The sequence below is a fragment of the Bradyrhizobium sp. SZCCHNRI3043 genome (genome assembly GCF_032377735.1).
Classification (GTDB): domain Bacteria; phylum Pseudomonadota; class Alphaproteobacteria; order Rhizobiales; family Xanthobacteraceae; genus Bradyrhizobium.
This window is the reverse complement of the sequence record NZ_JAUHID010000019.1, coordinates 1-57671: the sequence shown is the minus strand read 5'-3', so window position 1 is coordinate 57671 and position 57671 is coordinate 1. Positions and strand designations below refer to the sequence as shown.

45 protein-coding genes and 1 tRNA gene (1 of these 46 running past the window's edge) are annotated in these 57671 nt (G+C 65.9%); 21 read left to right on the top strand and 25 right to left on the bottom strand.

Annotation, left to right across the window (positions count from 1 at the left end; translation table 11 throughout):
• Positions 1 to 572, top strand: the 3' portion of a protein-coding gene (locus tag QX124_RS27050; protein ID WP_315798757.1) for an HAD-IA family hydrolase. The gene continues 64 nt to the left of window position 1, outside the view; 572 of the gene's 636 nt are visible here — the last part of the coding sequence; the start codon falls outside the window, past its left edge; its stop codon occupies positions 570 to 572.
• 122 nt (positions 573 to 694) lie between these two features.
• On the opposite strand, the gene mtnA is transcribed toward QX124_RS27050, so the two are convergent.
• The 3 genes from mtnA to QX124_RS27035 all read right to left on the bottom strand — a co-directional run bounded on the left by mtnA (position 695) and on the right by QX124_RS27035 (position 3053).
• Positions 695 to 1801: an S-methyl-5-thioribose-1-phosphate isomerase gene (gene mtnA, locus QX124_RS27045; RefSeq protein ID WP_315798756.1), complete on the bottom strand. Its 1107-nt coding sequence runs from the start codon at positions 1799 to 1801 to the stop codon at positions 695 to 697.
• Positions 1802 to 1814: 13 nt separating this feature from the next.
• Positions 1815 to 2690: an S-methyl-5'-thioadenosine phosphorylase gene (locus QX124_RS27040; protein WP_315798755.1), complete on the bottom strand. Its 876-nt coding sequence runs from the start codon at positions 2688 to 2690 to the stop codon at positions 1815 to 1817.
• 90 nt (positions 2691 to 2780) lie between these two features.
• Positions 2781 to 3053 carry a phosphopantetheine-binding protein gene (locus tag QX124_RS27035; RefSeq protein WP_315798754.1) on the bottom strand — a complete coding sequence of 91 codons (273 nt, stop codon included), beginning with the start codon at positions 3051 to 3053 and terminating at the stop codon, positions 2781 to 2783.
• Positions 3054 to 3394: 341 nt separating this feature from the next.
• Here QX124_RS27035 and QX124_RS27030 point away from each other — a divergent pair, with 341 nt between their 5' ends.
• The 3 genes from QX124_RS27030 to QX124_RS27020 are packed head-to-tail and all read left to right on the top strand — an operon-like array spanning position 3395 to position 6547.
• The gene (locus tag QX124_RS27030) at positions 3395 to 4621 is read left to right on the top strand and encodes an acyl-CoA dehydrogenase family protein (protein ID WP_315798753.1); all 1227 of its coding nucleotides are present in this window, start codon (positions 3395 to 3397) and stop codon (positions 4619 to 4621) included.
• 42 nt (positions 4622 to 4663) lie between these two features.
• Positions 4664 to 5626, top strand: a complete 963-nt coding sequence (locus tag QX124_RS27025) for an amino acid--[acyl-carrier-protein] ligase (RefSeq protein WP_315798752.1) — start codon at positions 4664 to 4666, stop codon at positions 5624 to 5626.
• Between the two features lie 39 nt (positions 5627 to 5665).
• A complete protein-coding gene (locus QX124_RS27020; protein ID WP_315798751.1) occupies positions 5666 to 6547 on the top strand; it encodes an acyl-CoA acyltransferase in 882 nt (293 codons plus the stop codon).
• 1 nt (position 6548) lies between these two features.
• On the opposite strand, the gene QX124_RS27015 is transcribed toward QX124_RS27020, so the two are convergent.
• Positions 6549 to 7436: a branched-chain amino acid aminotransferase gene (locus tag QX124_RS27015; RefSeq protein ID WP_315798750.1), complete on the bottom strand. Its 888-nt coding sequence runs from the start codon at positions 7434 to 7436 to the stop codon at positions 6549 to 6551.
• Positions 7437 to 7577: 141 nt separating this feature from the next.
• Between QX124_RS27015 and QX124_RS27010 the strand changes: the two genes are divergently transcribed.
• From QX124_RS27010 to QX124_RS26990, 5 genes are all read left to right on the top strand, one after another.
• Entirely contained in the window at positions 7578 to 8537 is a 960-nt protein-coding gene (locus QX124_RS27010; protein WP_315798749.1) for an alpha/beta hydrolase, read from the top strand.
• Between the two features lie 149 nt (positions 8538 to 8686).
• Entirely contained in the window at positions 8687 to 9991 is a 1305-nt protein-coding gene (locus QX124_RS27005; protein WP_315798748.1) for an O-acetylhomoserine aminocarboxypropyltransferase/cysteine synthase family protein, read from the top strand.
• Between the two features lie 12 nt (positions 9992 to 10003).
• Positions 10004 to 10984: a homoserine O-succinyltransferase gene (locus tag QX124_RS27000; protein WP_315798747.1), complete on the top strand. Its 981-nt coding sequence runs from the start codon at positions 10004 to 10006 to the stop codon at positions 10982 to 10984.
• An 87-nt stretch (positions 10985 to 11071) separates the two neighbouring features.
• Positions 11072 to 12313: a DUF763 domain-containing protein gene (locus QX124_RS26995; RefSeq protein WP_315798746.1), complete on the top strand. Its 1242-nt coding sequence runs from the start codon at positions 11072 to 11074 to the stop codon at positions 12311 to 12313.
• A 4-nt stretch (positions 12314 to 12317) separates the two neighbouring features.
• Positions 12318 to 12779 carry an NUDIX domain-containing protein gene (locus tag QX124_RS26990; protein WP_315759563.1) on the top strand — a complete coding sequence of 154 codons (462 nt, stop codon included), beginning with the start codon at positions 12318 to 12320 and terminating at the stop codon, positions 12777 to 12779.
• A gap of 23 nt (positions 12780 to 12802) precedes the next feature.
• Here QX124_RS26990 and QX124_RS26985 read toward each other — a convergent pair whose 3' ends face one another.
• The 3 genes from QX124_RS26985 to QX124_RS26975 form a co-directional block, all read right to left on the bottom strand.
• Entirely contained in the window at positions 12803 to 14500 is a 1698-nt protein-coding gene (locus QX124_RS26985; RefSeq protein WP_315740622.1) for a methyl-accepting chemotaxis protein, read from the bottom strand.
• 821 nt (positions 14501 to 15321) lie between these two features.
• Complete coding sequence (locus tag QX124_RS26980; RefSeq protein WP_315798745.1) at positions 15322 to 16530, bottom strand: MFS transporter; 1209 nt, start codon at positions 16528 to 16530, stop codon at positions 15322 to 15324.
• A 426-nt stretch (positions 16531 to 16956) separates the two neighbouring features.
• Positions 16957 to 17874 carry an alpha/beta hydrolase gene (locus QX124_RS26975; protein ID WP_315781418.1) on the bottom strand — a complete coding sequence of 306 codons (918 nt, stop codon included), beginning with the start codon at positions 17872 to 17874 and terminating at the stop codon, positions 16957 to 16959.
• A 300-nt stretch (positions 17875 to 18174) separates the two neighbouring features.
• Between QX124_RS26975 and QX124_RS26970 the strand changes: the two genes are divergently transcribed.
• Positions 18175 to 18948 (top strand): helix-turn-helix domain-containing protein, encoded by a 774-nt coding sequence (locus QX124_RS26970; RefSeq protein WP_315781421.1) that lies wholly within the window; start codon positions 18175 to 18177, stop codon positions 18946 to 18948.
• A gap of 56 nt (positions 18949 to 19004) precedes the next feature.
• Here the strand turns inward: QX124_RS26970 and QX124_RS26965 are convergent.
• Positions 19005 to 19094, bottom strand: a tRNA-Ser gene (locus tag QX124_RS26965).
• A gap of 221 nt (positions 19095 to 19315) precedes the next feature.
• Here QX124_RS26965 and QX124_RS26960 point away from each other — a divergent pair.
• Positions 19316 to 19657, top strand: a complete 342-nt coding sequence (locus QX124_RS26960; protein WP_315798744.1) for a hypothetical protein — start codon at positions 19316 to 19318, stop codon at positions 19655 to 19657.
• A 36-nt stretch (positions 19658 to 19693) separates the two neighbouring features.
• Here the strand turns inward: QX124_RS26960 and QX124_RS26955 are convergent, their stop codons facing one another.
• The 4 genes from QX124_RS26955 to QX124_RS26940 form a co-directional block, all read right to left on the bottom strand.
• A complete protein-coding gene (locus QX124_RS26955; RefSeq protein ID WP_315757256.1) occupies positions 19694 to 21154 on the bottom strand; it encodes a trehalose-6-phosphate synthase in 1461 nt (486 codons plus the stop codon).
• A 217-nt stretch (positions 21155 to 21371) separates the two neighbouring features.
• Complete coding sequence (otsB, locus tag QX124_RS26950; RefSeq protein WP_315798743.1) at positions 21372 to 22190, bottom strand: trehalose-phosphatase; 819 nt, start codon at positions 22188 to 22190, stop codon at positions 21372 to 21374.
• Between the two features lie 3 nt (positions 22191 to 22193).
• Positions 22194 to 23708: an MFS transporter gene (locus tag QX124_RS26945; protein WP_315798742.1), complete on the bottom strand. Its 1515-nt coding sequence runs from the start codon at positions 23706 to 23708 to the stop codon at positions 22194 to 22196.
• 404 nt (positions 23709 to 24112) lie between these two features.
• Positions 24113 to 26149 (bottom strand): HAMP domain-containing methyl-accepting chemotaxis protein, encoded by a 2037-nt coding sequence (locus QX124_RS26940; protein ID WP_315798741.1) that lies wholly within the window; start codon positions 26147 to 26149, stop codon positions 24113 to 24115.
• 299 nt (positions 26150 to 26448) lie between these two features.
• Here QX124_RS26940 and QX124_RS26935 point away from each other — a divergent pair, with 299 nt between their 5' ends.
• From QX124_RS26935 to QX124_RS26920, 4 genes are all read left to right on the top strand, one after another.
• On the top strand, positions 26449 to 26934 hold the full coding sequence (locus tag QX124_RS26935) for a (2Fe-2S)-binding protein (RefSeq protein ID WP_315717018.1): 486 nt from the start codon (positions 26449 to 26451) through the stop codon (positions 26932 to 26934).
• A 99-nt stretch (positions 26935 to 27033) separates the two neighbouring features.
• Positions 27034 to 29373, top strand: coding sequence for a xanthine dehydrogenase family protein molybdopterin-binding subunit (locus QX124_RS26930; RefSeq protein WP_315798740.1), 2340 nt, complete (start codon positions 27034 to 27036; stop codon positions 29371 to 29373).
• 68 nt (positions 29374 to 29441) lie between these two features.
• Positions 29442 to 30242 (top strand): xanthine dehydrogenase family protein subunit M, encoded by an 801-nt coding sequence (locus QX124_RS26925; protein WP_315798739.1) that lies wholly within the window; start codon positions 29442 to 29444, stop codon positions 30240 to 30242.
• A gap of 281 nt (positions 30243 to 30523) precedes the next feature.
• On the top strand, positions 30524 to 31636 hold the full coding sequence (locus QX124_RS26920; RefSeq protein ID WP_315798787.1) for a CaiB/BaiF CoA-transferase family protein: 1113 nt from the start codon (positions 30524 to 30526) through the stop codon (positions 31634 to 31636).
• Between the two features lie 358 nt (positions 31637 to 31994).
• Here the strand turns inward: QX124_RS26920 and hppD are convergent, their stop codons facing one another.
• Positions 31995 to 33113, bottom strand: coding sequence for a 4-hydroxyphenylpyruvate dioxygenase (gene hppD, locus QX124_RS26915; protein ID WP_315798738.1), 1119 nt, complete (start codon positions 33111 to 33113; stop codon positions 31995 to 31997).
• A 121-nt stretch (positions 33114 to 33234) separates the two neighbouring features.
• Here hppD and QX124_RS26910 point away from each other — a divergent pair, with 121 nt between their 5' ends.
• Positions 33235 to 33714, top strand: coding sequence for an Lrp/AsnC family transcriptional regulator (locus tag QX124_RS26910; protein WP_315777206.1), 480 nt, complete (start codon positions 33235 to 33237; stop codon positions 33712 to 33714).
• Between the two features lie 89 nt (positions 33715 to 33803).
• Positions 33804 to 34115 (top strand): DUF1272 domain-containing protein, encoded by a 312-nt coding sequence (locus QX124_RS26905; RefSeq protein ID WP_315781432.1) that lies wholly within the window; start codon positions 33804 to 33806, stop codon positions 34113 to 34115.
• A gap of 100 nt (positions 34116 to 34215) precedes the next feature.
• Here QX124_RS26905 and fahA read toward each other — a convergent pair whose 3' ends face one another.
• The 5 genes from fahA to QX124_RS26880 form a co-directional block, all read right to left on the bottom strand.
• Positions 34216 to 35490, bottom strand: a complete 1275-nt coding sequence (fahA, locus tag QX124_RS26900) for a fumarylacetoacetase (RefSeq protein WP_315781434.1) — start codon at positions 35488 to 35490, stop codon at positions 34216 to 34218.
• Between the two features lie 117 nt (positions 35491 to 35607).
• Complete coding sequence (hmgA, locus tag QX124_RS26895; RefSeq protein WP_315798737.1) at positions 35608 to 36954, bottom strand: homogentisate 1,2-dioxygenase; 1347 nt, start codon at positions 36952 to 36954, stop codon at positions 35608 to 35610.
• Positions 36954 to 37910, bottom strand: a complete 957-nt coding sequence (locus tag QX124_RS26890; RefSeq protein ID WP_315781438.1) for an MBL fold metallo-hydrolase — start codon at positions 37908 to 37910, stop codon at positions 36954 to 36956. Before QX124_RS26890 ends, hmgA begins: the two co-directional genes overlap by 1 nt.
• 27 nt (positions 37911 to 37937) lie before the next feature.
• On the bottom strand, positions 37938 to 38168 hold the full coding sequence (locus tag QX124_RS26885; protein ID WP_315781440.1) for a DUF2783 domain-containing protein: 231 nt from the start codon (positions 38166 to 38168) through the stop codon (positions 37938 to 37940).
• 12 nt (positions 38169 to 38180) lie between these two features.
• A complete protein-coding gene (locus QX124_RS26880) occupies positions 38181 to 39815 on the bottom strand; it encodes an FAD-dependent oxidoreductase (protein ID WP_315781443.1) in 1635 nt (544 codons plus the stop codon).
• 166 nt (positions 39816 to 39981) lie between these two features.
• Between QX124_RS26880 and QX124_RS26875 the strand changes: the two genes are divergently transcribed.
• Positions 39982 to 40539, top strand: a complete 558-nt coding sequence (locus tag QX124_RS26875; protein ID WP_315781446.1) for a MarR family winged helix-turn-helix transcriptional regulator — start codon at positions 39982 to 39984, stop codon at positions 40537 to 40539.
• A 157-nt stretch (positions 40540 to 40696) separates the two neighbouring features.
• On the opposite strand, the gene QX124_RS26870 is transcribed toward QX124_RS26875, so the two are convergent.
• Complete coding sequence (locus QX124_RS26870) at positions 40697 to 43144, bottom strand: adenylate/guanylate cyclase domain-containing protein (RefSeq protein ID WP_315798736.1); 2448 nt, start codon at positions 43142 to 43144, stop codon at positions 40697 to 40699.
• Positions 43145 to 43403: 259 nt separating this feature from the next.
• A complete protein-coding gene (locus QX124_RS26865) occupies positions 43404 to 45482 on the bottom strand; it encodes an AsmA family protein (protein ID WP_315798735.1) in 2079 nt (692 codons plus the stop codon).
• A gap of 212 nt (positions 45483 to 45694) precedes the next feature.
• On the opposite strand from QX124_RS26865, the gene QX124_RS26860 reads away from it, so the two are divergent.
• Together QX124_RS26860 and QX124_RS26855 are read left to right on the top strand one after the other, a co-directional pair.
• On the top strand, positions 45695 to 46369 hold the full coding sequence (locus QX124_RS26860; protein ID WP_315757238.1) for a Crp/Fnr family transcriptional regulator: 675 nt from the start codon (positions 45695 to 45697) through the stop codon (positions 46367 to 46369).
• A 275-nt stretch (positions 46370 to 46644) separates the two neighbouring features.
• Positions 46645 to 48279, top strand: coding sequence for a glycosyltransferase family 39 protein (locus QX124_RS26855; protein ID WP_315798734.1), 1635 nt, complete (start codon positions 46645 to 46647; stop codon positions 48277 to 48279).
• 25 nt (positions 48280 to 48304) lie between these two features.
• On the opposite strand, the gene QX124_RS26850 is transcribed toward QX124_RS26855, so the two are convergent.
• The 4 genes from QX124_RS26850 to QX124_RS26835 form a co-directional block, all read right to left on the bottom strand.
• The gene (locus QX124_RS26850; protein WP_315740766.1) at positions 48305 to 51457 is read right to left on the bottom strand and encodes an efflux RND transporter permease subunit; all 3153 of its coding nucleotides are present in this window, start codon (positions 51455 to 51457) and stop codon (positions 48305 to 48307) included.
• Entirely contained in the window at positions 51457 to 52383 is a 927-nt protein-coding gene (locus tag QX124_RS26845; protein ID WP_315740767.1) for an efflux RND transporter periplasmic adaptor subunit, read from the bottom strand. The genes QX124_RS26850 and QX124_RS26845 overlap by 1 nt, the downstream gene beginning before the upstream one ends.
• Before the next feature lie 160 nt (positions 52384 to 52543).
• On the bottom strand, positions 52544 to 53221 hold the full coding sequence (locus QX124_RS26840) for an OmpA family protein (protein WP_315777218.1): 678 nt from the start codon (positions 53219 to 53221) through the stop codon (positions 52544 to 52546).
• 134 nt (positions 53222 to 53355) lie between these two features.
• Entirely contained in the window at positions 53356 to 54921 is a 1566-nt protein-coding gene (locus QX124_RS26835) for a caspase family protein (RefSeq protein WP_315798786.1), read from the bottom strand.
• 336 nt (positions 54922 to 55257) lie between these two features.
• Between QX124_RS26835 and QX124_RS26830 the strand changes: the two genes are divergently transcribed.
• Positions 55258 to 56064 (top strand): N-acyl homoserine lactonase family protein, encoded by an 807-nt coding sequence (locus QX124_RS26830; RefSeq protein ID WP_315798733.1) that lies wholly within the window; start codon positions 55258 to 55260, stop codon positions 56062 to 56064.
• A 783-nt stretch (positions 56065 to 56847) separates the two neighbouring features.
• On the opposite strand, the gene QX124_RS26825 is transcribed toward QX124_RS26830, so the two are convergent.
• Positions 56848 to 57564: a hypothetical protein gene (locus tag QX124_RS26825; protein WP_315798732.1), complete on the bottom strand. Its 717-nt coding sequence runs from the start codon at positions 57562 to 57564 to the stop codon at positions 56848 to 56850.
• Between the last annotated feature and the right edge of the window lie 107 nt (positions 57565 to 57671).

Sequence of the window (57671 nt, the reverse complement as noted above, 5' to 3'; positions counted from 1 at the left end):
CGCGGTTCGAGAAGGAGCGCGGCTATCCCGTCGACATCATCCGCAACACCAATGCTGCCAATCATCTCGAGAACGCCTGGGCGAAATTCGAGCGCGCCGAGATCGACCTCGACACTTTCGACCGGCTGTTTGCGGAGGAGTCGCTGGCGCTCGGCGGCGCAGCGGTCAGCGGGCGCGAGGTGCTGCCGCTGCTCGCCGGCGATCTCCGGCCCGGCATGGTCGAGGCGCTCCGCCGCATCAAGGCGGAGTGCAAGACCGGCTGCATCACCAACAATCTGCCAGCGAACGCAATCGGCAGCCAGGGCGGCCGCTCGTTGTACGTCGCGGAGGTGATGGTGCTGTTCGATCACGTGATCGAATCCGCCAAGATCGGCCTGCGCAAGCCCGATCCGCGGATCTACCGGATGATGACCGAGACGCTCGGCGTCAGCCCCGCGGACTGCGTCTACCTCGACGATCTCGGCGTCAACCTGAAGCCGGCGCGCGAGATGGGCATGACGACGATCAAGGTTGTGAGCGCATCGCAGGCGATTACGGAGCTGGAAGCCGCGACGGGACTGCGCCTGCGCTGATCGTCATTGCGCGGCGCTTTTGCGCCGAAGCGAGCCGGAGGCTTCGCGGGATTCTGGATTGCTTCCGCCTTCGCCCTTTGGGCTTCGGCGGACACGTCGCTGCGCTCGCAATGACGAGGATCTCAATAGTTCGTTTGTTTCGCCCGCTCGGGAAATGCGGCCGCCAGCGCCGCTCCGTCAGCCTGCAGCACGCCGCGCTCCGTGATCAACCCCGTCACCAGCCGTGCCGGGGTGACGTCGAAGCCGTAGTTCACGACTGGCGAGCCCGGCGGAACGATGCGCACGGTCTCGATGCGACCGTCGGCGGTGCGGCCGGTCATCTCTGTCACTTCCTGGGCGCTGCGCTGCTCGATCGGGATCTGCCGTCCTTCGGCGACGGCGAAGTCGATCGTCGGCGACGGCAGCGCGACATAGAACGGCACGCCATTGTCGTGCGCGGCCAGTGCCTTGAGATAGGTGCCGATCTTGTTGCAGACGTCGCCATTGGCGGCGACGCGGTCGGTGCCGACGATGGCGAGATCGACCATCCCATGCTGCATGAGATGGCCGCCGGTGTTATCCGGGATGACGGTATGCGCCACGCCGTGATGCCCGAGTTCCCAAGCGGTCAGCGAGGCGCCTTGATTGCGCGGCCGTGTCTCGTCGACCCAGACATGGATCGGAATGCCGCGATCGTGCGCAAGATAGATCGGCGCGGTCGCCGTGCCCCAATCGACGGTCGCAAGCCAGCCGGCATTGCAGTGGGTCAGCACGTTCACGACTTCGCCCGGCTTCTTGCGCGCCGCGGCCGCCTCGATCAGCGCGAAACCGTGCGCGGCGATGCCCTGGTTGATCGTGACGTCCTCGCCGGCAATGTCGACGGCGCGCGAATAGGCCGCATCGCGCCGCTCCGACGGTGCCAGCCGGCGCAGCATCGTGCTCATCGTGTCGAGCGCCCATTTCAGGTTGATCGCCGTCGGCCGCGTCGCGATCAGCATCTCGTAGGCGCGGTCGATGCCAGGATCGGAGCGGTCGTCGCGCATCGCCAGCGCCATGCCGAACGCGGCGGTGGCGCCGATCAGCGGCGCACCGCGGACCAGCATGCCGCGGATCGCGTCCGCCGCCTCCTCGCATGTCGTGATCTTCGCCACCACGAACTCGTGCGGCAATCGGCGTTGATCGATCGCGCAGACCGACCAGCCGTCGGAGTCGAGCCAGATGCTGCGATAGTGCCTGCCGTCCACCTTCATGTTCGATCTCCCCTCAACCACGCAAGATACGGCCTGCGACCGCATCGAGCTTCTTCAGAAGCTCGGGATCGCGCGCCTCCGGCGCAGTGATCAAGGCGGTGTCGAGCGCTCGGTCGGAGCCGATCGGGCACGGTTCATGCTCGCGCGGAAACTCCTGGGCGAGCCGCGCCACCAGCGATTTCGCCTTGTCGGCGTTGGTGGTGAGCACGCGAATGATATCCTGCACGGTGACGGCGTCGTGATCCGGATGCCAGCAGTCGAAGTCGGTCACCATCGCGACCGTCGCGTAGCAGATCTCGGCCTCGCGGGCGAGCTTCGCCTCCGGCATGTTGGTCATGCCGATGACCGAATAGCCTGACGCCTTGTAGGTCATGCTTTCGGCATAGGTCGAGAATTGCGGCCCCTCCATGCAGACATAGGTGCCGCCGCGCGCGATCGCGATGCCCTCGGCCTCGGCCGCAGCCGCGAGATGAATCCGCAACCGCGGTGAAACCGGATGCGCCATCGAGACGTGGGCGACACACCCCCTGCCGAAGAACGAGCTCTCGCGCTTGTAGGTGCGATCGACGAACTGATCGACCAGCACGAAGGTGCCCGGCGGGAGCTCTTCCTTGAACGAGCCGCAGGCCGACAGCGACACCAGGTCGGTGACACCAGCACGCTTCAGCACGTCGATATTGGCGCGGTAATTGATGTCGGACGGGGACAGCCGGTGTCCCTTGTCATGGCGCGGCAGGAACACGATCGGCAACCCCGCAATGGTCCCCCGGCGCACCGGCGCCGACGGCTCACCCCACGGGCTCACGATCACCTCTTCGCGGGCATCTTCCAATCCCGGCAGATCATAGATGCCCGAGCCGCCGATAATGCCAAACACAGCCTTCGTCATGACGTCCCCATCTCCAGCGGAGACGAGAATGCCAGCTTTGCGGCGAATTGAAAACAGCGACGCGGTGATCCGCGGGGCGTGGCAACTGGGTCAGGCGGCCTTCGCTGCCGCCAACTGACCGCTCACCAGGCGCTCCAGCGTTGCGATGGACTGGAAGTTCTCCGGCGTGATCAGCTCCTGCGGAATGGTGAAATCGAACTCCGCCTCGATCGCCAGCATCAGGTTGACCATGTCCATCGAGGTCAGCCCGACATCGACGAGCTTGGCATCCGCCGCCACGTCGGCGGCCGTAGAATTCTGCGCGAGGATATCACGCACGAGCGCCACGATCCTGCGACTGACATCGACATCGAAACTCGGCATGGGGTCCTCTTCACTCGCGACTTGTTCCGGCGCGTCGGATCTGATCGACGCACGCGCAGGGGAGATAACGCAATTCGGCGTCGAAAGAGTTACGCCGCATCCCCATTCCAGTCTGAACTCGTCTTAACGCTAACGGCTTGGTCCAAAATTCTCGGATCGAACCAACCGGAAATTAACCCCCACCCGTCGATTGCGCGGCGTTTACCCTGAATTTCGTCGACGCATTTGAATCAAATCCATACCCTGCGTTGCAGCCCAGAGAAGGCGCAGCGCATCGGCCTGCTACTGCGGATGCGCGTGCCGCTCTCTCAAAGAGACAAGATCCGGAGTATCGATCGACCATGACTCTCCAGGGAACCGCGCTTCGCAACCCGATCCCCGACGACGGCGACAGCCTCCTGCTCGATCGCAGCTCCTTATTCGTCCAGCGGACCGCCGCTGTTGCGACGCAGGCCGCGGCGGAAGCCGAAGAGGTCGACCGTGACGGCCGCTTCCCGAAGGCCGCGATCGATGCGGCACGCGAGCACAAGCTGCTCGGGATGCAGATACCCGTCGAGTTCGGTGGCTTCGGCGCCTCGATCCACGACATTGCCGACGTCGGCTATGCGCTCGGGCGCGCCTGCGCCTCCAGCGCCATGATCTTCGCCATGCACCAGACCAAGGTCGCCTGCCTGGTTCGTCACGGCCGCGGCAATCCCTATATGGAATCGCTGATGCGCCGGATCGCCGCCGAGCAGCTGCTGATGGCCTCCTCCACCACCGAAGGCCAGAACGGCGGCAATATCCGCGCGAGCGCCGCGGCAGTCGGCCACGAGGGCGAGCGAATCACGCTCAACCGCGATGCCACGGTCATTTCCTATGGCGCTGAAGCCGATGGCCTCGTCACGATCGCCCGCCGGGCCGATGGCGCTGCCGCGTCCGATCAGGTGCTGCTGGCGCTGACGAGGGACGACTACACGATCGCGCGCACGCTCGGCTGGGAAACGCTGGGCATGCGCGGCACCTGCTCGACCGGATTCGCGCTCGAGGTGAGCTGTCCCTCCGACCGCATGTTCACCGAGTCCTATGATCGCATCCACGGCCAGACGATGACGCCGTTCGCACATCTGTGCTGGTCGTCGGCCTGGGCCGGCATCGCTGCGGCTGCCGTGGAGCGCGCCCAGCACTTCCTGCGCAAGGCCGCACGCGGCGCCGGCGGACAGATGCCGCCGGCAGCTGCGCATTACACCGCGGCGAAGATGGCGCTGGCCCGGCTGCGCGCAATGATCGTCACCAACATGGATGCCTTCGTCGCCCACGAATATGACGAGCGGGCGCTGAGCTCGCTCGACTTCCAATCCTCGATCACGCTGTTGAAGGTTCAGGCCTCTGAACTTGCCGTCGAGACCGTGATGCATGCCATGCGCGCCTGCGGCCTCTCGGGTTATCGCAACGACGGCGAGTTCTCGATCGGCCGCCACCTCCGAGACGTTCTGTCGGCGCCGATCATGATCAACAACGACCGTATTCTCACAAGCATTGCCACGGCCAACTTGATGAGCACGGTACCGACCTCGCTCCATGAATGATCACGCCGATCGCAGCCATTGCCTCCACTCAGGATTTGCAGAATGACGATTCCCGTTCTCCCGCAGTCGCCCGAGATTGCGCCCCAGCCGGCCGACGCGCTCGATCATTTGACCGGCGCCCTGTTCCATCGCATGGGCGCAGATGGCGTCTATGCGCGGACCGCGCTGTATGAAGGCGTGGTGGAGCGGCTCACGACGCTCATCACGCGACATCGCGAGCCCGGCGCGGAGGTCATGCGCTTCCCACCGGTCATGAGTCGCGCCCAGATCGAGAAGTCGGGCTATCTCAAGAGCTTTCCCAACCTGCTGGGCTGCGTCTGCGGCTTGCACGGCATCGAGCGGGACATCCACGAGGCCGTGGCACGTTTCGACAAGGGCGGCGACTGGACCACCTCGCTGTCGCCGGCCGACCTCGTGCTGTCCCCCGCGGCCTGCTATCCGGTCTATCCGATCGCGGCGAGCCGCGGCGCCCTGCCGGTCGGCGGCCTGCGCTTCGACGTCGCGGCCGATTGCTTCCGCCGCGAGCCGTCGCGTCATCTCGACCGCCTGCAGTCGTTCCGGATGCGCGAATATGTCTGCATCGGCACGCCCGACGACGTCTCGGCATTCCGTGACCGCTGGATGGTGAAGGCGCAGGCGATTGCCCGCGATCTCGGCCTGTCGTTCCGGGTCGATCACGCCAGCGACCCGTTCTTCGGCCGCGTCGGCCAGATGAAGGCGGTCAGCCAGAAGCAGCAGGCGTTGAAATTCGAGCTGCTAGTGCCTCTGCGCTCGGAAGAGCAGCCGACCGCCTGCATGAGCTTCAACTATCACCGCGAGCATTTCGGCACCACCTGGGGCATCATCGACGCCGATGGTGCACCGGCGCACACCGGTTGCGTGGCTTTCGGCATGGATCGCCTCGCGGTCGCGCTATTCCACACCCACGGCATCGATCCGACGCGCTGGCCGTCGCGCGTACGGGAAGCGCTGCAGTTCGAGCGCCAGGCAAGCACCGTCGGCTGACGCCACGAAGCCGCCGTCGAGGGATCGGCAGAACATCTCATGGGCGCGCCCAAGCCGCCGATCCGGTGCCGCGAGATCGGAGACTCCGATCTGGACGCGATCACCGATCTCTTGACACGCGGCTTCCCCCGGCGGCCCCGCGGCTATTGGTCGAGCGGCCTGCAGCGGCAAGCCGCGCGCCCGACGCCCGACGGCTATCCACGCTACGGCTATCTGCTCGAGCAAGACGGCAATGCGGTCGGCGTTTTGCTCGTCATCTACAGCGATCGCGGCACGCCTGCGGAGCCGCAGATCTGGTGCAATCTGTCGAGCTGGTATGTCGAACCTGCCTTTCGCAACTACGCGACGATGCTGACGAGAATCGCACAGCGTCGGCCGGAGGTCACTTACGTCAATATCAGCGCCGCAAGGCAGACCTGGCCGATCATTGAGGCGCAAGGATTTCGCGCCTATTGCAGCGGCCTGTTCTTTTCGATGCCGACGCTGTCGCTAGCTGGCCTCAGTTCGCCGGTTGAGAAGGTCAGGGCAGACGCCCGCACCGTGGATGGCGTTCCGTCGGATGAGGCCGAATTGCTGATGCGCCATGCGCGCTATGGCTGCCTCAGCGTGGTGGTGCGATCGACGGCGGGCCCCGTTCCGCTGGTGCTGCAGAAGGTCCGCATCCGGCAGGGACGCTTCGCATTGCCTGCGATGCAGCTGATCTACTGCCGCAGCATCTCCGACTACGTTTCCTGCGCCGGTACCGTCGGCCGCCTGCTGCTGCGTCGCGCCGCCGTTTCTGTCATCATCGACGCTAACGGGCCGATTGACGGTCTCGTCGGCATCTACACCGAGCGGCGCGGCCGGAAGTACATCAAGGGACCGCAGCCGCCGCGCCTCGGCGATCTCAGCGACACCGAGCTGCCGCTGTACGGCCCCTAGCTCAGGCGGCTACCCTGACCTCATGCGCATAGTCCCAATACAGCCGGCGCGCACGGCTGAACACCGGACCGATCGGCAGCGTCCGCTCGTCGATGCGAATGACCGGTGCGACCTTGGCGAAATTGCCCGACGAGAAGATCTCGTCGGCGGCCAGGAAGTCCGCATAGCGCAGCGTGGTCTCGACCACGCTGACGCCGTCGGCTCGCAGCAGCTCGGCCACGCGCTGGCGGGTGATCCCGTTGAGAAACGTGCCGTTCGGCACCGGCGTGAACACCACGCCGTCCTTGACCATGAACACGTTGGCATTGCCGAACTCGGCGACGTTGCCGAGCAGATCGAGCATCAGGCAATTGTTGAAGCCGCGCGAGGCCGCCTCGATCAGCGCGCGCGAATTGTTCGGATAGAGGCAGGACGCCTTGGCATCGACCGGCGCGCACTCGGCGGTCGGCCGCCGGAACGGCGACAGCGTGATGGCGTTGCCCGTCGGCTGCGGCATCGGCGCTTCATAGATGCAAAGGCACCAATTGGTGGTCTCGGGATCGAACAGGACACCGCCGCCGGCGCCATGCTGCGCCCAGTACATCGGGCGGATGTAGAGCTCGGCTCTCGCTCCGAACCGCGCGATCCCCTCCCGCGCCAACCCCATCCAGGTCTCGACGTCCACCACCGGCTTGAGCCGGAAATTGATCGCGGACTGATTCACGCGCGCGCAGTGGCGATCGAGATCTGGCGTCACGCCTTCGAATGCGCGTGCGCCGTCGAACACGGTCGACGCGAGCCACGTCGCGTGGGTCCGGACGCCCATGATCGGCGCATTGCCCTCGCGCCATTCGCCGTCGAAGAAGGTCCAGGTCTGCGAGTAGCTGACAGGCTTGACGATGTGGGTCATGGCGGCGCTCCCGTTCGGCATCGATCGTGTCTGCACTTCTGGCGTGAACATTTTAAGGATTTCCCCGTCGCGACCTGCTGCTCACGATCGATTCACTGCTGATGGGCACAATGCTCGATGCCTTGGTTAATTGGAGCTGTCATGCCGCTCGACCCTCGCGCCCAGCGCCTGCTTTCGATGGTGGCTGCCGCTGTGCCGGAAAGCCAGGAGCGTCCGGGCCCCGCGCAGCGGCGGCAGTCGCTCGCCAAGCTGATGCAATTCGCGCGCAACGACTGCGGCGCCGTCATCACGCGGGACGGCAATTTCTCTGGGCCCTCTGGGCTGCTTCGTTATCGCCTGTATACGCCTGCAGCAGGCCCGGATGATACTGGGGCGCCCTTCCCCGGCTTCGTCTACTTTCACGGCGGCGGTCTCGTGGCAGGCAGCATCGACACGCACGACAAGGTCGCCGCCGCGCTTGCCGCCGCCTCCGGCTGTCGGCTGCTCTCGATCGACTACCGCCTCGCGCCTGAGCACAAGTTCCCCGCAGCGATCGAGGATGCGATCGCGGCGGTTCACTTCGTCATCGATCGCGCGGTCGCGCTCGGCATCGACGGCGGTCGGATTGTGATCGGCGGCGATTCCGCGGGCGCCACGCTCGCCGCCGCCGTTTGTCAGCAGGCCGTCGGCAGCACCGATCTCAGGATCGCGCTGCAGTGCCTGATCTGTCCAGTGCTCGATTTCTCCAATTTCTGGCCGTCGCGCGAGCTGTTCGGGACCGGCCACCTGATCGACAGGGTGACCTGGCAGGCCGACCTCGCCGACTATCTGGTTGGCGAGGTCGATGTCGCCAATCCACTGATATCGCCGTTGTGCCGTGAGACGCTGGCTGGGCTTCCCCCCGCCGTGATCCACACCGCGGAATTCGACCCGATGCGTGACGAGGGCAGTGCCTACGCGGCACGGCTCGCGGAAGCTGGTGTCACGGTCGCGCATGTCTGTCACAACGGCATGGTCCACAATTTTCACGCGCTCGGTGCGATCCTGCCGCAGGCCAAAGCAGCGCTGGATCTGGTCGGACAGCAAATTCGGTCCCTCCTCCCGGTCCCAACCGCACGCTAATTCGAAGCTTATCGGCCACACATCGTTAGGGTTATTTCGTCGTTCTTGTCGCGAATTATTGCCCGCTTTACGCCTGCGCTCCTACAACGACACCCTCGCGGAATACGTGCAACCTGCATTGTGGACGGATGCGGGAGTGGAGATCGCCGATGCGCAATGAGACGATTGCAATCCACGCCGGCTATGAACCGGAGGCGACCACCAAGGCCGTCGCGGTTCCGATCTATCAGACCGCCGCCTACGCCTTCGACAGCGCCGATCACGGCGCCGCGCTGTTCAATCTCGAAGCCGAGGGCTACCGCTACAGCCGTATCTCCAATCCGACCACGGCGGTGCTCGAGAAGCGCGTCACCGAGCTCGAGGGCGGCGTCGGCGCGCTCGCCGTCGGCACCGGGCAGGCTGCGCTTCACTTCGCATTCGTCAATCTGGCCGATGGCGGCGGCAACATCGTCTCGGTGCCGCAGCTCTATGGCACCACGCACACGCTGCTCGGGCACATCCTGCCGCGCCAGGGCATCACCGGGCGCTTTGCCGAAAGCGATGCGCCCGATGCCATCGAGCGTCTCATCGACGAAAACACCAAGGCCGTGTTCGCCGAGACGATCGGCAATCCTGCCGGCAATGTCTGCGACATCGAGGCGCTGGCGAAGGTTGCGCATCGCAACGGCGTGCCGCTGATCGTCGACAACACCGTCGCAACACCGATCCTGCTGCGGCCGTTCGACTACGGCGCCGACATCGCGGTGCATTCGCTGACCAAGTTTCTCGGCGGTCATGGCACGACGCTGGGCGGCATGCTGGTCGACAGCGGCAACTTCCCCTGGAAGGATCATGCCGACCGTTTTCCCGCCTTCACCCAGCCCGACGCGTCCTATCACGGGATGGTCTACACCGATCATTTCGGCCGCAGCGCCTACATCCAGCGCGCGCGCAGCGTCTATCAGCGGACCATGGGCGCGGTGCTGTCGCCGTTCAATGCCTTCCTGCTGCTGCAGGGCATCGAGACGGTCGCGCTGCGCATGGAGCGCCACGTCGAGAATGCGCGCAAGGTCGCCGAATTCCTGCGCAACGATCCGCGCGTGGCGTGGGTCAACTACGCCGGCTTCGCCGACAGCCGCTATTACCCTCTGGTCCAGAAATATCTCGACGGCCGGGCGTCGTCGCTGTTCACGTTCGGGATCAAGGGCGGCATGGAGGCAGGCAAGGCGTTCTACGACTCCCTGAAGCTCGTCACGCGGCTGGTCAATATCGGCGATGCGAAGTCGCTGGCCTGCCATCCCGCATCGACCACACATCGGCAGATGCCGCCGGACGACCAGCGCAAGGCGGGCGTCCTCCCCGAGACGATCCGGCTGTCGATCGGCATCGAGCATGTCAGCGACATCATCGAGGATCTCGACCAGGCGCTCGCCCAGGCCTGCCCTCGCACGCGTCAGTTGGATGCGGCGGAGTAGAGCGATCAGCCGATGACCCTGCTGTTCGACCGACATCGCAGGATCGCGAGCCCTGCCCTCGCGCCCGCCGAGTTCGACGACCGCGGAGGGCGCCCGATCGAGCTTTCGATCGGCCTCGTCAACAACATGCCGGACAGCGCCCTGAAGGCGACCGATCTCCAGATCGCCCGCCTGCTGCAGCAGTGCGCGCCGCGGCACGTCCGCATCCGCCTGCACTGCTTCTCGCTGCCCTCCATCTTGCGCTCGCAAGCGGCCAGGAGCCACGTCGCCCAGTCCTACGCGGACATCGGGTCGCTCGATCGGCTCGGCATCGACGGCCTGATCGTGACCGGCGCCGAGCCTGTCGCCGCGACATTGCCCGACGAGCCCTATTGGTCGGACCTCACCTCCGTGATCGACTGGGCCAGAACCAACACGCGCTCGACGATCTGGTCGTGTCTCGCGGCCCACGCGGCCGTGCTGCACCTGGACGACATCGAGCGGCAGCGGCTTGCGAGCAAATGCTCCGGCGTCTTCGACTGCGTGAAGGTCCAGGACGACTGGCTCACGCACGGCATCCATTTGCCGCTTCAGGTGCCGCACTCCCGCCTCAACGCCGTCAACGAGCCGCTGCTGGCGGAGCGCGGGTACGACATCCTGACGCGGTCGGAGGAGGTCGGCGTCGACATCTTCGCGCGCTCGATGCCGAGCCGGTTCGTGTTCTTTCAGGGCCATCCCGAATATGACGCGCTCTCCCTGCAGCGCGAATACATGCGTGACATCGCGCGCTTTCTCGCCGGGCAGCGCGACGACTACCCGCGGCTGCCGAAATCCTATTTCAGCGCCGAGAGCGAGGCGGTGCTCAACGCGTTCGAGTGGCGGGCCAAGGAAAGGCGCGACCCGACGCTGGCGGCCGAACTCCCGGGATTGACGCTGCGGCCCGATCTCGCCGCCGAAAGCGCCGCCCAGACGCTGTTCAGGAACTGGATCGGCCATCTCGGGCAAACCGGATAGCGCCAAGGCCCGCCTTTCATCGGGGCGATCGCGCAATCGCGCGCTATCTGTTAGATTGGCACGACACACTTCGCCTGCAAGGTTCCGATGGCCCGACGCACCGGCAGCGCCGATCTTCCGCTCCATTCCGGACGCGTCCCGGCCTGGCTCGGCACGCGCATGGCCTCGCTCGGCGCCATCATCACCCAGGCGATCGTGCATCATTACGGCCGCGACGAATTCCTGGCGCGGATGTCGCATCCGTTCTGGTTCCAGTCGTTCGGCGCCGTCATGGGCATGGACTGGCATTCCTCCGGCATCACCACCAGCGTGATCGGCGCGCTGAAGCGCGGGCTGAAGCCGCTGTCCGGCGAGCTCGGCATCTTCGTCTGCGGTGGCCGCGGCGAGCATTCGCGCAAGACGCCCGACGAGTTGCGCCTGCTCAGCGACCGGCTCGGCCTCGACGGCGAGGAGCTGGTCCGGACCAGCAAGCTCGTCGCCAAGGTCGACAGCGCCGCGGTGCAGGACGGCTTCGACCTCTATCTGCACGGCTTCTTCGTCACATCGGACGGCAAATGGACCGTGGTGCAGCAGGGCATGAATGGCGACGCGCGCCAGGCCCGGCGCTACCATTGGCATTCGCAGCAGCTTGCGAGCTTCGTCGACGCGCCGCACAGCGCCATCGATGGTCCCGTCCAGGGCGAGATCGTCAACCTCACCGACAAGCGCGCCGCGCCGTCGCGCCACGCCCAGCTCGAGCTGCTCACCGATCTCGGCCCCGACCGCGTCGTCACGGAGTTCGAACGGCTGAGCACGCCGGAGCCCGCCCAGGGCCTGCTGCCGCATCTTGTCATGCCCGCGCATCACGACGTCAGGCCGAAGGACGTGTTCGCCCGCCGGCTGCACGGCACGCTCGCGGCTGCTGCCGAGCGCGGCCCGGTCGACTTCCCCGACCTTCTGCTGACGCCGGGCGTCGGCGCCCGCACCGTGCGCTCGCTCGCCATGGTCGCCGAGGTCGTGCATGGCGCGCCGTATCGATTCAGCGACCCGGCACGGTTCTCGCTGGCGCATGGCGGCAAGGACCGGCATCCCTATCCGGTGCCGATCAAGGTCTATGACGAGACCATCCGCGTGCTCAAATCGGCCGTCGGCAACGCCAAGCTCGGCCGCGACGAGGCGCTGTCGGCGCTGAAGCGGCTCGACGACCAGGCCCGCCGGCTGGAGCGCATCGCGACCGGCCCCTCGCTCGATGCCTACATCGCGACCGAGCGCGCCGCCTCGCCAGAGCTCGACGGCCGTTCGGTGTTCGGCTGGGAGCGCGACCTCATCCAGCGCACCGGCGAGGCATAAGGCGGTGCCGGCACGCAGCGCGGGCGTGCTCGCCTTTCGCAGGACCTCCAACGGATTGGAAGTGCTCCTGGTACATCCCGGCGGACCGTTCTGGCGCAACAAGGATCTCGGCGCCTGGTCGATCCCGAAGGGCGAGTTCGGCGCCGGCGAGGCGGCCGAGGCGGTGGCGCGGCGCGAATTCGCCGAGGAGCTCGGCACGACGCTGACGGCGTCGCTGCTGCCGCTCGGCGAGATCAAGCAGCGCGGCGGCAAGGTGGTCGAGGCGTTCGCCGCCGAGACCGACCTCGATGCCGGCAGCATCACCAGCAACGCGTTCGAGCTCGAATGGCCGCCGCGCAGCGGCCGTATCCAGCGCTTTCCCGAGGTGGACCGCGCCGCCTGGTTCGACCTCGCCGAGGCGAGGGTCCGGATCAATCCGGCGCAGGCCGCGCTGCTCGACCGTCTCGTGGAGATCGGCGGAGGGTGAGCTGTCACCATCCGCCGCCGACATCACGCCGCGCGGACGTTGCCGAGGAATCGCCCGGTCTGGGTCTTGAGCTGATCCGACTGGCTGCCGAGCTGCGAGGCCGCACTCAACACCTGTGCCGCCGCGGCGCCGACCTGGCCCGACGCCTCGCGCACGCCGACAATGTGCTGCATGACCCCCTGGGTGCCCTGCGCCGCCTGCTGCACGCTGCGGGCGATTTCCTTGGTCGCAGCGCCCTGCTCCTCAACCGCGGCTGCGATCGCGTCGGTGATCTCGTTCATCTGCCCGATGGTCGCGCCGATCTCGCGGATTGCGTTGACCGTCGAGCCGGTGGCGTCGCGGATGGCTTCGATCTGGCTGGTAATCTCCTCGGTCGCCTTGGCGGTCTGCGCCGACAGCGCCTTGACCTCGTTGGCGACGACCGCGAAGCCCTTGCCGGCCTCGCCGGCACGCGCGGATTCGATGGTGGCGTTCAGCGCCAGCAGGTTTGTCTGGCCGGCGATGGTCTGGATCAGCGCCATCACCTCGCCGATCTTCTGCGACGCGTGGACCAGCCTGTCGACCATCGCCTCCGTCCGCGTCGCCTGCCCGACCGCGTTCTGGGCGATCGACGACGACTGCGTGACCTGCTTGGCGATCTCCTGGATCGATGACGACAACTGCTCGGCGGAGGCCGACACCGTCTGCACGTTCTTGGCGGTCTGCTCGGCGGCCGCGGCCACCTTCGCGCTCTGGTCCGTCGTGCCGGCGACGATGCTCGACATCGATTGCGCGGAAGTCTGCAGCTCGCCGGCGGCGGTCGCGGTGGTCTGGATCACGCCGCCGATCGAGCGCTCGAACTCGTCGGCGATCCGCACCAGCACCGTGCGGCGCTCCTCGGCGGCCTGCTGCTTGGACTGCTCCTGCTCGGCCCGGAGGCGCTCGCTCTCGGCGAGATGGTCCTTGAAGATCTGCAGGCTGCGCGCCATGCGGCCGATCTCGTTCCTGCGATCGGTGAACGGCACCTCGAGGCCCAGATTGCCCTTGGTCAGCTCGTCCATCACGACGCAGGTGCGGTCGAGCGGAACGACGACGCTGCGTCCGAGCCAGAAGGCGACGACCGCGGCGACCAGCAGACCGGCAAGCGCGCCGAAGCCGGCCCACATCGCACGCTGATAGACGACTGCGTCGATGTCGTCGACATACACGCCGGCCTGGATCGCCAGCATCTTGTCGCCGCTGCCATAGGCGCCGACGTAGGACATCTTCGGCAGCTCGGTCGTCCCCCCGGCGCGCGGCACCTTGTACTCGACGAAGCCGCCGCCGGCGCGCGCCGTGCGCACGATGTCCTGGATCAGGAGCTTGCCGGTGGAATCCTTGAAGTCCCAGCGGTTGACGTTGATGTATTTCGGGTTGGCATGGACATAGGTCACGCCCGCATCCGACGATCCGGTTCCGTAGACGCCGAGATAGTCGTTGTACTGGCCCCAGCGCATTGCGCCGATCGCGGCGTAGGCCTGCTGCCGCGCCTGCTCCGGCGCGACCTTGCCGGCGGTCGCCGCGGCGTCATAATAGCTCAGCACCTTGACGGCGGACTCGACGAGGTTGCGGACCATGGTCTGCCGCTCCTCGAGAACGGTTCCGCGCAGCATCAGGATCTGCATGGCGGAGACGGCGAACAGTGCGATCGACATCACGGCGATGATCGCCGCGAGACGCTGATAGACAGTCAGGTGTCGCATTTTCTGGTTCTCGTTGCGTGGACTGTATGCACGATACCAACCCTACATTAATGGTTTGCTATCCGTGCCGTCCGAACGCCGGCGAACTAATTAGTCTTTGGACTGAAAACGTCCGTTCGCGCGAACTTCTGCCAGAGAACAACCAGCGCGACATTACGCGACGATCGCTCGAATTAACATGCGATAATTGAAAGGGCCGGTTCGCACCAGTTCCACCCGATTGGGTGTCGAGTCCCCACGGAGTTGCGTTGTCGCGACGCGTCAGGCGCCCGAGCTTTGTGCAGCGAAGCCCTCACGTCATCGAGGGCGCAGGGAAGACCAGGCATCGGCTGATTCCTGCGGCCCCCGTGCGGAAAGGAATGCACGGGGCAGGAACCACAGGTTCAACCGGTTCTGCCCGGCCTTCCCTGCGCAATGGTGTTACGGCTGCTTCGCACTCTCCCCGGGGACCGGCGTTCTTGCCCCCGTTTGCGACAACGCGCCAAAGGCACGCCACGCAGGCATCAGCATCGGGATGCCAGGACCATGCGACTTGACCGTCCGTGCCGGCGCCGCTCGTCAGTCGGCGCCTGCCCGTCCATCACATCCCACCCCAACGCTCCTGACGATGCGCAGCGCCCCTCGTCGATGAGGCGGGACAGCGATAGAGAAGCACGAATTCCGATAAAACGAAAGAACAAAATTTGCGCAGGCGGGCGCGGCTGCGGCGATGTCGTTGAGACGGCGAATGAACTTCGTGTTTCGGCGCAGGGCGAATGCGGCATGTCCCGGCGCTTCCGGCGGGCGTAGGTCCGCCCCGACGGGCGACTCGGTCGGACGTCTCAGGACGAGACCGCCGCGCGCATCGGACGGCGCTGCCGCAGCAGCAACAGGATGACCACGGCCGCGCATGAGCATGCCAGGCTCAGCGCCAGCGGCGCGTTGCTGCCGTAGCGGGTCAAGAGCTCGACGAGGATGGGCGCCGACACCGCCGACAACAGGTTGAGCGGCAGTCCGATCTGGGCGGACGCCTTGGCGAAGGCCGCCTTGTCGTAGAACACCAGCGGCATGGTTGCCCGCGCCACGGCGAGCGCGCCGCTGCCGAGGCCGTAGATCAGGATGAAGGCGCCGATCGCGGCATGCGAGCCGTCGCTCAGCATCAGCAGCAGCATCGCCACCGGCAGCGCCAGGCCGGCGACGATCGCGGTGGTGATGCCGTCCCAGCGGCCGCCGCCGAGAAAATCGATGGCGCGGGCGCTGATCTGGATCACCCCCAGCATCGAGCCAAAGCCGACCGCCTCGGCCGCCGACAGGCCTTCGGCCTTCAGGAGCTCGATCAGCACGGCCCCCATCCCGAACGCGACGAAGGCGTTGAGGCCGGAGGCGCCGACCAGCAGATAGAACGTGCCGCGCGACGGCGTCGCTGCGGGGACGGACGCCGCCGCATCCGATGATGACGGCGGCAGATGATCATGGACGCGCCGCGGCAGCAGGAACACGAACAGCGGCAGCGAGACCAGCAGCAGCAGGCCGGCGTAGACGAGACAGGTGCTGCGCCAGCCGATATGCGCCGAGAGCGCCGAGGTGACCGGCCAGAAGATGCTGCTCGACAGCCCCGTGACCAGCATCAGCGCGCCGATGGCGCTGCGCGCGCGCAGGCCGGCGATCTCGTTGAGCACGATGTAGGAGGCGGTCGAGAGCGTGGCGCTGCCGGCCACGCCGAGCAGCAGCCACGCGGCATAGTAAGAGAGCGCGCCCTGCGCGGCTGACAGCAGCGCATAGCCCGGCGCGGCCAGCAGGGTGCCCGCGATCATCACCCGCCGCCCGCCATGCTTGATGAACGGCCGCGCCAGCAGCGGCGAGCACAGCCCCATCGACATGTACAGCACCGAGGTGCTGGCGAAGATCGCCGTCAGATCCATCTCCAGATCCACCGCCATGGCCCGGCCGATCACCGCCGGCAGGCTGAGCGTGCCCCAGGCGATGAGCTGGGTGATGGCGAGCACGATCAGGACGCGCAGGAGGGAGGGGTCGGCGATGACGGGGGGCATTTCGGGCGGGGGCACTGCACGGAGGTGACGCGCGACGCGCGTTGCAATCATGATTCTAGACCATTCGCGCCGAATCAGCCCCGCTGTTTGGGAATTGCCGCCCCACCACCGGCGGGGTGCTCGTGCCAGGTGCCGGCAACTGCACGCACGGGCCGCCGGCCCCGGAGCAGAGCAGCATGAGCAGCGCCGCACGGAAGCAGCCGATCGTCAGCCCCCATGGGTCTCAAGTCGATGCAAGAGCATCGCCTAACGTGCCGCGGAGCGGTGCTCCTCACGATGGAGGGGTTAGATTTTGGCCGAAAAAAACCATGCGAGGCCGCCGTAGGCGGCCGTCGCGGAGGATGGCCGCGAAACGAGCGCTCGCCACAGCTTGTTGCCTCATCTGCGATCGCCCTACCCTACCTCCGGAGCTCGAGCTTCGCGCGCCTACAGGAGGTGTGATAGGAACCAGTCACGCGCAGCCGAGGATGATTGTTCGAAGTGCTGGACATAGGGCGCGAAATGCCCGCAAGGCAGACTGACAAACTGCTTTGGCTCGCCGGCGCGTGCGAACGCCTCCCGGGACGCCTCGATCGGCATCAGCATGTCGCCCTCGGCCGCGATCCACATCAGCGGCCGCGGCGCGATGCGATGCAAAAAGGCGGCCGGCTCGAAGCTGAAGGTGAGCTCCAGGCTGCGCACGGTAACCTCGTTGCGCCACAGCGGCGAGATCTTCGCCGCCTCCATGCACCAGTCGTAGGCGTCCGACGTCCCGAGGATGCACGGCGTCGTCGCCGGATCCTGCGCCACCACCTGCATGGTCATCGGCGGCTCGCCCGCGGCACGGGCCAATCGCTCGCCGACGAACAGCTGCGACAGCTGCGCCTTTGTCTCCGCCGGAATGTGGCTCCAGATCGCGCCGCCGCTGAGGAACGAGACCTGCACTGCCACGCAGCGGATGCGCTGATCGATCGCCGCCGCCTGGATGGCGACGCCGCCGCCATAGCTGGAGCCCCAGGCGCCGATCCTGGTGGGATCGACGCGCGGCAGGGTCATTGCGAAGGTGATGGCATCGCGGTAGTCGGCCAGCTGCTGCATCGGGTCGATCTCCTGCCGGACGCGTCCTTCGCTCTCGCCGAAATTGCGGGGATCATAGACCAGCGCGCCGAGACCGGCTGCGCTGAACGCGGCCGCATATTTGTCGAGATAGCTGTCCTTGAGCGCGCTGAAGCCGTGATGAAGCACGACGATGGGCGCCGTCGGCGCGTCCCCCTGCGGCGGCACGTGCCAGCCGCGCAGCACCGTACCATCGTCGGCCTTGAAGGCCACCTTCTCGAACCCAGCCCGCAGATCCGAACCGACCATTGCAACCTCCCTGTGCTCTCGCCTCTCCGCCTTGTCTGCACGGCGGTCTCAGCCTAGGCTCTAGGCCAAGCGCGGCACCGACGTCCCGGACGGCAGCGAAGGCGAACCCGGACGACAGCGAAACGTGGGCGGACGCAGCCGCCGCAAGCGAGGGTCTCGGGCGACCAAGGGAGAGCGTTGCAGATGCCGAACGTGCAAGGGTTTGCCGCGCCCACGACCTCCCTCGACCCACTGCTCGGCTGGAGCATTCACGCGGCCAAATCACACCGTCAGCAGTTGAGGCGGCTAGGCGATGCTCTCGTGATCGAAGCGCAGGTCGCGCAGGGCTGCGCCGGGACGCGCCGCGCCTCCGATGCCGGTCTGGTGGTCGTGATGACTGTGATCGAAGGCCGGGAGCGCGGCGAGGACTCCACCGGCACGGTGCTGTTCGAACCCGGCGACGTGATCGTCTGGAACACGCGCGAGACGCTCGCCTTCGCCACGCTCAGTCCGCTGCGCAAGATGATGATCGCCTGCCCTGAAGCGGTGATCCGGAATTTTCACCCCGACCTGATCGGACGCGGCCGCCTGCATCTGCCCGGCCGACACGGCTTCGGCGCCGCCGTGTCCGGTTACTTCGAGGGCTTCGCCGGCACACTGGCCGAGATGGACGACAGCGAGGTCCATGCCGCTGTCGATGCCGGGCTCGAGATCGTCGCCAAGGCGGCCCGCCTGATGCGCCGCGACGCTGCACCGCGACGCACATCCGCACAGTTCGCGCGCATCATGAGCTACATCGACGCACAACTGCACGACCCCGATCTCGACAGCGCCGAGATCGCCGCCCACTTCGGACTATCCGTCCGCTCCGTACAATTGTTGTTCGCCGAGCACGGCACCACGCCCTCGGAATGCATCCGCCAGCGCCGCCTCGACCGCTGCCGCCGCGACCTCGAAGCCGCGCGCCGAACCGAGAGCATCACCGACATCGCCCTGCGCTGGGGCTTCAACGACCCCTCGCATTTTAGCCGCCTCTTCCGCCGTCGATACGGCGTGCCCCCGCGCACGCTCGCGCGGAAGAAGCCGGAGGGCTGACAGCCCGCAGCGATTTCATCTTCTCGCAACTGAACGGAATGGCTGGGATGGCCGGCTGGCGGAGAGAGTGGGATTCGAACCCACGGTACGGTTTCCCGCACACACGCTTTCCAAGCGTGCGCCTTAAGCCACTCGGCCATCTCTCCAGCGGCCCTCTCTTGGCGGGGTCGGCGGCGTTTTGCAAGCCGGGCGGGGGCTCATGGGCTAAATTTCCCCCAAATCGCTGATAAAAATCATCAATCCGCCCTGGTCGCGGGCTCGATCGGGAGGCCGTGCCGCCCGGCCGGCCCATCATGAACCGGCCGGCCGGGCGGCACGACCACTGTTTTGCAGCCCGTCGGTCCGGCTGCCGACTGAGGGATTCGCGATGCCGTCATCCTCCCCTGCCCGTCTCGCCATCCTGCTGACGGCGGTGCTCAGTCTCGCCGCCAGCCCGGCCCGCGCCGATCAATGCACCAAGCAGGGCGTCGACGTGACCTGCGACGACGGCCGCAAGGGGATCTGGCAGGGCGATGCGATCCTGTGGCCGGACGGGACGAAGTCGAGCCTGAAGCCGCACCCGTCCGTCATCGTCGGCAACAAGGCATCGGTGGTGGTGGGACCCGGCGTGTTCGTCGGACAGGGCAACGGGATGGTGCCGATGGACAATCCGAGCTCGCCGAACAAGCTGCGCTGCGCCGTGCTCGACGGCGTCTCCTACTGCCATTGAGCCTCGCCGGACGGAGCGACGAGGAGCAAGTCCGGTTCAGTGATAGCGCGCGCCAGGCGACAGCATGCGGCCGGCCAGAAAACCTGCCGGAGTGGCAGGCAGGGGTTCGATCTCGACCTCGGCAGCGTCACCGTCCTGCAGCGCCTCGACGAAGTCGGCAAACCATTGCTGGATCGAATGGCGGCGCAGCTTCGTCATCATGATCTCATAGCGCATGCGGCGCTCGTTGAGCGGCATCGACAGCGCCATCGCGATCGTCCGCGCCATGCCGTCGATGTCATGCGGATTGACGATCAGCGCCGCATCGAGCTCGTTGGCGGCGCCGGCGAATTTCGACAGCACCAATACGCCGGGATCGACCGGGCTCTGCGCCGCGACATACTCCTTCGCCACGAGATTCATGCCGTCTTGCAGCGGCGTGACGACGCCGACCTGGGCGCTGCGATAGAGGCCGGCCAGCACGCCCTGACCATAGCCCTTGTTGAGGTAGCGGATCGGCGTCCAGTCGACCTCGCCATGGCGGCCATTGACCTCGCTGACGAGGCGCGCGACCTCGCTCTGCAGATTGCCATAGGCCTCGATCGATTCGCGCGACGGCGTTGCGATCTGCAGCAGCGACGCGGCGCGCAGCAGGCTCGGGTGCATCGTCCACATCCGGTCGAAGGCGTTGATGCGGTTGACCAGACCCTTGGAGTAATCGAGCCGGTCGACGCCGATGGCGAGCTTCTCGCCATTCAGGCTGCGGCGCAGCCGCGACACATCCGGATGCGCCACCGCCTTTGCCGCCTGCTGCGCAAACTTGTCGGCGTCGATGCCGATCGGGAACACGGCCAGACGTGTGCGGCCGTGCAGCGACCTGACCACGCCGTCACGCACCTGCAAGCCGAGATCGGCGCGGATGCAGGCGGTGAAATTCTCGCGATCATCCTCGGTCTGGAAGCCGATCAGATCATAGGCGAGCATCGCGGTGACGAGATCGCGGTGATTCGGCACGCTGTCGATGACGCTGCGCGCGGGCCACGGCGTATGCAGGAAGAAACCGATCGGGCTCTTCACGCCCAGCGTGCGCAACTCCGCGCCGAGCGACAGGAAGTGATAGTCCTGGATCCAGAACAAGGTGTCCGGCTTCTGGAACCGGAGCAGCGCGCGCGCCACGAAGGCGTTGACCTCGCGATAGGAGCGATAGTCATCATGCGAGACGCTGATCAGATCGCTGCGTGAATGCAGCGCCGGCCATAGCGCCGAATTGGCGAAGCCTTCGTAGTAGCCGGCATAATGCGCAGCCGGCAGATCCAGCAGCGCGAGCGCGCCTTCACCGATCTGCTCGATCTCCGCGATCGGTTCCGTCTGCGCGCCGTCGCGCACACGACCCGAGGAACCCACCCATACTGCCCCCGATTTCTCCACAACGGGCAGCAATGCTGCCGCAAGTCCGCCGGTCATTGGCTCATTGGCTTTGCCACGGGCCACCCGATTCGAAACCACGACGAGGTTCACAGCTCCCTCCTGTTGGTCATGTCGGTTAACAGCTGTTCATCAATATGGTTCCGGGCCACCCTTTCAACCAATTGAAACCAAATTCGGGCATTCGCGCGGTGTAATCACAGCGTCAAATCAAGTCAGAACTGTTCTAATCAACAGCGACGCATTCAACATGCGACCGCTTGGCGAATGGAACTAACAATGTAGCGATGCGGAACCACTGCACGGATCGCTAGGTCGATGAATTAGTTCCACCGCCGGCGAGGCGCGTCAGGAATGCGCGCACGTCGTCCGGTGCGTCGAAATGTCCGTCGACGCCGAGCGCACGGCGGCCGACGGAGAACGAGAGGCCGGCGAAATCCGGCATGATCGCGAACACCGTCTCATCCGTAACGTCGTCGCCGATGAAGAACGGCTTGCGTCCCTTGAACGGTGCGTTCCGCATCAGCTCGCGCACGCCGCTCGCCTTGGTGAAGCCGGCATGCTTGATCTCGCACACACACTTGCCGGGCAGCACCTCGATCGGCGCCCCCGGCAACTCGGCGCGGATGCGCGACACTTCTTCGTAGATCGCCTTCTCGGCCTGCGGCGCGAGACGATAATGCAGCGCCAGCGAGTAGCCCTTGTCCTCGAGCAGAATGCCGGGGCTGAGCCTGGCGATCGCAGCGAGCCTGCGCTTCAGCTCCTTGTCCAGCGGCGGCGCCTTGATGGCGTCCGCCTCGCCGCCGCCGCCGAGCCGCATCTCCGCGCCATGGCCGCCGACGGCGGGATAGACCTCCGGCGCGAAGATGAGATCGATGTCGTTGAGCGAGCGGCCCGAGACCAGCGCCAGCGCGCCGGAGGTTCGTTGCAGCAATGCGTTCAGGGTCTCGGCCAGGCCCGGCGGCACCCACACCTCGCGCGGCGTCGGCGCGAGATCGAGCAGGGTGCCGTCGATATCGAGCAGGATCGCCACCTCGCGAAGATGCGGCACGAGACTGGTGGGCGCCGGAACGATATCGGCGGGCTCCGACGCAGGAGAAGCGATCAGATCGGAGTTTTCGGACATCATCAACTACTCCATGACAGCGAGCGGACGCGCCACCTGCTCGAGCGATTTGCGCTCGGCCGCGATGGCATAGCGCCAAGCGACGAGCGCCGCCACCAGCATCAGCGCGGCACCGAACAGATAGCCGCCGAACACCGCGCCGCGCGCCCCGCTGTCGAGCAGCGCGCCGAACAGCGCGGGTCCCGCGACGCCGCCGATCCCGGTGCCGATGGCGTAGAACAGCGCGATCGCGAGCGCGCGCACTTCCAGCGGAAAATTCTCCGACACGGTGAGATAGGCGGCGCTCGCCGCCGGTGACGCGAAGAAGAAGATCACCATCCAGGCCGCGGTCTGCGTCGCGGCGCTCAGCACGCCGATCGAGAACAGATAGCCGGTGAGCGCAAGCAGCACGCCGGAGACGCCGTAGGTGAAGGTGATCATGGCGCGGCGCCCGAGCGTATCGAACAGGCGGCCGAGCAGCAGCGGCCCGAGCACGTTGCCGGCCGCGAAGGGCAGGATGTACCAGCCGACATGGTCGGACTTGATGCCGTAGAAGTCGGTCAGCACCAGCGCGAAGGTGAAGAAGATCGCGTTGTAGAAGAACGCCTGGGCGATCATCAAGGTGAGCCCGACCAGGGAGCGCTGGCGATAAACTGAGAACAGCGTATGCGCGACCTCTCGTAACGGCGTGTGGCTGCGCATCCGCAGCCGCATCCTCGGCAATTCCTTGGCGCGCGCCTCGCGGTCGTGGCCGGTGACGTCGCGTTCGATCTCCGCAACGATCCGATGCGCCTCTTCGGGATGGCCGTGAATCATCAGCCAGCGCGGACTTTCCGGAATCCACATCCGCATGACCAGCACGACGAGGCCGAGACAGGCGCCGATGCCGTAGGCCAGCCGCCAGCCGACATCCGGGCCGGTGACGTCGGGATCGAGCAGCACGATGGCGCCGACCGCGCCGAGCGCGGCACCCAGCCAGAAGCTGCCGTTGATCATGAGATCGGTCCAGCCGCGATAGCGCGCCGGCACCAGCTCCTGGATCGTCGAGTTGATCGCGGTGTACTCGCCGCCGATGCCGGCGCCGGTCAGGAAGCGAAACAGCGCGTAGGTCGCGATGTTCCAGGACAAGGCGGTGGCGGCCGTCGCGGACAGATAGAGCGCAAGCGTGACGAAGAACAGCTTTCGGCGGCCGATGCGGTCGGTCAGCCAGCCGAAGCCGAGCGCGCCGAGCACGGCGCCGGCGAGATAGGCGCTGTTGGCAAGCCCGATGTCGAGATTGGAGAAATGCAGCGCCGGGCTCTGCTTGAGCGCGCCCGACAAGGCGCCTGCCAGCGTCACCTCGAGCCCGTCGAGCACCCAGGTGATGCCGAGCGCCAGCACGACGCGGGTGTGAAAGGCGCTCCAGCGGAGATCGTCGAGCCGGGCGGGAATGTTGGTTTCGATGATGCGATCCCGGCCTGCCATGTCGTCCGGCGGAGCGCCGGATTGCGGCGCTGACGTGACGACGCGGAGGTTGGGAAAGGATGCCTGTCGGGGTGCCATGGAATCCCAATGCGACGGCGCGGGTCGCACCGCATGCTCGACCGAGAGGATGAAGCAAATGCGGCAGCGAATGCCTGCCGCTGCGACTCAACGTCTCGTCGCGCGCAGGGTTCCCGGAGTGGGGCGGGGTTCGGCGCTCGACCCGCCTGGGGGCCGCAGCGTTTCCTGGGTGAGGCCCAGGCGCGCCTCATTTCAGCTGTCGTCCCGGGCAAGCGAGCGAAGCGAGCGCGACCCGGGATCCATACCGCGTGATGCAAGATTGGGGCACGCGATCAATACCGCCCGCCACACATCTGCCGCGGCGTATGGATCCCGGCGTTCGCCGGGATGACAGCGGAGGGTTTGGCCGCGGGCTCGCCAACGCACTTGCGAGCGGCGTGAAGACCAGCCTGTCGCCGCAAAACTCACGCCGCGCGGATGTTGGCCATGAAGCGGTTGAGCTCCGCGCGCAGCCGCGCGCTCTCCGAGGAGAGCGACTGGGCCGAGCGCAGCACCTCCTCCGAGGCTTCGCCGGTCTGGGTCGCGCCGCGATTGACCTGCGTGATGTCGGTGGCGGCGGCCTGCGTGCCTGCCGCGACGCTCTGCACGTTCCTGGCGATCTCCTGGGTCGCGCCGCCCTGCTGCTCGACCGCGGTGGCGATCGACGCGGCGATGGTCGAGATCTGGCGGATCGTGCCGCCGATCTGCTTGATCGCCGTCACCGACTCCTGGGTCGCCGCCTGCATGCCGGAGATGTGGTTGGAGATGTCGTCGGTCGCCTTGGCGGTCTGCTCGGCCAGCGACTTGACCTCGGAAGCCACCACCGCAAACCCGCGGCCGGCATCGCCGGCGCGAGCCGCCTCGATGGTCGCGTTCAGGGCCAGCAGGTTGGTCTGCTCGGCGATCGCGGTGATCAGCTTGACGACGTCGCCGATCTCCTGCGCCGCACGCGACAGCTTGCCGATGCGCCCGTCGGTCTCCTCGGCCTGGGCCACGGCGGACTCCGCGATGCGGCTGGACTCGCGGACCTGGCGGCCGATCTCGTTGACCGAGGCCGACAGTTCGTCGGTCGCACTCGCGACCGAGTGGATGCGGCCCGTGGCCTGGTCGGAGGTGCCGCTGACGCGGCTCGCCAGCGACTGCGTGGTCTCCGCGGTGCGCGTCAGGGTCGAGGCCGCCTGCTCGAGGTGCTCGGCCGAGGTCGAGACGTTGGACACGATCGAGCCGACGGCGGTCTCGAACTCGTCGGCGAAGCGGATGAGCTCGGCCCGCCGCGCGGCGCCCGCCGCCCTGTTCTGGGCGTCCTGCGTCGCAGCGTCGCGCTCGGCCTTGGCCACCGCCTGGACCTTGAACTCCTCGACGGCGGCCGCCATCTCGCCGATCTCATCGGCACGCCCGAGGCCGGGCAGCCGGACGTCGAAATTGCCCGAGGCGAGCTCGCGCATCGCCTTGCACATCGTGATCATCGGCTTGGAGATGCCGTTGCCGAGCATCAGCGCCAGCACGGCGCCGAGCGTCAGCCCGCCGATCGCCAGCATTGCGATCAGCCGCTCGATGTCCGCGATGGTGGTGTTGGTGGCGGCCTCGATGCGCTGCTGGTCGGAGGCGACCTCGGATTTCAGCCCGTTCGACAGCGCGATGATCTCGGTCCCGACCACGCTCATCTCCTGTTCGAGCTTGCCGAGCGCCTTCATGTTCTCCGACAGCTTGATGAAGGCGGCGCGGTACTGCTTGATCAGGTCGCCGAGCTCGGCGACGCGCTGGGTGATCTTCTCGTCATTGGCATAGATCGTCACCAGCGAGGTTTCCAGGAAGCGCGTGCGCGCGATGGCGCCGTCGGCCGTCTTGGCATCGGGCTTGGCGACGTAGGTCCCGACCAGCGCGGACACGGTCAGGTACTGGCCGGTGAGGTCCTTGGCCGTGGTCTGCACCGACGGCAGGCCGGCCAGCGCGGCGGTGTCTGCCAGATCATCGAACTTGAAGCGGATCTTGTTGCCGATGAGGCCGATCTGGTCGGTCGCCAGTTTCGCGTTCTCGCGGGTCAGAGCAACGATGCTCGAGAATGTCTTGGCGAAGGCCTGAAACTGCGCCTGCAGCTTGCCGACCTGCGCCCGCCGCTCGGCGCCGGTCGCCGCCATGGATTTGTCGATCGCGGCCTGGAGTGCCTGCTGGGCAGCGGTGGCCGCCGCCTCGTCGTCGGCTTTACCGGTCAGGGCATAATAACGGGCGAGCGCCTGGTACGAGACCAGCTCGCGATCGATGGTGCGGGTGGTGTCGGCTTCGGCAACGCTGCCGCGATAGGCTGCCACCGCTGCGGCGACCCGCTCGAATCCCAGATAGGAGAAGCCGATGCTGGCAGCAGAGATCGCCAGCACAACGGCGAAGCCAAGGACGATCTTGCCGCGAAAACGCAGGGTCAGAAAATTGGCACGCCGCGACTGCGGCGCAAGCTGCGCAGACATTCCCACCCCCGACACGCCATTCTTTATATTGGCCAGAAACCAAACCGCCCGGCGGCAACGCACCAGAGCGTGATCAAAACTACGTCACAATGGCTAAGGGGCGGTAAATGGACGGCATCGGCCTACGGCCTGCGCTTCACCTGCGCCGGTGCCGGCCTCGCGTGGCGCGCCACATGCGACCGGATCGCCGATGCCGCGCGCAAGACGTCGCAATGACATCGGAGACGAAAATTCGAGTTGCAAAGTCCTGAGGGCGCTGTTTCTAATCAGAATAAGAATAATTCATCGGGAGGTTACTCGTGTCGACAGTCAAACTGACGGTGAACGGCAAGGCGGTCTCGGTCGAGGCCGAGGATCGCACCCTGCTCGTTCACCTCCTGCGGGATCATCTGAACCTCACCGGCACCCATGTCGGCTGTGACACCAGCCAATGCGGCGCCTGCGTCGTCCATATCGACGGCCGTGCCGTGAAATCCTGCACCGTGCTGGCCGGCCAGGCCGCCGGCGCCAACGTCACCACCATCGAAGGCATCGCCAAGGGTGACGAGCTGCACCCGATGCAGGCGGCCTTCCGCGACAATCACGGCCTGCAATGCGGCTATTGCACGCCGGGGATGATCATGTCGGCCATCGATATTGTGCACCGCCACGGAGGCGAGCTCGACGAGAGCACGGTGCGTGAGGAGCTGGAAGGCAACATCTGCCGCTGCACCGGCTATCACAACATCGTCAAAGCCGTGCTCGACGCTGCCGGACGGATGAAGGTCGCGCAAGCTGCCGAATGAGGCCGGCGAGAGCCGCCGTTTACCGCAATACCGAGACCACGACCGCTGCGCGCGATGGCCGCGGCGGGACAATAGAACTCCGGTAGGGGAGAGATTCGCATGGGTATGGAAGGCATTGGCGCCAGCGTCGTCCGCAAGGAGGACAAGCGTTTCATCACCGGCAAGGGCCGGTACGTCGACGACGTCAAGCTGTTGGGCATGACCTTTGCCCATTTCGTCCGCAGCCCGCACGCGCACGCCAAGGTCAAGAGCATCGACTCCTCGGCCGCCGAGGCGATGCCCGGCGTGGTCGCGGTGCTCACGGGCAGGCAGATCGTCGACGACAAGGTCGGCAATCTGATCTGCGGCTGGGCCATCACCTCGAAGGACGGCTCGCCGATGAGGATGGGCGCATGGCCGGCGATGGCGCCGGAGACCGTGCGCTTCGTCGGCCAGGCCGTGGCGGTCGTGATCGCCGAGAGCAAGAACCTCGCCCGTGACGCCGCTGAGGCCGTCGTGGTCGAATATGAGGAGCTGCCGGCGGTCGCCGACATGCCCTCCGCGCTGAAGCCCGGCGCGCCGCAGCTTCACCCGGAGGCCCCCGGCAACGTCGTCTATGACTGGCATATTGGCGACGAGGGGGCGGTCAACGCCGCCTTCGCCAAGGCCGCCAACGTCGTCACCCTGGAATTGACCAACAACCGGCTGGCACCGAACGCGATGGAGCCGCGCGCGGCGATCGCCGAGTACGATGCGGCCGAGGAGCATTTCACGCTCTATACGACGTCGCAGAACCCGCACGTCGCTCGCCTGGTGCTGTCGGCGTTCTACAACATCGCACCAGAACACAAGCTGCGCGTCATCGCGCCCGACGTCGGCGGCGGCTTCGGCTCCAAGATCTTCATCTATCCCGAGGAGATGGTGGCGCTGTGGGCCTCCAAGAAGGTCGGCCGTCCGGTGAAGTGGACCGGCGATCGCACCGAGGCGTTCCTGACCGACGCGCACGGCCGCGACCACATCTCCAAGGCCGAGATGGCGCTCGATGCCGACAACAAGATCCTTGGCCTGCGGGTCAAGACCCACGCCAATTTCGGCGCCTACATGTCGCTGTTCTCGTCGTCGGTGCCGACCTATCTGTACGCGACCCTGCTGTCGGGCCAGTACAACATTCCGGCGATCTATGCCGAGGTGATGGGCGTCTACACCAACACCACGCCGGTCGACGCCTATCGTGGCGCCGGACGTCCCGAGGCAAGCTATCTGCTGGAGCGGCTGATCGAGACGGCGGCGCGCCAGTTGAAGGTCGATTCGGCCGATCTCCGGCGGAAGAACTTCATCACCCAGTTCCCGCACCAGACCCCGGTGATCATGGCCTACGACACCGGTGACTTCAACGCCTCGCTCGACGCGGCGATGAAGGCGATCGACTATGCCGGTTTCCCGGCCCGCAAGGCGGCGGCGAAGGCGCAGGGCAAGCTGCGCGGCCTCGGCCTGTCCTGCTACATCGAAGCCTGCGGCATCGCGCCGTCGAAGGCGGTCGGCAGCCTCGGCGCCGGCGTCGGCCTGTGGGAGTCCGCGGAGATCCGCGTCAACCCGGTCGGCACCATCGAGGTCCTCACCGGATCGCACAGCCACGGCCAGGGCCACGAGACCACCTTCTGCCAGCTGATCGCCGAACGCCTGGGCGTGCCGATCAGCCAGGTCTCGATCGTTCATGGCGACACCGACAAGGTGCAGTTCGGCATGGGCACCTACGGCTCGCGCTCGGCCGCCGTCGGTCTCACGGCGATCCTGAAGGCGATGGAGAAGGTCGAGGCCAAGGCCAAGAAGATCGCAGCCCACGCACTCGAAGCGTCGGAAGGTGACATCGTCATCGAGAACGGCGAGTTCAAGGTGACCGGCACCGACAAGTCGATCGCGCTGCCGATGGTCGCGCTCGCCGCCTACACCGCGCACAACCTGCCGGACGGCATGGAGCCCGGATTGAAGGAGACTGCTTTCTACGATCCGACCAACTTCACCTTCCCGGCCGGCACCTATATCTGCGAGCTCGAGGTCGATGAGGCCACCGGCAAGACGTCGTTCGTCAACTTCGTCGCGGCGGACGATTTCGGCCGGCTGATCAACCCGATGATCGTCGAGGGCCAAGTCCATGGCGGCCTCGTCCAAGGCATCGGCCAGGCGCTGCTCGAGCACGCGATCTACGACAGCAACGGCCAGCCGGTCACCGCGTCCTTCATGGACTACGCGATGCCGCGCGCCGACGACGTGCCGTCGTTCAAGCTGAGCCACACCACGACCCTGTGCCCGGGCAATCCGCTCGGCGTGAAGGGCTGCGGCGAGGCCGGCGCGATCGGCGCATCCGCCGCCGTGATCAATGCGATCACGGATGCGATCGGCAACAACAAGCTGGAAATGCCGGCGACGCCCGACCGCGTCTGGCACGCGATCCACGGTTGATCATCGCTCCGGGGCGCGCGCAGGCGCGGCCCCGGAATGATCTCGATGAAAAATTCAGGGAGATTCCCATGTACGAGACGACCTACCATCGCGCCTCCTCGGTCGACGAAGCGGCGGCGCTGTTCGCCAAGGGCAGCGAAGCCAAGTTCCTGGCCGGCGGCCACACCCTGCTTCCGGTCATGAAACAGCGCCTCGCCAGCCCGTCCGATGTCATCGACATCGGCAAGATCAAGGACCTGATCGGCGTGCAGCTGTCCGGCGACACGCTCGTGATCAAGGCGGCGACGACCTATTACGACATCATGACCAATGCCGACGTGAAGAAGGCGATCCCCGCGATCTCCTACCTCACCTCGGTGCTCGGCGATCCCGCCGTGCGTCACCGCGGCACCATCGGCGGCTCGATCGCCAACAACGATCCGGCCGCGGATTTCCCGGCGGCACTGATCTCGCTCGGCGCGACCGTGAAGACCAACAAGCGCACGATCTCGGCGGATGATTTCTTCAAGGGCCTGTTCACCACGGCGCTCGAGGACGGCGAGATCATCACCGAGGTGGCGTTCCCGGTGCCGGAGAAGGCGGGCTATGCCAAGATGCGCCACCCGGCGTCGCGCTTCGCGCTGACCGGCGTGTTCGTGACCAAGACGAAGGGCGGCGACGTCCGCGTCGCCGCCACCGGCGCCTCGCAGAGCGGCGTGATGCGCGTGGCCGCGATCGAGGCGGCGCTGAAGTCGAACTGGTCGGCCTCGGCGATCGACGGCGTCAGCATCCCGGCGAGCGGCCTGCTCAGCGACATCCACGGCTCGGCTGATTACCGCGCCAATCTGGTGAAGGTGATGGCTCAGCGCGCGGTGCAAGCCGCGGGCTGACCTCACAACGCGGATCATTCCGCGTCACGGCACAACAAATTCCACACGGCGCGCAGCGATGCGCGCCGTTTTGCTTTGCGGCATACGGCACGCTTGCGTTGGCCGGATACACGCGGGACAATCGCGGATCAGGAAACGCATCGCGCGTGAGGATGTCTGATTAGTGCGGACAGCAGCCAAGCACACCCACCCTCCCCTGGAGGGGGAGGGTGAAGGTCGCGGCGACCATCTTTGTCCGATCGACCTCATCACGCGCCGAAGCACCGCAGGGACAAGACAACGTGCTCGACAAGACCGCCCCACAGACCGAGACCCGCGCCACCGGACCGCTCGCGGGCTTTCGCATCGTCGAGTTCGCCGGCATCGGACCGGGACCGTTCGCCTGCATGCTGCTGGCCGACATGGGCGCGGAGGTGGTGACGCTCGATCGCGTCGGCGCGCGCAAGACCATGAAGTCGGTCGCCGGTCGCGGCCGCAAGGTCATCGAGCTCGACCTCAAGGACAAAGCCGTCATTGCCGAGGTGCTCGACCTGCTCGCCGGCGCCGACGCGCTGATCGAAGGTTTCCGGCCCGGCGTGATGGAGCGGCTCGGCCTCGGCCCCGACGTCGTGCTCGCGCGCAATCCCAAGCTGGTCTATGGCCGCATGACCGGCTGGGGCCAGCAGGGACCGTTGGCGCAAGCGGCCGGCCACGACATCAACTACATCTCGATCACCGGCGCGCTGGCCGCGATCGGACCCAGGGAGCGGCCGGTGCCGCCGCTCAACCTGGTCGGCGATTTCGGCGGCGGTGCGCTCTACCTCGTCGTCGGCGTGCTCGCCGCACTGCTCGAAGCCTCGAAGTCCGGCAAGGGGCAGGTGGTGGACACCGCGATGTGCGACGGCGCGGCCTCGCTGCTCGCGATGTTCTTCGACCTCACCGCGATGGGCCGCTGGACCGAGGGGCGCGAGCGCAACTTCCTCGACGGCGGCGCGCACTTCTACGGCGTCTACGAATGCGCCTGTGGAAACTTCATCTCCATCGGCTCGATCGAGCCGCAGTTCTACGCGCTGCTGCGGCAGCATGCCGACCTCTCCGATCCCGCCTTCGACGCCCAGATGGATCCGCGCGCATGGCCGGCGCTCAAGGAGAAGCTGGTCGCGGTGTTCAAGAGCAAGACGCGCGAGGAATGGTGCAAGATCATGGAGGGCACCGACATCTGTTTCGCGCCGGTGCTGACGATGTCGGAGGCACCGAAGCACGCGCACATGGCGGCGCGCGGCGTGTTCGTCCAGCGGCATGGCATCACGCAGCCGGCGCCTGCCCCGCGCTTCTCGCGGACGCCGTCCAACATCCGTGAGCCGGAGGTGACGGAGATTGGCGCTGTCGTGGGCGCGTGGAAGGCGGGGCGGTAAGCTCGATAACTGCGCTCGAGCGCTGCTCGACTGTTCCCATTTCAATGAGTTGGCTACGCCGTCGCCTCAATCTCGATGTCGTCCCCGCGAACGCAGGGACCCATAACCACCGTCCGCGGTTTGGCGACGATCGTCTGCGACTGTGCCCTACAGATAAATCACGCGGTATGGGTCCCGGGTCGGCGCCTGCCGCCGCTGGCGCGTCGTCAGGCTTGCCCGGGACGACAGCGGTTATTTCGCGATGCCGGCTCCCGCGCACACTGTCATTGCGATCGAAGCGAAGCAATCCAGGGTGCGGACGGAAGTCTGGATTGCTTCGTCGCTCTGCTTCTCGCAATGACGGGCGCATCTCCTCCACCTACTCCGCCGCCTCCACCTTCAGCACGCCGCGGCGGATCTGGTCCTCTTCGATCGATTCGAACAGCGCCTTGAAGTTGCCTTCGCCAAAACCGTCGTCGCCCTTGCGCTGGATGAACTCGAAGAAGATCGGGCCGATCGCATTGGCCGAGAAGATCTGCAGCAGCACCTTGGTATGACCGCCTGCAACGACCCCCTCGCCATCGATCAGGATGCCGTTTCTCTTCAGACGGGCGAGGTCCTCGCCATGCTTGGGCAGCCTGCTATCGATGCGCTCGAAATAGGTGTCCGGGGGCGACGGCATGAACGGCAGGCCCGCGGTCCGCAGGCCCTCGACGGTCAAGTAGATGTCGCGGGCGCCGCAGGCGACGTGCTGGATGCCTTCGCCGCGATAGATCTTGAGATACTCCTCGATCTGCCCGGACTCGCCGGCATCCTCGTTGATCGGAATCCGAATCTTGCCGTCGGGGCTGGTCAGCGCGCGCGAGAACAATCCGGAGGCGCGGCCTTCGATGTCGAAGAAGCGGATCTGGCGGAAGTTGAACAGCTTCTCGTAGAAGCCGGTCCACACATCCATGCGGCCGCGATGCACGTTGTGGGTCAGGTGATCGATGTAGTAGAGGCCGGAGCCGATGGGGCGCGGGTCGCGCTCGCCGATCCACCCGAATTCGAGATCATAGGCCGAGCCCTTGGCACCGTAGCGATCGACGAGATAGAGCAGGCTGCCGCCGATGCCCTTGAGTGCGGGCACGTCCAGCGTCTTCTGGGCCGGCGGCAGGTCGGCCGGCTCGGCGCCGAGCGCGATCGCCCGCGCATAGGCCTTCTTCGCGTCGACCACCCTAAACGCCATCGACGGCGCACACGGCCCGTGCGCGGCGACGAACTCGTGGCCGTGGCTGCCGGGCTCCTCGTTCACGAGGTAGTTGATGTCACCCTGGCGGTACAGCGTGATCGCCTTGGTCCTGTGGCGCGCGACCGCGGCGAAGCCCATCAGCTTGAACAGCGCGTGCAGCTCGCTTGCTTCGGGGTGCGCATATTCGACGAACTCGAAGCCGTCCGTGCCCATCGGGTTGTCGGCGGAGATGGTGGCAGGAGGCGCATCGTGCGGAAATGGACCCATGGGGGAAGCTCCTTCAGCTTGATGAGCGGATCATCTCCCGAATTCCGCGCACGGGGCATGCAAACCATTGTCATTTTCGCCCGAGTATGCACGATCCATGCACATTCAGAGGAAATGACGCATGATTTCGGTCGATAGCTTCGATCTCCGTATCCTGGCCGCGCTGCAGGACGACGGCCGGCTCACCAACCAGGAGCTGGCCGACCTCGCCGGGCTCTCGGCCTCGCAATGCTCGCGACGGCGGATGCGGCTGGAGGAGGACGGCGTCATCGCGGGCTATCGCGCGCAGCTATCCGGCACGTCCCTGGGCTTCGAGCTGATCGCCTTCATCCAGATCACCCTGGCGACGCATTCGCCCGACAACGCGCAGAAATTCCGTGCGCTGGTGAACCGCGTCGACGACATCCAGGAGGCCTACGCGCTGACCGGCGACTCCGATTATCTGCTCAAGGTCGTGCTGCGCGACCTCAAGAGCCTGTCCGACATCGTCAACAATGTGCTGATGCCACACCAGAGCGTGGCGCATGTGCGGTCGTCGATCGTGCTCGACCGGCTGAAGGAGAGCGCGAAGCTGCCGCTGGCGTCGCTGTCTGCTGGCTGACGACGTGGCGCAAATCGAGGGAATTGCGCCATTCAACACCGTCGCGGCTTTTGCGACAGTCACATCATTCCAACATCTGCGAGACGAACATGGCGCTGCAGCTTCGCCCGAATTGCGAATATTGCGACAAAGACCTGCCACCGGCAGCAACGGACGCGCGCATCTGCTCCTACGAATGCACCTTCTGCACCGACTGCGTCGAGACTAAGCTGTTCAACGTCTGCCCGAACTGCGGCGGCGGCTTTGCGCCACGGCCGATCCGCCCGTCGCGCGAGTGGCGGCCAGGGGCCTGCGTCACAAAACAGCTGCCGTCGGACAAGCGCGTGCATCTGAAATATGCGGCGGAGGAGGTCGCGGCGTTCGTCGGAGGCGTGAAGAACGTCGCGCCGGAAGAGCGCTGACCTCTCTCCTCGTCATTCCGGGGCGCGCGCAGCGCGAGCCCGGAATCGATAACCACGACGTGACATCGTGCATCGAAAGCTCAGCCAAGGGCAGCTCGCATCACACGGCCGCTACGATCGTGCCTTCGACTTCGCCGAAGCCGACGCGATAGCCGTCGCCCTGGCACCAGCCGCGCATCACCAGAGAGTCGCCGTCCTCGAGAAACGTGCGCTTCACGCCGCCGGCGAGCTCGACCGGCTCGGTGCCATTCCAACTGATCTCCAGCAGGCTGCCGCGCTGATGCTTCTCCGGGCCGGAGATCGTGCCGGACCCGAGGAGATCGCCGACACTCATGGCACAGCCGGACGAGGCATGGTGCATCAGCTGCTGCACGCTCGACCAGTACATGTACCTGAAATTGGTCTGCGCGATGGTCTGCGCGGCGTTGCTGCCGGAGGCACGCAAGGCCACGTCGAGGGAGAGATCGTAGTTCTGCGCGGCCTTCTGCTGCAGGTAGGGCAGCGGCGTTGGATCCTGCGTTGGCCCCGACACGCGGAACGGCTCCAGCGCCTCCCGCGTCACCACCCACGGGCTGATCGACGTCGCAAACGCCTTGGCTTGGAACGGGCCGAGGGGCACATATTCCCATTGCTGGATATCGCGTGCGCTCCAGTCGTTGAGCAGCACGAAGCCGAAGATCATCGCCTCCGCCTGCGCCTCGCTCAGCATCTCGCCGAGCGGCGACGACTGGCCGATGACGACGCCCATCTCCAGCTCGAAATCGAGCCGCTTGCACGGCCTGAAGCTCGGCACCTCGGCGCTCGGCGGCTTCAATTGCCCGCGCGGCCGGCGCACCTTGGTGCCGGAGACGATCACGGTCGAGGCGCGCCCATTATAGCCGATCGGCATGTGCAGCCAGTTCGGCTGCAGCGCATTGTCCTTGCCGCGGAACATGACGCCGACATTGGTGGCGTGCTCCTTCGACGAATAGAAATCGGTGTAGCCGGCCACGTCGAACGGCAGATGCAACGTGACGTCCTGGCGCGGCAGCAGCGCCCGGCTGCGCAGCGGCTTGTCGTCACGCAGCCGCGGATTGTCGTGGCGCAGCAGTGCGCTGATCGCAGCCCGCGTCTTCGACCACACGGCGGGGCCGAGCGCCATGAAGGCATTCAGCGAGGATTGCGCGAACACCTCATAGGCCGGCGCCAGATCGAGCAGGCCTTCGTCCTCGAGCACGGCGAGGTCGAGCACGAACTCGCCGATGGCGACACCGACGCGTGGCTTTGGCGAATCGGCGGCGGAGAACACACCGTAGGGCAGGTTCTGGATCGGGAAGTCGGAGGCTGGATCGACCGGGATGAAGGAGCGGAGCGAGGGATCGTTGGGATGAGTCAAAATGCTTCTCCGGACTACGTCGTCATGCCCGGGCTTGACCCGGGCATCCATCTCTCACCGCACAGAGAATGTCGTGGATGGCCGGGTCAAGCCCGGCCATGACGGCATTCTCACAGTTCAAGGCCTGTTCGGATCGAAACGCTTCTCCAGTCCGTTCCAGCAATCGGCGTAGTCGCTCTGCATGGTGCCGGACTCCGCGGCGTGCTTGGTGATCCGCTGCGGGAAGCGCGTCTCGAACATGAAGGCCATCGTGCCCGTGAGCTTCACCGGCTTCAACTCGCCATTGCTGGCGTGATCGAACGCCTCGCGATCTGGCCCGTGCGGCAGCATGCAATTGTGCAGGCTCATGCCGCCGGGCACGAAGCCCTGCGGCTTGGCGTCATAGACGCCGTAGATCAGGCCCATGAACTCCGACATGATGTTCATGTGGTACCACGGCGGGCGGAAGGTGTTGTCGGCCACCATCCAGCGCTCGGGGAAGATCACGAAATCGATGTTGGCCGTGCCGGCGGTTTCCGACGGCGATGTCAGCACGGTAAAGATCGACGGATCGGGATGATCGAAGCCGATGGCGCCGACCGGCGAGAAGGTGCGCAGGTCATATTTATACGGCGCGTAGTTGCCGTGCCAGGCAACGACGTCGATCGGCGAGTGCCTGAGCTCGGTCTTGAACAGCGCGCCGCCCCATTTCACGTAGAGTTCGGTCGGCGTGTCCTTGTCCTCATACGAGGCCACCGGGGTCAGGAAGTCGCGCGCATTGGCAAGACAATTCGCGCCGATCGGGCCGCGCTCCGGCAAGGTGAAGGCACCGCCATAATTCTCGCAGAGATAGCCACGTGCCGGTCCCTCCGGAATCTCCACCCGGAACTTGACGCCGCGCGGGATCACGACGATCTCGCCAGGCTCGGCGTCGATGCGGCCGAACTCGGTGACGAACAGCAAACGGCCCTGCTGCAGCACGAACATCAGCTCGCCGTCGGCATCGTAGAAGTGCTGGTCGACCATCGACTTGGTGATGACGTAGACATGCGCCGCCATGCCGGCCTGGGTCGTGGCATCGCCGGCCGTGGTCATGGTCTGCACACCCTGCAGGAACGTCACATCGCCCGACGGCAACGGTGTCGGATCCCAGCGCAGCTGCTGCACCGTGATCTCCTGCTCGTGACACGGCGCGGTGCGCCACAACCCGGCATCGACCTTCGCGAATCGGCCGGAGTGTTTCACCGAGGGCCGGATGCGGTACAGCCAGGAGCGCTCGTTGGAGCCGCGCGGCGCGGTGAACGGCGAGCCCGAGAGCTGCTCGGCATAGAGCCCGTAGGCGCAGCGCTGCGGCGAGTTGCGCCCGATCGGCAGCGCGCCGGGCAGCGCCTCGGTCTCGAACGAATTGCCGAAGCCGGACATGTAGCCCGGCGTGACCTGTCCCGATGCGCGGTGCAACTGGTCAGGCGATGTGTTGATGTTCATCATCCTTCTCCTTGCAGGCGGGCCCACATCTCGCGGTCGCGCTCGGCGGTCCAGATCACGGGATCGTCGATGCCGCTGGCTTCGTCATAGGCGCGCGACACGTTGAACGGCAGGCAGTGCTCGTAGATGGCGAAGCTCGAGAATTTCGGATCCATCACTTCGCGCGTGGCGGCCATGGACTCCTTGAGGCTGCGTCCCTTGGCGACCGACATCTCCGCCGCGCCATACAGCGACGAGACGAAGTCGCGCGTCATCGCGATCGCCTCGCGCACCGTGGTCTCGCCCTTCAGCGCGTCGCCGCGGCCGGGCGCGATCGCCTTGGGATTGAAGTCGCGGATCTCGTTCAGGGTCGACGGCCATTCGCGCAAATAGGCGTCGCCGCAATAACAGGCCGAGTGATATTCGATGAGATCGCCGGAGAACATCACCTCGGCGTCCGGCACCCAGGCGACGATGTCACCGGACGTATGGCCCGCACCGAGCTGGATCAGTTGCACCTCGCGCTTGCCGAGATGGATCGTCATCTCGCCTTCGAAGGTGAGCGTCGGCCAGGTCAGGCCAGGAATGCTCTCGGCATCCTGGAACAGGCGCGGGAAGCGGCCGTATTCGGAGTCCCAGTCCTGCTGTCCCCGCTCCACGATCAGCCGGCGTGTCTCCTGCGACGCAACAATGCCCTGCGCGTGATAGGCCGAGGCGCCGAGCACGCGCACCGCGTGGTAGTGCGACAGCACGACATATTTGATCGGCTTGTCGGTCACGGTCCTGACCCGCTCGATCACCTTGTTCGCCATCGCCGGCGTCGCCTGGGCATCGAACACGATGCAGCCGTCGTCGCCGACGATGACCGCCGAATTCGGATCGCCCTCTGCAGTGAATGCATAGAGATCCGGGCCGATCTCGGAGAAAGTGATTTTCTTCTCGGCGAGATCGGTGGTGGATGCGAAACCCTTCGCCATCAGTTCATTCCCTGTCTGCGCAGCAGGCTATTGCTGCTGCTGTTGTTGTTGCTGTTGACCGGTATCAGCCATGCTGCGTTTCGCCAGCGTGACCGCCTCGCGCAGCACACCGATGTCACCGATGTGATTGGCGAGGATCAGGACCAATGCCGCATCGAGGTCGGCGCTTTCGAGGTCCGAGAGGCCCCGATGGGCTTCGACGATGGCGCGAAAGGCATCGTCGGGCTTGGCGAAATTGGAAGCGGTCGAGAGTGTCATCGTTGCGGCTCCTCAGCTCAGGCCGGAGGCGCGTGCGACCGCCGCCGCGATCGCGGCGCGGCGCGGATGCCGGAAGCGCGCCGCGACATAGCCGTCCGGACGCAGCAGATAGGATGTGCCGGGTTCGGCCCCGTAACGCTTGCCCGCGAAACCCTCGCCATCGGCAAGTCCATTCGGACCGCCGATGCTGACGACACCGACATCGTCGGGCACATCGATCGCCTCACCATTGGCAAAGGACAGCAGGGTGAAACGCCGGCCCTGAGCATTGAATGCATCGGTGAGATGAAGGTGCCGTCCGTCTGCCGTCTCGAGCGGAGCATCCGGCATCGATGTTCCCGGACAAGGGCCACTGTGCCAAGCCTCGTCGTCTTCGGTCGACAGCGGCGTCTGGTAGACCGAGGGAACCGACAGCCGGCCGCCATTGACCATGCGCTTGCCGAATTCGGTGTCCCTGGCGAGCGCGAGCACCACCTTGCGTAGCCGCGCCTCCTGGTGCGAATTCGGCGCCATGAAATCCGTCGCCCGCGTGGACTCGCGAATGTTTTCGTCGGCCGCTGCGCTTCGCTCCAGATGATAGGTTTCGAGCAGCGCCGCGGGCGAGGTACCGCGCAGCACGCGATCGAGCTTCCAGGCCAAGTTCTCGGCATCCTCCAGCCCCGAATTGGCACCGCGCGCGCCGAACGGCGAGACCTGATGGGCGGAATCGCCGGCAAAAACGACGCGACCATGAATGAAGCGCTCCATGCGCCGGCACTGGAATTTGTAGAGCGAGATCCATTCGAATTCGAACTGATCATGGCCGAGCATGCGCGCGATCCGTGGCCGCACATTCTCCGGCTGCTTCTCGACGTTGGGATCGGCATACCGACTGAGCTGCAGGTCGATGCGCCAGACATTGTCCGGCTGCCGGTGCAACAGCGCCGAGCGCCCGGCATGGAATGGCGGATCGAACCAGAACCAGCGCTCGGTGGGGAATTCAGCCGTCATCCTGACGTCGGCGATCAGGAACTGATCCTCGAACACCTTGCCGGAAAAACCCGCGCCGACCATCTGGCGCAGCGAGGAGCGCGCGCCATCGCAGGCGATCACGTATTGCGCCGATAGCCGATAGGCGCCATCCGGCGTCTCGATCGTCAGCACGACATGATCGTTGCGCTGCTCCAGCGCCGTCACCTTGTTGCGCCAGCGCAGCGAGATCTCCGGCAGCGCGTTGACGCGATCGACCAGATAGGCCTCGGCGTAGAACTGCTGCAGGTTGATGAAGGCCGGCCGCTTGTGCCCGGGCTCCGGCAGCAGATTGAACTGATAGAGCTCGGACGGACCGTGAAAGATGCGGCCGACGTTCCACACCACGCCCTTGTCGACCATCCGGTCGCCGACGCCGAGGCGATCCCAATATTCCAGGGAGCGCTTGGAGAAGCAGATCGCGCGCGAGCCCTCGCCGATACGGTCGGCATCATCGAGCACCACGACGGCATGGCCGCGCTGCGCAAGATCGATCGCGAACGACAGCCCGACGGGACCCGCACCCACGACGACGACCGGATGCGCGGCCGGCGTGGCCTGATCCTGGTCGTCGTGCCGACGATAGCCGAACTGAACCTTCGCCTGGCTCGCGCCCTGCCCCGGATTGGCCTGCACCATGGCTTGCTCGCCTTGTGGTTTTCTTGGACTTTCGAAACGACGACTTTCGAAGCGACCAACATTTCCTCGGGCGAGGCCATTCGGCCGTCTTGCCAGATAGTCTCACCTGCAACTATTCTAAAGCCGACGGCTTCGGCCGCGTCAACTCAAAAATCGGAGCGCGATCTTGGCGAAGCCATCTACCGCGGCGTCCAGGCGGCAGGCGAAGCCGGTCGAGGATGACCGAAATGCGGCAGTGCCGCAGGAAGACGAGCGGCTCGACCTGTTCAAGTTCGCACCATTCCGGCTCAACCGTCTGGCCGCCGAGGTCAGCGCGGCGCTCGCCATCGAATATCGGGAGCGCTATGGGCTCGACATTCCGGAATGGCGCGTGCTGGCGACGCTCGGCTTCCGCCGCGAGGCCTGCAGCGCGCAATATGTCGCGGCGTGCACCCGCACGCACAAATCGACCATCAGCCGGGCCGTGACGTCGTTGCTGGAGCGGCGGCTGATCGAGCGCGTCGAGAACGCCGAGGATCGCCGCGAGTTCCGTCTGCGCCTGACACGTAAGGGCAAGACGCTTTACGAGGAGCTGATCCCGCGTTTGCAGCAGCGCGAGCGCGAAATCATGGCATGCCTGTCGGCCGACGAGCGCAAGACGTTCGACCGCCTGATCGGCAAGATCGAGGCGAGCCTCGATCTGATCCAGACCAGCGAGGAAGCCGACGCGAAGCAGGCGTATTAGTTACGGATGTGTTGGGCAGGCAAAGGCGCCTGCCACGCTCTCCGTGGTCGACGACGGTCTTGCGCGCCGTGCCCACCACCGTGGTTTGGCAAAAGCGGTGGGCACGCGACGCCTTCAGCATCGTTTTGCCCACCCTACACGTCATCCCTACATGTCGTCACGAAGATGATCGCCGCCGCTCTGCAGGGGCATCAATCAAATCGGCGCCCTCCCCGTGCCAGCGCAGGATCTCCATCGCCAGCACCGCGTGATTGAAGCCCTTGAGATGCAGGTCGTCGATCGGCCTGGCGTCGACCGACTGTTCGACCACGCCGAACACTCGGCGCGACACGATCACTTGTCCGGCCTTGGCCTCGTCGCATAGCCGCGAGGCGAGATTGGTGACGCTGCCGATCGCGGCGTATTCGAGCCGGTGCTCGAAGCCGACCTGGCCGAGCGTCGCATATCCCAGTGCGATGCCGACGCCGAACCCCAGGCTGTGGCCGCGATTTTTCCAGCGCTCCGTCAATTGGCCGATCTCGTCGCGCATTTCGAGCGCCATCTTCACCGCGCGCATGGTGTGATCCTCGAACGGGATCGGTGCATTGAACAGGATCATCACGCCGTCGCCGGCATAGCGATCGAGCGTGCCCTCATATTTGAAGATCAGCTTGCCGAGCGCGGCGTGATATTCACGCAGCACGTTCATCGCCTCTTCGGGCTCGGTCGTCTCGGTAAACGCGGTGAAGCCGCGCAGATCGCAGAACACGACCGTGACCTCGCGGCGGTGGCTTTCCAGCAGCGCATCGTGACCATCCGACGACGCGATGATCTGCGCCACCTGCGGCGCCAGGAAGCGCTCCAGCCGCCTGATCCGCTCGATCTCCGCCAGTTGCTTCTCGACGCGCTCCTCGAGCGACTTGTTCCATTCGCGCAGCTGCTCGGTCTGCTCGGTGAGCTTTTCAGCCTGCTGCTGCACCGTCGCGTGGGTCAGCGCGAGCTCGCGGCCCTTCTGATCGACCTCGGTGAACAGTCGTGCGTTGCGCATCGCCAGCACGGCCTGGTTGGCAAACGTTCGCATCAGTCCGATCAGGTTCGGCGGGAACGTGCCGGCCGACCGGCGGAGCACCACGAGCGCGCCGAGCACGCCCTGCTGATCGACCAGCGGCGTGAACAGCACGGCGTGAAAGCCGGCGGCGACCGCGACGTCGCGCAGCGGGTGATCGGGTGCGCTTTCGAGCTCGGCGATCGCGATCGGCTCGCCGCTACGCACGGAGTCGGAGAGCAGGCTAGTCCGCTCGTCCAGCACATTGTGCGGGCCGTCCCGGTCGACGCCCTTGGCCTCCACCAGCCTGAAGCGGCGTTCGGCGGCCTCATACGAATAGATCAGCACGGCGTCGGTCTTGGTGATCTCCAGCGCCCGGGCCGCCACCGTCGGCAGCACCGCATTGAGATCGAGCGAAGAGGCCACCGCGCGGCCAACCTCCTCGAGCACCTTCAGCTCATTGATCGACTGAGCCAGATCGCGCGTACGCTCCTCGACCTTGGCTTCCAGCACGGCATAGGACTGCGCGAGCTGGCCGGCCATGCTGTTGAACTGATCGGCGAGCTCCTCCAGCTCGTCATGCGTCTTCACCTCGATGCGCTGGGCGAAATCTCCGGCGCCGAGCTTGCGCGCGCCGGCGCGCAACGCGGTGATCGGGACGAGCATGCGTCGCGCCAGCAGCGAGCCCGCGAGGATCGCAACGGCAAGACCGAGCGCGATCAACAGCGCACCGCGCAACAGCTGATCGCGGATCGGCGCCAATGCGTGCGCGGTAGACTGTTCGAAGAACACGGACCAGCCGAGCTTGGGGAGCGTCGCGACCGCCGAGAGCACGGCGTGGCCGGCGCTGTCCGTACCGGAGGCCAGCGGCTGGCCATCCGGCGTGAGCACCGCCGCGACCTGCGGCAGCTTGGAGAGGTCCTGACCGACCGCCGGCCCCCTCGCCGAGCTCGCCAGCACCTGGCCGCGCGGATCCACCACGTAGGCGGTGCCGACCTTGCCGATCTGCGCCTCGGTCATGAAGTCTTCGAGAAAGTCGAGGTCGATGTCGGCCACGGTCACACCGGCATTGAAGCCGGAATGCGCGACCGAGATCGACATCGTCGGCTGCGCACCCTTGAAGGTCACAACGGAGAAATTGCTGCCGTGCGTGACGGTGTCGGTGAAGCGCAGGTCGCGCGACAGATCGTTGCCCGAGGAGAACGCGATCGAGGTGCGTGACACCCGGAGCTGCTCGCGACCCTGGCCGTCGAGCTGATACAGCTGCCGCACAGCCGGCGCCTGACTCAGCAGTTGCACATAGTCGGCGCGGCGGAGCTCCAGCGTATTGGCGCTCGCCCGCGTCACCCAGCTGATCTGTCGCTGCAGATCCGAGAGCGCCTGATCGATCCGCCGGGCGCTGGCGTCGGCCTTTTCGGCCATGGCGGCGGTCAGGCTCGCCTTGGTGGACTGATAGCTGATCCAAGTTTCGGTCGCGCCATTCACGGCCAGGACGAACACGACGAGCCCGACCAGCGACACGACGTATTTGGCGAACAGGCCCTGCCGCAACGACCAGCCTCTGTTCTCGACCTCGTTCATCCGGACCCCTCACGCGCGTCATCGCCGAGGTCAGCCTCGGACAAGCGCGTCCGCTGCCGTCCTCGCGGCAGCGACACCTCGGAGACTGGACCGTGCGGGTGCGAGACGGTCCGTCGCCGGCATCCGTTTAGCACATAATGACAAGCAGAGCCGCGCGCGCAGTGCGCGCCCCCGCACTGGCCGTTGTTTGCGCGGTTGGCCTTGAACCCTCCACCGCTCGGAGGAGATCCCCGCGGATTCGGTTGCCTGTGGTTCTATATTACCTATTGAAGATGCGCTTCAATACATCGTTCATCGGCTGGCTATCCTGCGCGCCGTCCTGCCGAGGCTCGGCGGGGGCGGCCTCCGCCGGGCCCTGGCCGGCATCGCCCGAAGACAGCGGAACAGCGCCGCCCTGGGGCGCAACCAGCGTACGGCCCCGGCCCTTGACCTGCGGCTGCGCGCCCTGCTGCAGCCCTTGCTGAATCAGATTGCCGATCGCCGATCCGAGATCGCCGCCGAGCAAGTCGGATTGGCCGGCCGCCGGAGCCTGCGCGTTCGGAGCCACCGTCGATGGCGCGCCGTTCGAACCGGCGTTGGGCGCAGCATTTCCGATGAGGCCCCCGATGCCGTTGATCAGATTGTTCAGCCCGGCTCCGTCCTTGCCGAACAGGCCCTGGCCCATCTGCTTGAGCCTGGCGTAGGCAGCATCCGGATTGTCGAGGATGCCGGCGATGTCGGGGTAGAAGCGCGGCTGACTCCAGGGGCCGTCGATGACGATGGGAATCCCAAGGCCGATCGGCTCCGAGGTGCGACCCTGCCCCTCGGTCGTCATCACGAGCTTCGGCTCGACGCGCATCGCCAGCGCCCGATTGCCCAGATCGATCGTCCCCGCACCGGTGACCTTGACCAGCGGTCCGACCAGGTTGAAGTCACTGGTGGCGGCCTGCCCGCGCTCGACCTGGAACGAGGCCGAGAGTTGCGTAAGATCGGTCGTCAGCTCCTTCGAATCCTGCCATCCCGACAGCGGATTGGCCGTCAATGAGCGGATCATCTGCGCGACGTTGATGCCGCGGATCGCGCCGTCCTGGAACAGCAGGAACGCCGAACCGCTCAGGTTGCTCATGAGAGCCTGCTGGCTGGCGCCGCTGGAGCGCAAGGCCAGCTTGCCCTGCATCCGCGCATCGAGCTTGTCGAATCCGGCGACGCTCGAGAGCAGCGGCAGCGCGCGGATGCCGACGAGATCACAGTGCATCGCATAGGCCGGATTGCCCGTGGAGGCGTCGATCACGACCTCGCCGCTGGCCTGCCCCTCATAGGCGCCAAGATTGGCGACGGTCGCCTTCAGCAGGCCGCCGGCCAGCGAGGCTTCGAGATCGAGCGGACCGAGGCGAGCCCCGGAGAGAACGACATCCGTCGCCGACAACTTCACGCGCGCATCGACGTAGTTGAGACCGCGCAAGTCGATTGCCGCCGTGCTCCATCCCGACGCGCCGGCAGAGCCCTGCCCCGCAAGCGCTCCCAAGTCGAGCCGGCGAACGTCGAGATCGACCTTCACCAGCGGCTTGCTCGCGAGATCGACCGAGGCCCAGCCGTTGAAATCGCCATCGCCAAGCGTACCGCTGAGGCCGTTGATCATCACCACCGGGCCATTCAGCCGAACGTCGGCGCGGCCAGCAAGGAGTCCGCGAAATGCATTGGCCACGTCGATCTTGAAGTCGACCGGCAGCGTCTGGCGGTCAATTGGCAGCGCAGGCGCCGCCGCCGTGACGTCGAACGTCACCGGGCGGCCGCCGGCACGGGCCGCGCCCGTGATCTTGACCTTGCCGTCGGACAGAGACGCCGTCGCGCCGATGCCCTCGAGCCGATTCTCGACGCGGTCGCGCGGGTTGGAAAGGATGACGGCGCCGTCCCTGACGGTGACCCGTTCGATCCGGACCGCAGGCGCCGCTTCCGACTTCGCCGAGGCACGGCTACGCGGCGCATTGTCCCGCAGCCGTTCGCGCAGCAGCGGCAGATAAAGTGTGGGCCTGTCGACGATGATCTCGCCGATGTCGGGCCGGCCGGACCACAGGCTCGACAGCGCCACGTCGGCCTGCAGCTTGCCGATCGTCAGCCGATTGTTGCCGTCCCGCTCCTTCGGATCCTGCAGGGTGATGTCCGTCAGGGTCGCATGCAGCGACGGCCACAGGCTGACGCTTGCCGAGCCGGCGATACTCAGGCGATAGCCGGTGTCACGCTCGACGCGGTCTTGGATGGCGACCGTGAGGAAGCTCGCCGGAAGTCCAAAAGCGAGCGCCAGAGCGAGCACGACGATGACGGCGCCAATCAAACCGCCTGCGATCTTCAATGCCTTCATGTCGATGTCCCAAGCGCAAGGCGCGAGCGGTCTCCACGGGTTAGCGTGCGGCAACGCCGACCCGGTTCAATCCGAATTTTTCTCGGAACGAAGACCGCTCCGAGAGCGACCAACATAGTCGTGAGCGCGTGCGCCATTATGTGACTTATGACACACTTCCGCCCGGGCGGATTCTGTAACTCGGGCTCTGAACCACTGCCGAAGGTATAGTGATGAGCAAGCAGGCCGAATTTGCGGTCATTCTGAAGATGAACCCGATGTTCGCCGACCTCGGCGCGGACGAGCTGCAGCGAATCTCGAGCCTCTGTCACACCCAGCACCTGTCGTCGGGCGAGGTGCTGTTCCAGAAGGGCGACCCCGGCAATGCCCTGTTCGGGGTGCGGCGCGGCCAAATTCGCATCGAGACCGGCGCCACCGACGGCAGCCGGCTGACCCTCAACTTCATGGGACCCGGCGATCTGTTCGGCGAGGTCGCCGTGCTCGACGGGCAGGAGCGCACGGCGGACGCCACGGCCGGTGAAGCGTCCGAGCTGTTCGTGCTTCGCCGCGAGGATTTCCTCAGCTTCCTGGAACGCGAGCCCAAGGTGGCGATCAGGATCATTCAGCTGCTGTGCCAGCGCATCCGCTGGCAGAGCGAGCGAATGGAGGAATCGGTGCTGCAGCCGCTGCCGGTCCGGCTGGCACGCCGGCTGTGCGCGCTGGCGGAGGATTTCGGCTCCGAGGTTCATATCTCGCAGGAACAGCTCGGCGTCTTCGTAGGCGCGGCGCGTGAAAGCGTGAACCGCCAGTTGCAGGCCTGGCGCAAGGACAAGATCCTGGATCTGCAACGCGGCCGCATCCTGCTGCATGACCTGACGAAGCTGAACACGATCGCACGCAACGATTAGTTGGCCGAGCGCGGCGAGCGCGCAGCGTCGCTCGCCGCGAATTTGTCGATTGCGGGTCCGGTCCATGGCGGGAACCGCCCGTCGTGCATCGTTTGGTATCAGCATCGGCCAAACATGATCGCAATTGGGCCACCACGCCTCACAATTTGCGACATGAACTCTTTTTAACAATTCTAACAGGGTTCAATCCGGCGGCGGAGAGTTCCATTTGCTCGCGCGCGGCGGCGCGCGGGTGGAGCTTTGCGCGCCAGACGAGCGTGGTTGGAAGTAACATCATGAGTCTTGCGTTGCCGGCGATCGCGATCGAGGCCAGTGGTTCGGTTGGCCGTTGGCGCAAAGCTCTCGCGGTTTGGGTCGACGCCGTGGAGGATGGTTGGGCCGTTCCGGCCTTGATCGTCGGGTTCGTCGCGGTCTGGATGGTGTATTTCTCGATCGCCTATCTGGGAGGCGATCTCCACCAGGACGTGATCGAAACCTGGTCGCTCGGACGCAGCTTCGACTGGGGCTCGACCAAGCATCCGCCGTTGATGGGCTGGGCCGCGCGGGCCTGGACCACCGTGTTTCCGCTGACCAACTGGTCGTTCAACCTGCTGGCGCTGACCAACGCCGCGGTCGGCCTCTGGGCCGTCGACCTCATCACCCGGCGTTTCGCGCGCGGTGACAAGCGCCTGGTCGTATTGCTGCTGCTCATGCTGCTGCCGGTCTATCAACTGCATGCGCAGCGCTTCAACGCCAACGCCGTGCTGCTGTCGAGCTGGCCGCTGGCGACGTGGTGCTTCCTGCGCTCGTTCGAGACGCGTCACGTCGGCTGGGCCGTCGCGGCCGGCCTGACCGCGGCACTCGCCATGCTCGGCAAGTACTACGCGGTCTTCCTGATCGCGGGCTTTGCGGTCGCAGCGTTGTGTCACGGCGAGCGTCGCGCCTATTTCACCTCGTCCGCGCCCTGGATCGCGGCGCTGTCCGGCCTGGCCGCGCTCGCACCTCACATCTATTGGCTGGCCACGACCGGCGCCCAGCCGTTCTCGCATGCGATCGAGCATCACGTCGGCAAGACCGCTGGGGCCGCGCTGGTCGAGGGCAGCGGTTTCCTGCTGGCGATGGCCGGCATCGCCGGTATCCCCGGCCTCATATGGCTCGCCATGACGCGGCCTCGCCCCACCCGCGTGCTGAACGACGCGCTCAGCCTCGAACCCGGGCTCCGGCTGCTGGCGACAATCAGCATCTGGACCATTGTGTTCCCCGCGCTGGTCTCGGTCGTGTTCGGCACCGACATGCCGCCGCTGTGGGGCCTGCAGGGCATCTTCCTGTTCGTCATCGTGATCGTGTGCGGCGCGAGCTATCACGCTCCCCGCGACATCACGATCAATCTCGCCGCCGCGACGATCGCGATCGCGGCATTCGCGGCCACCGTCGTGGCGCCCCTCCATGCATTGTACCGGAACTACGTTCCGTTGAACGAGGGCCGCAACTTCTATGAGCCGGCCGTGACCGAGCTCGACCGCCTGTGGCGGACGGCGTCGAACGGCGTCCTTCCCGCCGTCGGCGGCGACGACGGCCTTGCTTTTGCCGCCGCGTTCTACAGTCCCGACCATCCGCGCTATGAAATGGCGCTGGTGCACCCGCACGAGCTGCAGCCTCCGTCCAAAGTGCTGACCGCGCAGGGCTGGGCGGCGCTTTGCTACGACTCCGACATCTCCTGCATCTCGGGCATGCAAGCTGCGGCGGCGCAGGCGCGACGTTCGGTGCGGGCCGATTTCACGCTCCGGACCAAGCTGTTCGGCCTGGAGGGCGCGAGCCAGGGCTTCGTTGCCCTGATCGTTCCGCCTGAGACCGCCGCGCCGCTCGAGAGCACGCCGAGCGAGGCCCACGATCTCAGCGCCCGCCGCCGTACGCCCTCGACCGCGAACTGAAACAGCTCGTTCCAAGCACGTCATCTCATTCCGCAGCCGGCGACATCGCCGACGGCGGCGGCTTTGGCTGATGCCCCACCTCCGGCTCATGGCCGGACTGCGCCTCGTCGGCGGCCTCGCCGGAGGAGACGATCAGCTTGCGGCCGAGCCGGGCGAACAACGCGCCGACATCGTCCATCACCAGGAACATCGCCGGCACGAACAACAGCGACAGCACGGTCGAGAACACCAGCCCGCCGATCACCGCCAGCGCCATCGGCGAGCGGAACTCGCCGCCGGCACCGACCGCGAGCGCGCTCGGCATCATGCCGGCGACCATCGCGATCGTGGTCATCACGATCGGACGCGCCCGCTTCATGCCAGCATCGATGATCGCCTCGTCGCGCCTGATCCCGGCATGGATCGCCTCGACCGCGAACTCCACCAGCATGATCGCGTTCTTGGTGACGATACCCATCAGCATCATCATGCCGATATAGACCGGGATCGTGAGCTGCTTGCCCGTGAGCATCAGAGCTCCGATCGCCCCGCCGATCGACAGCGGCAGCGAGAACAGGATCGTGATTGGCTGCAGGAAGGTGCCGAACAGCAGCACCAGCACGGCGTAGACGATCATCAGGCCCGCCGTGATCGCCGTGATGAAGCCGGAGGCCAGCTCGTTCAGGCTTTCGGCGTCATCGGACGGGATCAGCTTGACGCTGGCAGGCATGCTCTTTCTGACCGGCAGCTCATCGATCTGCTTGGTTGCGTCACCGAGCGCCGCCAGTCCGACGAGGTCGGCGGCGACGGTCGCCTGCCGCCCGCGATCGTAGCGGCTGATGCTGGTCGGCCCCTGGTCGAGCTTGATGTCGGCGACCACCGCCAGCGGCACGCCGCCCTTTTCGCCGTACTGGCCGAGCGGCACCCGCAACTGTTCGAGGATCTTCACGTCGCTGCGCGCTGCATCCTCGAGCTGCACCCGGATCGGGACCAGCCGGCCGCCAGCGTCATACTTCGCCAGCGCCGGTCCGACATCTCCGATCGTGGCGACGCGGATCGTCTGCGACAGGCTTTCGGTGGACACGCCCAGACGGGCGGCCAGGTCGGCGCGCGGCTGCACCCGCAATTCCGGCCGGTCGAGCGAAGTGTCCGACACCACGTTGGAGATGATCGGAATCCGCTTCATCTGCGAGGCGAGCTCGCTCGCAACGTTGTCGACCAGCTTGGGATCCGAGCCCGTCAGCACCAGCTTGATCGGGCGCAGACCGTTTTCGTCGGTGAACCAGAAACGGATGTCCGGAATGGTTTCGAGATCCTTGGTGATCTCGAGTTCGAGCTCTTTCTGGGTAATCTTGCGCTCGGTCTTCGGCGTGTAGTTGACGATCATTCCGGCGCGACGAACCTCCATCGCGCCCTGAAGCCGGCCGCCGTCGACGAACACGCTGCGGACCTCTGGCCGCTTGCGCAGGCGCGCGACGATGTCCTCGGTGACCTTCTCGGTGTAGGCGAGCTGCGCGCCTGGCGGCAGCTCGATCGCGAGCAGCGATCGCGCCGCGTCCTGGGCAGGCAGGAACCCTTGCGATAGCAGGGTCGTGCTCCAGATCGAGCCTGCGAAGATGCCGATGCCCAAGAGGACCGTGACAAAGTAGTGCTTCACCGACCATGTCACGATGCGCTGATACGCACGCAAGATGAACCCCGGCGGCGGATCGTCATGGTCGTGATGCTTGAGGAAGTAGGCCGCCAGCATCGGTGTGACGAAGCGCGCCGCCAGCAGCGAGAAGAACACCTGCACCGAGACGGTGATGCCGAACTGCTTGAAGAACTGGCCGGCAATGCCGGACATGAAGCTCGCCGGCGCAAAGATCGCGATGATGGTGAGGCTGATCGCGATGACCGCGAGCCCGATCTCGTCGGCGGCATCGAGCGCGGCGCGATAGGGCGACTTCCCCATCCGCATGTGGCGCACGATGTTCTCGATCTCGACGATGGCGTCGTCGACGAGAATGCCGGTCGACAGCGTGATCGCCAGGAACGAGACCATGTTCAGCGAGAAGCCGAGGATGTCCATCGCCCAGAAGGCGGGGAAGATCGACAGCGGCAGCGAGATCGCCGCGATCACCGTGGCCCTGAAGTCGCGCAGGAACAGGAGCACGATGATGACGGCCAGGATCGCGCCCTCGAACAGGGTCGAGATCGCGGCCTCGTAGTTGCCTTTGGTGAACTCGACCGAGGTGTCGATCAGCTTCAGATCGACGTCGGGATGGGCGGCCTTCACCTGGTCGATGCGCTTTTGCACGGCGGCCGCGACGACCACGTCGCTGGCTCCCTTGGAGCGCTTGATGCCGAGCGCGACCACCGGCTCGCCGTTGAAGCGCGCAAAGGTACGGCGATCGGCGATCGTGTCGGTCACGGTGCCGAGATCGGCGAGCCGGACCTCGCCGCCGCCGAACAAGGGAATCATCGTGTTGGACAGCTCGTTCAGCGTTTTCGCGCCGGCAAGCGTGCGGATCGCCTGGTCGTTCTTGCCGATCTCGGCGCGGCCGCCGGCGACGTCGACATTGGTGCCGCGCAGGCTCTGGCTGACATTGACGGCGGTGAGGCCCATGGCCTGCAGCCGGTCGGGATCGAGCGAGACCAGGATCTCGCGCTCGACACCGCCGATGCGCTCGACCTGGCTGACGCCGCGCACGCCCTGCAGCTCGCGCTTGACCACATCGTCCACGAAGAACGACAGCTGCTCCGGCGTCTTGCCCGGCGAGATCGCCGCATAGGTGACGATCGGCAGGCCGATCTTGTCGACGCGCGAGATCAGCGGCTCGGTGACGTTCTGCGGCAGATCGGAGCGCACCCGGGTCACGGCGTCCTTGACGTCGTTGATGGCGCGATCGGTGTTGGTCTCGAGCGCGAACGTAATCGTCGTCACCGACAGGCCGTCGGTGATCAGCGACTGGATGTGGCGCGCGCCCTCGACGCCGGAGACGCCGTCCTCGATGATCTTGGTGACCTGGGATTCAAGCTCCGAGGGCGCCGCGCCGAATTGCGCCACCGCGACCGAGATCACCGGAATGTCGGCGTTCGGCAGCCGCGTGACCGCGAGCTTGGTGAAGCTCATCCAGCCCAGGATCAGCAGGATGATGGAGAAGAGGATCGACGGCAGCGGGTTCCGGATCGACCATGCCGAAATATTCAGTGCCATCAGCGTACCCGCGTGCGATCGATGTCTTCGGCAAACATGGTCTTGATCTGGTCGCCGTCGTGCAGCGAGCTGCCGGCGTCGGCCACCACGATTTCACCCTCTGTCAGACCGTCGAGGATTTCGCTCGATGTATCCGACACCAGGCCGACCCGCACCCGGCGGGTCTCGATCGTGTTGCCCTTCACGACCTGGATGGTGAGATGATCGATCGCCGTGTTGGGCACGGCGACGCCGCAGCTCCGCCGGGCATCGATATTGGCGCGCGCGAACATGCCAGGCTTGAGCGACGGACTGCTGGTCAATGCGATGCGGACATGGCCCAGCTGGGTGGTCCGGTCGACCTGCGGTGCCACCACGCGCAGGCGGCCGACAATGTCGGGAAGGTTGTCACGGGTGATGCGCACCGGCGCGCCCGCGCCGAGCTTCAGGAGATGAATGCTCGGAACTTCGGCGTCGAGCTCCAGCTCGTTGTTGACGGCGATACGGAACATCGGACCGGCCTGCGGCGAGGCCGGCGCACCGGCGATCGTGCGGACCTCGGTGACGAGTCCTGCCGCCGGCGCACGCAGCGACACCGGCCGGTTCGCGGCCGCCGCCGGCGCTCCCGGCTGCGGCGGTGGCGGCGTCAGGCGCGCCAGCTCCTGGTTCTCGGTGACGGTGTCGCCCTCCTTGACCAGGACGTCGATGACTCGCGAGCCTTCCTGGTCGGCGCCGACCACCGCCTCGCGGCGGGCCATGACGAAGCCGGTGACGCGCACGAGATCGGAGAAGCAGGCCTTCACCGCCTTGGTCACCAGCACCTGGGCCTGCATCGGCGGCTCCTCGGCAGCGTGATGGGAACGATGCTCGTACCAGTAATAGCCCGCGAACAGAGCCACGAAGACGACCGCGCTGGCCGCAGTTTTGAGGGATTTTGGCAGCTTCATCGGCAGGTGGATCCGGTCGGCGCGAGATGCGGGTTATGGATGCTGCGAATTTGGCGCGGGGCGCCCCGACAAGGCGATGCGCCCCACAATCCTGCGGGACGCATCCGTTCACTTCGATCTCCGGCCACGCGACCCCCGACGGCGCTTGATGGACGCGACGCTACTTGGCCGCCGCCGTCTTGCTCTGCATGTTGACGACCTGAACGCGGCGGTTCACCTCGGCGAGCGGCTGGCTCGGATCCTTCAGCTTGCTCTTGCCGTAGCCCACTGTCACCAGGTCGGCGCCGGCGATGCCGAACTTCTCGACCAGATAGCGCTTGATCGAATCGGCGCGGCGCTCGGAGAGGTCCTGATTGTAGGCCTCGCCACCGGCGGCATCCGTATGACCGGCGACGACGAAGGTCGACCCCTTCAGCTCGGCGTTCGTCAGCGCCCGGCCCAGCGCCTGCACCGACGGCAGCGACTTCTGGCTGATGTTGGCGGAGTTGTAGTCGAAGGTGATCTCGAGGTCGATGTTCGGCTTGGTCTTGGCGACCGCCGCGATCTCCTCGCGCTCGGCCGTGGACAGCGACCGCGTCGAGCGGCCGCGAATGCTCTGCAGGAACTTGTCCTGTTCGGGCGCGACCGCAGGCGCGGCCTCGGACGGCGGCGACATCGACAGTCCGCGGGTCAGCGGCCTCTTCGGCCCGGCCAACGCGCGGACGATCTGATCCTCGCTGACATCATCGGCCGCGAACGCCGGCATCGCACTCAGCGACGCGGCCGCGCTCAGGACCGTCGCGGCCAGGAGAGCCGTCAGGCCGGCGGTCCTGGTCGAATTCGTTTTCGGTGCGGTCATTGCCATCCCTCCTCACGCGAACTGATCATCCCGGTCTCCGTCGCGAAGGCCCGCTCGCGACACCCGGCTGTCCGCTGTTATGTCGGTCCGGCCTGCCGCATGGTTCGAGCCGGCCGGCCGACGCGCGCAAGAAATCAGCGCACGCCGTAAGCTTCGAACTCGCGGACGATGTTGGGGTCCATCGCCTTGGCGTTGGCGATGTCGAGCGCGCCCTCCTGCGCGGCGCCGTTGCGCTGCTTGGCGAGGCCCCGGCCGTACAATGACGACGTCAGCCGCGGATTGATCTTCAGCGCCGCATCGAAATCCGCGATCGCGTTCTTGACCGCGCCGCTCTTGAGGTTGACCAGCCCGCGGCTGTCGAGCGCGTCGACGAAATTCGGCCGCAGCCTCAGCGCCTCGTTGCAATCGCGCAGCGCAGGCTGCAGCTCGCCGACGACGGTGCGGGCCCAGCAGCGGTTGTTGAGCGCCTCGACGTCCTTCGGATTGATCCGGATGGTGTCGTCGAAATCGCGGATCGCCTGCGCGTAGGCGCCCTTGCTCGCATACACCTGGCCGCGCCGGTACAGCGCGCCGGCATCCTCCGGATTGGCCGCGATCTTGGCGCTCAGGCTCTTGATCGTCGGATCGTCGGCGAACGGATCCTGCGCAGGCGCAGCCGGAGCGGCGGGGGCCGCGGGCGCAGCCGGAGCGGCGGGCGCCACGTTCGCGATCACAGGAGATGGCGCGGGCACCGGCGGCGCTGGAGCAACCGGCGGCGGGGGCGGCGGGGTATCCACCTTCTGCACCGGCGTCGGCTGCGGCGCGGGCGGAGCCGGCGGCAGCGGTGACGGTACCGGCGGCGCCACCACGACCTGTGTCGGGGTCGGCGCAGGCGCAGGTGCAGGTGCGACACTGCTCTCGGCCGGCGGCGTCGGCCTGACGCCGTTGCCCGGCACGAAGGAGAAGTCCTCCGCCAGCGACGACGAGATCCACGGCACCTGCTCGCTGCGCGACGCGCGGGTGACGCCGACGCGGGTGCGGTTCAGCGTCTCCTCGGCGGTGAGATCGGGAACGCGGATCTCCTTCAGCAGCTCCTGTACGAACAGGCTGCGATCACGCCCGCCATCCGTCACGACAGCGGACAGCGCCGCCGAGTACATCACCAAAGTACCGCTCGGTGCGATGACCGGCGCGAGGCCGGCCGAGGCGGTGCGGAACCTGCGCTCATAGGGATTGCGCCGGGAGGCATCGAGCAGCGCGATCTTCACGCCGGCGCCGCGGCTGTTGATCTCCTGCAGCACCTGCTCGAGGCCGATGCCGTCGCGCCGCACGTCGGCCTCCTGCCAGATCTGCGCATCGACCGGGATCATGTAGCTCTGCCGGCTCGACTGGATGCCGTAGCCGGAGAAGAACAGCAGCGCCACCGAGCCCGGCTTGATCTTGCCATAAAGCCGATCGAGGCCGCGGCGCATCGCGTCGCCGCCGGCATTTTCCAGCGTCTCGACGCTGAAACCGTCGCGCTTCAACTCGTCGGTGAGATCGCGGGCATCGTTGACCGGCTCCTTGAGCGGCGCCTCGGCATCGGGATATTTTGCATTGCCGATCACCAGCGCGAAGCGGTCGCCGGCCGCGTGCGCGGGCCAGGAGACTACGGCCGAGACCACGGCCGAGAACGCGACGGAGAACATCAGGCCGAGCGGCAACAGCAGGCGGAAAGTCATCACGATGGCGGTCCAGCGGTCAGCAATCAGGCGCCGTCCAGCTTGCGCCGCGGCGACCATATCCCACGCGTCAGGCATTATCAAATCGCCGTGACGGCACGTCAACCGCTTGCAGAGGTTGAAGAATCGTCTGAGGCGGCGACCGCCCGCAGGAGCCTCTTGCGAGCTGCGGGTCATGACACGAGCGGACCATGCAACGATCCCAATGGCTTGAAATGTGAGATGCCTCACGCTGTGTCGCGGCAGCGCGCCGTCCGGTTCGACGAGCACCGCGATTGACCTCCATCCCTGCCGATGGCTCGATGGCGGCCGTGCCCAACCAACGAGAAGGCCATCATGGGGAACGCTGCCGAGATCTACGCGCTGCGCTATGCGACGATGTCGCCGCGCACGCCGCACATGAACTTCCTGCAGCCGGACCCGCACGACGCCATGGCGCAGGATCTCGACTATTTCGTGTGGCTGATCCGCCGTGACGGGCGCGACATCCTGGTCGATACCGGCTTCAACGCCGCGGAGGCCGAGATCCGCCACCGCACCCTGACGCGCGATCCGATCGACGCGCTCGCTTCCTTCGGCGTCGACGCGGGCGGCATCCGCGACATCATCGTGACCCATCTGCACTACGATCACGCCGGCAATCTCGACCGCTTCCCGAACGCGCGCTTTCATCTGCAGGAGCGCGAGATGGCCTATGCCACCGGCCGCTGCATGTGCAACGGCATGCTGCGCTACCCGTTCACGGTCGAGCACGTCACCACCATGGTGCGCCACGTCTATGGCGACCGCGTCACCTTTCACTCTGGCGACGGCGAGGTCGCGCCGGGCGTCACCGTGCACCGCGTCGGCGGCCACTCCGACGGGTTGCAGGTGGTGCGCGTCGACACCGCGCGCGGCCCGGTGGTGCTCGCCTCCGACGCCGCGCACTACTACGCCAATCTGCAGCGCCGCAGCCCGTTTCCGATCGTGCTCAATATCGGCGACATGATCCAGGGCTGGGAGATCATCGAGCGCCTCGCCGGGCATCCCGACCGCTTCATTCCGGGCCACGATCCGCTGGTGACCGAACTTTATCCGCGCGTCAGCGAGGCGGCCGATGCCTATGCGCTGCATGTGGCGCCGTCGCGGTCGTTTGCGAGATAGTGGCGCCGAGCCTGTAGTTCTGATGTGATTGTCAAACAGCCCACGCGGCTGCACGACCGCGCTTCTCGCGGCGCGTTTCGCGTCCGAGCTGTGATCATCGGGACACCCTCTTGAAGCAGAGGGCGCAGGGAGAGCCAGGCCTCGGCTGAGGCCTGCGGTCCGCGTGCAGCAAACAAGCACGCGGCAGAACCACAGGTCAGCCGGACGACCCGGCCCTCCCTGCGCGACGGGTTTACGGATTATACGCAGTCTCCTCGGTGACCGGGCTTGTTTGCCACCGTGGCGACAACGCGCGTGGCGCGTTGCGCGGACCTCAGCGTCGGGAGGCCAGGACCCTGCGACTTCACCGTCCGCGGCATGGCGTACGTCGGCGTGCCGAGCACGCTGCACCACATCGCGGCCATCGCATCCCACCCCAACGCGTCGTGACGTTCGCGAAAGCGCCCCTCTTCAATGAGGCGGGACGGGCGGAAATTTCGCCCTGATTTGCCCGACGGCGCAAGAGATTTCTTTTTTGCAGAAGATCTGGACAGGCCAAATCAGTTTGAGATCACTGGACAAATTCGTCAGACCGAGCCGCTGGCAAGCAGGACCTGGAACTATCGGCGTCATGCATTTACGAGTCCGAGAGCGACGGCTGGCGCAAGGCATGAACCTGCGCGGCACCGCCTCGATCAGAGGCTGACTGACGCTATGTGGCCGCCCTCATTGGACTGCGCGAACCGATGCGTCGGCGCCTCGTAGTAATTTGGACTCCTGCAGCCCCCATCAACCCTGCCGAGCTTAGTCCAACGGATCGAGAAAACTACAGCCCATTCCAACAAACCAATCCTCGATACCGATAGCAGGTCCATCCCTTAGACCACTGATAGCAGGCAGAAACATTTTATCGCCAACGTGCTCGCCCAGAGCTCTGTAGGCCTCAAATTGGACCTCCGTGAAAAACTGATTGATGGTCGAATGATGAGGAAACGCCGGCTCGTCTACTTTGTATCGCCTAATGAACTCCCCTTCGTTGCCAGTTAGTGAGAGCTTCAAATAGACCAAATATCCGATCTCCTCCTGGAGGTCAGACTGCCCCAAAGGATACCTGATCCGACAGAAGCGAAAATGAGATCGACTATGACCTTCGCGCCCTATTCTCAGATCTTCGAGATTGGCCTCGATTACGATGCCGAAATCAATGTACGCCAGACGTTGTAGATTGGTTAAACCATGAAATATCATCCTTTCATCGTGCTCGCCGTCCACAGCGACGATAAGCCGGCACCTGCGACGCAACAGTTCGTATACTCCAAGGTTTTCGATGTGCCCTCCGTCCGAAATGTGGACATAAGCACCCTTCTCATCAGCCTTCGCGAGTAATTCCTGGAGCAGATTTTTGACCGTCGGCCGAGTTGCCCTTTGGAGATCTGCTAGCGGATTTCTAAGCCACGCACCAAGTCGGAGATTCAAGATCGTCAACCAGAAGCTACTGTAACGCGTAGTCTGCAGGCCCATTTGCGGTGACACCGCTGGACTGCACCCCTGAAGTGAGACACGATAATTTCTGTGACAGGCATTTCGAGGATGACCTGTGGCAGCAAGAGGGAAGAACCGTCAGTTTC

Excerpts from the sequence above, each read along its gene's own strand:
- mtnA (WP_315798756.1), bottom strand. The coding sequence starts at position 1,801 with ATGAAGGTGGACGGCAGGCACTATCGCAGCATCTGGCTCGACTCCGAC.
- QX124_RS27040 (WP_315798755.1), bottom strand. The coding sequence starts at position 2,690 with ATGACGAAGGCTGTGTTTGGCATTATCGGCGGCTCGGGCATCTATGAT.
- QX124_RS27035 (WP_315798754.1), bottom strand. The coding sequence starts at position 3,053 with ATGCCGAGTTTCGATGTCGATGTCAGTCGCAGGATCGTGGCGCTCGTG.
- QX124_RS27030 (WP_315798753.1), top strand. The coding sequence starts at position 3,395 with ATGACTCTCCAGGGAACCGCGCTTCGCAACCCGATCCCCGACGACGGC.
- QX124_RS27025 (WP_315798752.1), top strand. The coding sequence starts at position 4,664 with ATGACGATTCCCGTTCTCCCGCAGTCGCCCGAGATTGCGCCCCAGCCG.
- QX124_RS27020 (WP_315798751.1), top strand. The coding sequence starts at position 5,666 with ATGGGCGCGCCCAAGCCGCCGATCCGGTGCCGCGAGATCGGAGACTCC.
- QX124_RS27015 (WP_315798750.1), bottom strand. The coding sequence starts at position 7,436 with ATGACCCACATCGTCAAGCCTGTCAGCTACTCGCAGACCTGGACCTTC.
- QX124_RS27010 (WP_315798749.1), top strand. The coding sequence starts at position 7,578 with ATGCCGCTCGACCCTCGCGCCCAGCGCCTGCTTTCGATGGTGGCTGCC.
- QX124_RS27005 (WP_315798748.1), top strand. The coding sequence starts at position 8,687 with ATGCGCAATGAGACGATTGCAATCCACGCCGGCTATGAACCGGAGGCG.
- QX124_RS27000 (WP_315798747.1), top strand. The coding sequence starts at position 10,004 with ATGACCCTGCTGTTCGACCGACATCGCAGGATCGCGAGCCCTGCCCTC.
- QX124_RS26995 (WP_315798746.1), top strand. The coding sequence starts at position 11,072 with ATGGCCCGACGCACCGGCAGCGCCGATCTTCCGCTCCATTCCGGACGC.
- QX124_RS26985 (WP_315740622.1), bottom strand. The coding sequence starts at position 14,500 with ATGCGACACCTGACTGTCTATCAGCGTCTCGCGGCGATCATCGCCGTG.
- QX124_RS26980 (WP_315798745.1), bottom strand. The coding sequence starts at position 16,530 with ATGCCCCCCGTCATCGCCGACCCCTCCCTCCTGCGCGTCCTGATCGTG.
- QX124_RS26975 (WP_315781418.1), bottom strand. The coding sequence starts at position 17,874 with ATGGTCGGTTCGGATCTGCGGGCTGGGTTCGAGAAGGTGGCCTTCAAG.
- QX124_RS26960 (WP_315798744.1), top strand. The coding sequence starts at position 19,316 with ATGCCGTCATCCTCCCCTGCCCGTCTCGCCATCCTGCTGACGGCGGTG.
- otsB (WP_315798743.1), bottom strand. The coding sequence starts at position 22,190 with ATGATGTCCGAAAACTCCGATCTGATCGCTTCTCCTGCGTCGGAGCCC.
- QX124_RS26945 (WP_315798742.1), bottom strand. The coding sequence starts at position 23,708 with ATGGCACCCCGACAGGCATCCTTTCCCAACCTCCGCGTCGTCACGTCA.
- QX124_RS26940 (WP_315798741.1), bottom strand. The coding sequence starts at position 26,149 with ATGTCTGCGCAGCTTGCGCCGCAGTCGCGGCGTGCCAATTTTCTGACC.
- QX124_RS26930 (WP_315798740.1), top strand. The coding sequence starts at position 27,034 with ATGGGTATGGAAGGCATTGGCGCCAGCGTCGTCCGCAAGGAGGACAAG.
- QX124_RS26925 (WP_315798739.1), top strand. The coding sequence starts at position 29,442 with ATGTACGAGACGACCTACCATCGCGCCTCCTCGGTCGACGAAGCGGCG.
- hppD (WP_315798738.1), bottom strand. The coding sequence starts at position 33,113 with ATGGGTCCATTTCCGCACGATGCGCCTCCTGCCACCATCTCCGCCGAC.
- QX124_RS26910 (WP_315777206.1), top strand. The coding sequence starts at position 33,235 with ATGATTTCGGTCGATAGCTTCGATCTCCGTATCCTGGCCGCGCTGCAG.
- QX124_RS26905 (WP_315781432.1), top strand. The coding sequence starts at position 33,804 with ATGGCGCTGCAGCTTCGCCCGAATTGCGAATATTGCGACAAAGACCTG.
- hmgA (WP_315798737.1), bottom strand. The coding sequence starts at position 36,954 with ATGAACATCAACACATCGCCTGACCAGTTGCACCGCGCATCGGGACAG.
- QX124_RS26890 (WP_315781438.1), bottom strand. The coding sequence starts at position 37,910 with ATGGCGAAGGGTTTCGCATCCACCACCGATCTCGCCGAGAAGAAAATC.
- QX124_RS26885 (WP_315781440.1), bottom strand. The coding sequence starts at position 38,168 with ATGACACTCTCGACCGCTTCCAATTTCGCCAAGCCCGACGATGCCTTT.
- QX124_RS26880 (WP_315781443.1), bottom strand. The coding sequence starts at position 39,815 with ATGGTGCAGGCCAATCCGGGGCAGGGCGCGAGCCAGGCGAAGGTTCAG.
- QX124_RS26870 (WP_315798736.1), bottom strand. The coding sequence starts at position 43,144 with ATGAACGAGGTCGAGAACAGAGGCTGGTCGTTGCGGCAGGGCCTGTTC.
- QX124_RS26865 (WP_315798735.1), bottom strand. The coding sequence starts at position 45,482 with ATGAAGGCATTGAAGATCGCAGGCGGTTTGATTGGCGCCGTCATCGTC.
- QX124_RS26860 (WP_315757238.1), top strand. The coding sequence starts at position 45,695 with ATGAGCAAGCAGGCCGAATTTGCGGTCATTCTGAAGATGAACCCGATG.
- QX124_RS26855 (WP_315798734.1), top strand. The coding sequence starts at position 46,645 with ATGAGTCTTGCGTTGCCGGCGATCGCGATCGAGGCCAGTGGTTCGGTT.
- QX124_RS26850 (WP_315740766.1), bottom strand. The coding sequence starts at position 51,457 with ATGGCACTGAATATTTCGGCATGGTCGATCCGGAACCCGCTGCCGTCG.
- QX124_RS26845 (WP_315740767.1), bottom strand. The coding sequence starts at position 52,383 with ATGAAGCTGCCAAAATCCCTCAAAACTGCGGCCAGCGCGGTCGTCTTC.
- QX124_RS26840 (WP_315777218.1), bottom strand. The coding sequence starts at position 53,221 with ATGACCGCACCGAAAACGAATTCGACCAGGACCGCCGGCCTGACGGCT.
- QX124_RS26835 (WP_315798786.1), bottom strand. The coding sequence starts at position 54,921 with ATGACTTTCCGCCTGCTGTTGCCGCTCGGCCTGATGTTCTCCGTCGCG.
- QX124_RS26830 (WP_315798733.1), top strand. The coding sequence starts at position 55,258 with ATGGGGAACGCTGCCGAGATCTACGCGCTGCGCTATGCGACGATGTCG.
- QX124_RS26825 (WP_315798732.1), bottom strand. The coding sequence starts at position 57,564 with ATGGGCCTGCAGACTACGCGTTACAGTAGCTTCTGGTTGACGATCTTG.